Origin of the sequence: Flavobacterium hibernum, from assembly GCF_000832125.1 — a bacterium.
GTDB classification, from domain to species: Bacteria; Bacteroidota; Bacteroidia; order Flavobacteriales; family Flavobacteriaceae; genus Flavobacterium; species Flavobacterium hibernum.
The window spans coordinates 346,029-403,699 of sequence record NZ_JPRK01000011.1 but is presented as its reverse complement, the minus strand read 5'-3'; the positions used below and the strand labels follow the sequence as shown (position 1 = coordinate 403,699).

Annotated in this window: 54 protein-coding genes (2 of these 54 cut by a window edge); 18 read left to right on the top strand and 36 right to left on the bottom strand. The window is 32.7% G+C overall.

Translation table 11 applies throughout. The annotated features are described in order from the left end of the window. From IW18_RS14640 to IW18_RS14625, 4 genes are all read right to left on the bottom strand, one after another. Positions 1–545 carry the start of a TonB-dependent receptor gene (locus tag IW18_RS14640; RefSeq protein WP_041518617.1) on the bottom strand. The gene continues 2,131 nt to the left of window position 1, outside the view, so the window shows 545 of its 2,676 coding nt (coding positions 1–545); its start codon is at positions 543–545; the stop codon falls past the left edge of the window. A 494-nt stretch (positions 546–1,039) separates the two neighbouring features. Further along, positions 1,040–2,035 carry an NAD(P)H-dependent glycerol-3-phosphate dehydrogenase gene (locus IW18_RS14635; RefSeq protein ID WP_041518616.1) on the bottom strand — a complete coding sequence of 332 codons (996 nt, stop codon included), beginning with the start codon at positions 2,033–2,035 and terminating at the stop codon, positions 1,040–1,042. 393 nt (positions 2,036–2,428) lie between these two features. After that, positions 2,429–3,586 (bottom strand): iron-containing alcohol dehydrogenase, encoded by a 1,158-nt coding sequence (locus tag IW18_RS14630; RefSeq protein ID WP_041518615.1) that lies wholly within the window; start codon positions 3,584–3,586, stop codon positions 2,429–2,431. A gap of 156 nt (positions 3,587–3,742) precedes the next feature. After that, the gene (locus IW18_RS14625; protein WP_174232051.1) at positions 3,743–4,507 is read right to left on the bottom strand and encodes a type 1 glutamine amidotransferase domain-containing protein; all 765 of its coding nucleotides are present in this window, start codon (positions 4,505–4,507) and stop codon (positions 3,743–3,745) included. A gap of 85 nt (positions 4,508–4,592) precedes the next feature. Here IW18_RS14625 and IW18_RS14620 point away from each other — a divergent pair, with 85 nt between their 5' ends. Together IW18_RS14620 and IW18_RS14615 are read left to right on the top strand one after the other, a co-directional pair. Then, the gene (locus IW18_RS14620) at positions 4,593–5,498 is read left to right on the top strand and encodes a LysR family transcriptional regulator (protein WP_041518614.1); all 906 of its coding nucleotides are present in this window, start codon (positions 4,593–4,595) and stop codon (positions 5,496–5,498) included. Positions 5,499–5,601: 103 nt separating this feature from the next. Further along, the gene (locus IW18_RS14615; RefSeq protein ID WP_160113211.1) at positions 5,602–5,922 is read left to right on the top strand and encodes a PKD domain-containing protein; all 321 of its coding nucleotides are present in this window, start codon (positions 5,602–5,604) and stop codon (positions 5,920–5,922) included. 54 nt (positions 5,923–5,976) lie between these two features. Here IW18_RS14615 and nadD read toward each other — a convergent pair whose 3' ends face one another. The 6 genes from nadD to IW18_RS14585 form a co-directional block, all read right to left on the bottom strand. Then, the gene (gene nadD / locus IW18_RS14610) at positions 5,977–6,558 is read right to left on the bottom strand and encodes a nicotinate (nicotinamide) nucleotide adenylyltransferase (RefSeq protein ID WP_041518612.1); all 582 of its coding nucleotides are present in this window, start codon (positions 6,556–6,558) and stop codon (positions 5,977–5,979) included. 68 nt (positions 6,559–6,626) lie between these two features. After that, positions 6,627–7,049: a DoxX family protein gene (locus IW18_RS14605; RefSeq protein ID WP_041518611.1), complete on the bottom strand. Its 423-nt coding sequence runs from the start codon at positions 7,047–7,049 to the stop codon at positions 6,627–6,629. Between the two features lie 74 nt (positions 7,050–7,123). Next, positions 7,124–7,699 (bottom strand): guanylate kinase, encoded by a 576-nt coding sequence (gene gmk / locus IW18_RS14600; RefSeq protein ID WP_041518610.1) that lies wholly within the window; start codon positions 7,697–7,699, stop codon positions 7,124–7,126. A gap of 25 nt (positions 7,700–7,724) precedes the next feature. Beyond that, positions 7,725–8,321: a hypothetical protein gene (locus tag IW18_RS14595; RefSeq protein WP_041518609.1), complete on the bottom strand. Its 597-nt coding sequence runs from the start codon at positions 8,319–8,321 to the stop codon at positions 7,725–7,727. Between the two features lie 16 nt (positions 8,322–8,337). Next, a complete protein-coding gene (locus IW18_RS14590; protein ID WP_041518608.1) occupies positions 8,338–9,198 on the bottom strand; it encodes a YicC/YloC family endoribonuclease in 861 nt (286 codons plus the stop codon). Positions 9,199–9,404: 206 nt separating this feature from the next. Further along, positions 9,405–9,758 (bottom strand): arsenate reductase family protein, encoded by a 354-nt coding sequence (locus IW18_RS14585; protein WP_041518607.1) that lies wholly within the window; start codon positions 9,756–9,758, stop codon positions 9,405–9,407. Positions 9,759–9,836: 78 nt separating this feature from the next. On the opposite strand from IW18_RS14585, the gene IW18_RS14580 reads away from it, so the two are divergent. Continuing rightward, complete coding sequence (locus IW18_RS14580) at positions 9,837–10,292, top strand: DinB family protein (RefSeq protein ID WP_041518667.1); 456 nt, start codon at positions 9,837–9,839, stop codon at positions 10,290–10,292. Positions 10,293–10,333: 41 nt separating this feature from the next. Here the strand turns inward: IW18_RS14580 and IW18_RS14575 are convergent, their stop codons facing one another. From IW18_RS14575 to uvrC, 14 genes are all read right to left on the bottom strand, one after another. Further along, on the bottom strand, positions 10,334–10,825 hold the full coding sequence (locus IW18_RS14575; protein ID WP_041518606.1) for a septal ring lytic transglycosylase RlpA family protein: 492 nt from the start codon (positions 10,823–10,825) through the stop codon (positions 10,334–10,336). An 89-nt stretch (positions 10,826–10,914) separates the two neighbouring features. Further along, on the bottom strand, positions 10,915–11,337 hold the full coding sequence (locus IW18_RS14570) for a hypothetical protein (RefSeq protein WP_041518605.1): 423 nt from the start codon (positions 11,335–11,337) through the stop codon (positions 10,915–10,917). Positions 11,338–11,442: 105 nt separating this feature from the next. Next, positions 11,443–14,259, bottom strand: coding sequence for a TonB-dependent receptor (locus IW18_RS14565; RefSeq protein ID WP_041518604.1), 2,817 nt, complete (start codon positions 14,257–14,259; stop codon positions 11,443–11,445). Positions 14,260–14,580: 321 nt separating this feature from the next. Beyond that, positions 14,581–16,224: a glucose-6-phosphate isomerase gene (gene pgi / locus IW18_RS14560; protein WP_041518666.1), complete on the bottom strand. Its 1,644-nt coding sequence runs from the start codon at positions 16,222–16,224 to the stop codon at positions 14,581–14,583. Between the two features lie 116 nt (positions 16,225–16,340). Beyond that, entirely contained in the window at positions 16,341–16,676 is a 336-nt protein-coding gene (locus IW18_RS14555; protein WP_041518603.1) for a hypothetical protein, read from the bottom strand. 43 nt (positions 16,677–16,719) lie between these two features. Then, complete coding sequence (locus IW18_RS14550) at positions 16,720–17,340, bottom strand: hypothetical protein (protein ID WP_041518602.1); 621 nt, start codon at positions 17,338–17,340, stop codon at positions 16,720–16,722. A gap of 20 nt (positions 17,341–17,360) precedes the next feature. Next, positions 17,361–18,584, bottom strand: a complete 1,224-nt coding sequence (locus tag IW18_RS14545) for a peptidoglycan DD-metalloendopeptidase family protein (RefSeq protein WP_041518601.1) — start codon at positions 18,582–18,584, stop codon at positions 17,361–17,363. Between the two features lie 21 nt (positions 18,585–18,605). Next, positions 18,606–19,547, bottom strand: coding sequence for a tryptophan 2,3-dioxygenase family protein (locus IW18_RS14540; RefSeq protein WP_041518600.1), 942 nt, complete (start codon positions 19,545–19,547; stop codon positions 18,606–18,608). Next, on the bottom strand, positions 19,547–20,317 hold the full coding sequence (locus IW18_RS14535; RefSeq protein WP_041518599.1) for a DUF3108 domain-containing protein: 771 nt from the start codon (positions 20,315–20,317) through the stop codon (positions 19,547–19,549). Before IW18_RS14535 ends, IW18_RS14540 begins: the two co-directional genes overlap by 1 nt. A 298-nt stretch (positions 20,318–20,615) precedes the next feature. Then, on the bottom strand, positions 20,616–21,776 hold the full coding sequence (gene hppD / locus IW18_RS14530) for a 4-hydroxyphenylpyruvate dioxygenase (RefSeq protein WP_041518598.1): 1,161 nt from the start codon (positions 21,774–21,776) through the stop codon (positions 20,616–20,618). A 93-nt stretch (positions 21,777–21,869) separates the two neighbouring features. Next, positions 21,870–22,229, bottom strand: coding sequence for a four helix bundle protein (locus tag IW18_RS14525; RefSeq protein WP_041518597.1), 360 nt, complete (start codon positions 22,227–22,229; stop codon positions 21,870–21,872). Between the two features lie 147 nt (positions 22,230–22,376). After that, positions 22,377–23,534 (bottom strand): homogentisate 1,2-dioxygenase, encoded by a 1,158-nt coding sequence (locus IW18_RS14520; RefSeq protein WP_041518596.1) that lies wholly within the window; start codon positions 23,532–23,534, stop codon positions 22,377–22,379. Between the two features lie 315 nt (positions 23,535–23,849). Further along, positions 23,850–26,081, bottom strand: a complete 2,232-nt coding sequence (locus IW18_RS14515) for a patatin-like phospholipase family protein (RefSeq protein ID WP_041518665.1) — start codon at positions 26,079–26,081, stop codon at positions 23,850–23,852. Between the two features lie 57 nt (positions 26,082–26,138). Then, on the bottom strand, positions 26,139–27,932 hold the full coding sequence (gene uvrC / locus IW18_RS14510) for an excinuclease ABC subunit UvrC (RefSeq protein ID WP_041518595.1): 1,794 nt from the start codon (positions 27,930–27,932) through the stop codon (positions 26,139–26,141). Between the two features lie 137 nt (positions 27,933–28,069). Here uvrC and IW18_RS14505 point away from each other — a divergent pair, with 137 nt between their 5' ends. Both IW18_RS14505 and IW18_RS14500 read left to right on the top strand, forming a co-directional pair. Beyond that, complete coding sequence (locus IW18_RS14505; RefSeq protein WP_041518594.1) at positions 28,070–29,053, top strand: succinylglutamate desuccinylase/aspartoacylase family protein; 984 nt, start codon at positions 28,070–28,072, stop codon at positions 29,051–29,053. After that, positions 29,040–29,609 (top strand): 5-formyltetrahydrofolate cyclo-ligase, encoded by a 570-nt coding sequence (locus IW18_RS14500; protein WP_041518593.1) that lies wholly within the window; start codon positions 29,040–29,042, stop codon positions 29,607–29,609. Before IW18_RS14505 ends, IW18_RS14500 begins: the two co-directional genes overlap by 14 nt. 167 nt (positions 29,610–29,776) lie before the next feature. On the opposite strand, the gene IW18_RS14495 is transcribed toward IW18_RS14500, so the two are convergent. From IW18_RS14495 to IW18_RS14460, 8 genes are all read right to left on the bottom strand, one after another. Further along, positions 29,777–30,523, bottom strand: coding sequence for a tetratricopeptide repeat protein (locus IW18_RS14495; RefSeq protein ID WP_041518592.1), 747 nt, complete (start codon positions 30,521–30,523; stop codon positions 29,777–29,779). 54 nt (positions 30,524–30,577) lie between these two features. Beyond that, positions 30,578–32,320 (bottom strand): BatD family protein, encoded by a 1,743-nt coding sequence (locus IW18_RS14490; RefSeq protein WP_041518591.1) that lies wholly within the window; start codon positions 32,318–32,320, stop codon positions 30,578–30,580. A gap of 122 nt (positions 32,321–32,442) precedes the next feature. After that, a complete protein-coding gene (locus IW18_RS14485; protein WP_041518590.1) occupies positions 32,443–33,210 on the bottom strand; it encodes a tetratricopeptide repeat protein in 768 nt (255 codons plus the stop codon). Between the two features lie 42 nt (positions 33,211–33,252). After that, entirely contained in the window at positions 33,253–34,287 is a 1,035-nt protein-coding gene (locus IW18_RS14480; RefSeq protein ID WP_041518589.1) for a vWA domain-containing protein, read from the bottom strand. A 76-nt stretch (positions 34,288–34,363) separates the two neighbouring features. Continuing rightward, positions 34,364–35,365 (bottom strand): vWA domain-containing protein, encoded by a 1,002-nt coding sequence (locus IW18_RS14475; RefSeq protein ID WP_041518588.1) that lies wholly within the window; start codon positions 35,363–35,365, stop codon positions 34,364–34,366. Then, positions 35,365–36,993: a hypothetical protein gene (locus tag IW18_RS14470; protein WP_041518587.1), complete on the bottom strand. Its 1,629-nt coding sequence runs from the start codon at positions 36,991–36,993 to the stop codon at positions 35,365–35,367. The genes IW18_RS14475 and IW18_RS14470 overlap by 1 nt, the downstream gene beginning before the upstream one ends. 155 nt (positions 36,994–37,148) lie before the next feature. Next, complete coding sequence (locus tag IW18_RS14465) at positions 37,149–38,012, bottom strand: DUF58 domain-containing protein (protein ID WP_041518586.1); 864 nt, start codon at positions 38,010–38,012, stop codon at positions 37,149–37,151. A gap of 79 nt (positions 38,013–38,091) precedes the next feature. Further along, on the bottom strand, positions 38,092–39,096 hold the full coding sequence (locus IW18_RS14460; protein WP_041518585.1) for an AAA family ATPase: 1,005 nt from the start codon (positions 39,094–39,096) through the stop codon (positions 38,092–38,094). A gap of 224 nt (positions 39,097–39,320) precedes the next feature. On the opposite strand from IW18_RS14460, the gene IW18_RS14455 reads away from it, so the two are divergent. The 3 genes from IW18_RS14455 (at position 39,321) to IW18_RS14445 (ending at position 42,338) form a co-directional block, all read left to right on the top strand. After that, positions 39,321–40,193, top strand: a complete 873-nt coding sequence (locus IW18_RS14455) for an aldo/keto reductase (protein WP_041518584.1) — start codon at positions 39,321–39,323, stop codon at positions 40,191–40,193. Positions 40,194–40,334: 141 nt separating this feature from the next. Further along, a complete protein-coding gene (locus IW18_RS14450) occupies positions 40,335–41,087 on the top strand; it encodes an SDR family NAD(P)-dependent oxidoreductase (protein WP_041518583.1) in 753 nt (250 codons plus the stop codon). A 99-nt stretch (positions 41,088–41,186) separates the two neighbouring features. Then, on the top strand, positions 41,187–42,338 hold the full coding sequence (locus IW18_RS14445) for an ATP-binding protein (protein ID WP_041518582.1): 1,152 nt from the start codon (positions 41,187–41,189) through the stop codon (positions 42,336–42,338). Between the two features lie 183 nt (positions 42,339–42,521). Here IW18_RS14445 and IW18_RS14440 read toward each other — a convergent pair whose 3' ends face one another. Then, positions 42,522–43,265 (bottom strand): DUF3298 and DUF4163 domain-containing protein, encoded by a 744-nt coding sequence (locus tag IW18_RS14440; RefSeq protein ID WP_041518581.1) that lies wholly within the window; start codon positions 43,263–43,265, stop codon positions 42,522–42,524. Between the two features lie 105 nt (positions 43,266–43,370). Between IW18_RS14440 and IW18_RS14435 the strand changes: the two genes are divergently transcribed. Further along, positions 43,371–44,513 (top strand): cystathionine gamma-synthase, encoded by a 1,143-nt coding sequence (locus tag IW18_RS14435; RefSeq protein WP_041518580.1) that lies wholly within the window; start codon positions 43,371–43,373, stop codon positions 44,511–44,513. A gap of 54 nt (positions 44,514–44,567) precedes the next feature. On the opposite strand, the gene IW18_RS14430 is transcribed toward IW18_RS14435, so the two are convergent. Then, positions 44,568–45,362, bottom strand: a complete 795-nt coding sequence (locus IW18_RS14430) for a THC0290_0291 family protein (RefSeq protein ID WP_041518579.1) — start codon at positions 45,360–45,362, stop codon at positions 44,568–44,570. 282 nt (positions 45,363–45,644) lie between these two features. On the opposite strand from IW18_RS14430, the gene gdhA reads away from it, so the two are divergent. The 6 genes from gdhA to IW18_RS14400 all read left to right on the top strand — a co-directional run bounded on the left by gdhA (position 45,645) and on the right by IW18_RS14400 (position 55,074). Next, positions 45,645–46,988 carry an NADP-specific glutamate dehydrogenase gene (gene gdhA / locus IW18_RS14425; RefSeq protein WP_041518578.1) on the top strand — a complete coding sequence of 448 codons (1,344 nt, stop codon included), beginning with the start codon at positions 45,645–45,647 and terminating at the stop codon, positions 46,986–46,988. Between the two features lie 132 nt (positions 46,989–47,120). Further along, on the top strand, positions 47,121–49,391 hold the full coding sequence (gene porZ, locus IW18_RS14420; RefSeq protein WP_041518577.1) for a type IX secretion system anionic LPS delivery protein PorZ: 2,271 nt from the start codon (positions 47,121–47,123) through the stop codon (positions 49,389–49,391). 18 nt (positions 49,392–49,409) lie between these two features. Beyond that, entirely contained in the window at positions 49,410–50,426 is a 1,017-nt protein-coding gene (locus tag IW18_RS14415; protein WP_041518576.1) for an acyltransferase family protein, read from the top strand. 11 nt (positions 50,427–50,437) lie between these two features. Continuing rightward, entirely contained in the window at positions 50,438–51,151 is a 714-nt protein-coding gene (recO, locus tag IW18_RS14410; protein ID WP_041518575.1) for a DNA repair protein RecO, read from the top strand. A gap of 130 nt (positions 51,152–51,281) precedes the next feature. After that, on the top strand, positions 51,282–54,683 hold the full coding sequence (gene ileS / locus IW18_RS14405) for an isoleucine--tRNA ligase (protein ID WP_041518574.1): 3,402 nt from the start codon (positions 51,282–51,284) through the stop codon (positions 54,681–54,683). A gap of 10 nt (positions 54,684–54,693) precedes the next feature. After that, entirely contained in the window at positions 54,694–55,074 is a 381-nt protein-coding gene (locus IW18_RS14400) for a TraR/DksA family transcriptional regulator (RefSeq protein ID WP_007807070.1), read from the top strand. A 245-nt stretch (positions 55,075–55,319) separates the two neighbouring features. Here the strand turns inward: IW18_RS14400 and IW18_RS14395 are convergent, their stop codons facing one another. Next, a complete protein-coding gene (locus IW18_RS14395) occupies positions 55,320–55,700 on the bottom strand; it encodes a hypothetical protein (protein ID WP_041518573.1) in 381 nt (126 codons plus the stop codon). A 32-nt stretch (positions 55,701–55,732) separates the two neighbouring features. Continuing rightward, positions 55,733–56,089, bottom strand: a complete 357-nt coding sequence (locus IW18_RS14390) for a roadblock/LC7 domain-containing protein (protein WP_041518572.1) — start codon at positions 56,087–56,089, stop codon at positions 55,733–55,735. Between the two features lie 179 nt (positions 56,090–56,268). Here IW18_RS14390 and IW18_RS14385 point away from each other — a divergent pair, with 179 nt between their 5' ends. From IW18_RS14385 to IW18_RS14375, 3 genes are all read left to right on the top strand, one after another. Next, entirely contained in the window at positions 56,269–56,484 is a 216-nt protein-coding gene (locus IW18_RS14385; RefSeq protein WP_041518571.1) for a hypothetical protein, read from the top strand. Positions 56,485–56,603: 119 nt separating this feature from the next. Continuing rightward, positions 56,604–57,212: a lipoprotein signal peptidase gene (locus IW18_RS14380; RefSeq protein ID WP_041518570.1), complete on the top strand. Its 609-nt coding sequence runs from the start codon at positions 56,604–56,606 to the stop codon at positions 57,210–57,212. A gap of 189 nt (positions 57,213–57,401) precedes the next feature. Then, a protein-coding gene (locus IW18_RS14375) for a UvrD-helicase domain-containing protein (protein WP_041518569.1) crosses the window boundary here: on the top strand, positions 57,402–57,671 show its beginning. The gene runs 2,889 nt beyond the window's last position; the window shows 270 of its 3,159 coding nt (coding positions 1–270); the start codon lies at positions 57,402–57,404; its stop codon lies beyond the right edge, outside the window.

Sequence of the window (57,671 nt, the reverse complement as noted above, 5' to 3'; positions counted from 1 at the left end):
ATTGGTATGTCATTCATTACAAATGATGTCCCAAAAGCTTTCATCTGATAATTTAGAGATGAAGTATTTGTAGCAGTACGGAAAATAATATTTTTAAAAGAGTTCAAATTAAAATCTGTAGTAGTCTGTCCCGGAAGTTGTTGTAAAACATCATCTAGCGTAAAAGCCTGAACATTATTTATGGCATTTGTGCCTAAGGTCAATTCAGAATATTGTCTTTGCTTGTTGGCTGTAACAACAACTTCTTTCAATCGAAGTGTATTATCTTCAAGGGTAACAAGAATATAATTCTGGTCATTTTTTAAGACTCTATTAGATTCCATTTTTCCTAAAAGAGAGAAATTTAACTCTATGTCTTGGTTGTATGGAATGATAATTCTAAAAGTCCCATCTTTTTCAGAAATACTCCAATTTTCAGATTTAGTATCACGTATAAAAACACCTAATAATGGTGCAGAAGTTTCTTTATCTATAACTTTACCTGTAATAACTTTTTGAGAAAAAGCGGCACTCGATACGAGAATAAAAAATAAAATAAAACGCATTGTTCTTAATTAGAATAAATAAAAATAGTGCGCAAATCTATCAAATAATCATTGTGTAGCAATGAAAAAATTATGATTTTATTAACGGGAGGAAAATGCTATTGTGAGAAAATAGATTTTTTTTTATTTAAAGAAAACGTTTGAATTGAAATTTATTTAGAATTATTTATCTGATTATTAGTGTTTTGTGTTATTTAAGATTTGTAGGAGTGATGTTGTAATTTTTTTAAGAAAAAATTATTAGAGGAAAATAATTTTAGGCAGTAATTCTTGTTAAATCTTAGTGTATTTTAAATTTATGGCAAAATAAAGCAGAAAGATGCAGTAAAAGTATTGAATTGTTTCCTGTTTTTATGTTTTGCAACGGTCAAGGCGTAATAGAAAACGCAGAGTTTCTGAAGTATTGAATATACACGAACGAAAAAGAGTCAGAGAAAATAGTATTCCCTGACTCTTTTGTATTTTAATGTAGTAAACCTAATTGATTGATTAACTTAATCTAGAGATTCCGTTAATTTTTTAAAGACAGATTTTGCGTCTTTTCCTTCGTACAAAATGCTATAAACAGCATCAATAATTGGAGTTTTGGCACCATAGCCTTGATTTAATTTGTATGCACTTTTAGTAGCATAATAACCCTCGGCAACCATGCTCATTTCCATCATTGCACTTTTTACCGTGTAACCTTTTCCAATCATGTTTCCGAACATTCTGTTTCTCGAAAAAACCGAATATCCTGTAACCAATAAATCGCCTAAATAAGCCGAATCATTAATGTTACGTTTCATTTTGTGCACTTTTCTAATGAACTTTTTCATTTCACGAATTCCGTTACTCATCATAACCGATTGAAAGTTATCTCCGTAACCTAAACCGTGAGCGATTCCGGCTGCGATTGCATAAATGTTTTTAAGCATTGCAGCATATTCAGTACCAATGATGTCATCAGAAATCTTGGCTTTGATGTAATTTCCGGATAAAGATTTTGCAACAACAGATGCCTTTTCTGGATCTCCACAAGCAATTGTTAAATACGAAAGTCTTTCTAATGCTACTTCTTCAGCGTGACATGGACCTGTAATAACTCCAATATTATAATAAGGGATGTCGTATTGAATATGGAAATGTTCTCCAACAATTAAGCTCGTTTCTGGTACAATTCCTTTAATGGCTGAAAAGATGATTTTATCTGCCAAAGAAACCGTTAGGTTTTTTAGTTCAGCATCTAAAAAAGCAGATGGAATGGCGAATATTACATAATCAGCATATTCAATTGCTTCATTTATATTATTGGTTAATTTAAGTTTTTGAGTATCAAATTCTACCGAACTTAAATAATTTGGATTGTGTTTGTATTTTTGAATGTGCTCGATTGCAGCATCGTTACGCATATACCAAGCAATTTCAGGTTGATTAACGCATAGCATTTTTGCAATTGCCGTTGCCCAGCTTCCACCTCCAATTACTGCAAATTTTAACTTTTCGCTCATTTTTTTAATAATTTAAAACAAAAGTACTTAATAAAGTAGTAATAATACAAAAACTGTTTTAAGAAATTTAGGTTTCAGCTTTAAAAGTAATGGTTTTCAGGAGGTTTAAAAATAAAATAAAAATATTTTACAATTTGTACAATAAAAATACAATCCTTACGTTGTAACTACTTATAAATTAGAATTTAATGAGTTTAGCAAGAATTGAGTTAGTTAGTTTTGTTTTAGTATTGTAAAAAGGCGTTCCTATAATAGATAAGAACGCCTTTTTTTTGAAATTTCAAATTCTACTCGTCTCGTATTAAAATTTAAATCCCAAATAAAAAAAAAACAAATCCCAATAACACAAAGATCATTGGAATTTGGAATTTAAAAAATTTGGAATTTTTATATTTAGTAGCTTAACTCCACAATCGATTTTACTTTGTCTAGTGTAATTAATTGTTTTTCGCCTAAACCTTTCCAGCCTCTTTCATCAAAACGTTTTACTATAAAGTCGGCAGTTTTACTATAATCATCTGTGTATTGCGATAATTTAGTGTCCATTCCCATAGTGTGAAAAAACTCCACGGTTTTGTTTATTGCTTCTTTTGCAACTTCATCATCAGAACCTGTTAGATTAAAAATTCGTCTTCCGTATTGTGCTAGTTTTTCCTTTTTAGTATCAAACATAACATTGTATAAACTTGGACCAATAATAGCTAAAGTTCTAGCATGATCGATACCGTACAAAGCAGTTAATTCATGACCAATCATATGTGTTGCCCAATCTGATGGAACACCTTTTTGAATCAATCCGTTTAACGCCATCGTACAACTCCACATAAAGTTAGAAGCCAAAGCATAATCTGTTGGATTTTCTACCACTTTTGGTCCTACTTCAATTAAAGTTTGTAAAATACCTTCGGCGATTCTGTCTTGCAAATATCCTTCGTGTGGATATGTTAAGTATTGTTCCATTACGTGCGTGTATGCATCTACAACGCCATTTTGTAATTGTCTTTTTGGTAAAGATGCAATAACCGTTGGGTCACAAATTGAGAATTTAGGAAACATTGCGCTTCCGCCAAAGGCCAATTTTTCTTGAGTTGCCTGAATTGTAACAACAGCTCCAGAATTCATTTCACTTCCTGTAGCAGGCAAAGTTAAAACAGTTCCAAAAGGCATCGCGTTTTCTTTAATCAGCAAACGTTTTTGTAAAATATCAATTGGGTTTCCATCAAAATTTACTGCTGCCGAAATAAATTTAACACCATCAATCACAGATCCGCCGCCAACAGCTAATATAAAATCAATTTTTTCGGCTTTAATAACTTCAACCGCTTTCATTAAAGTTTCAAAATGCGGATTTGGCTCAATTCCGCCAAATTCAACAATATCAAAACCTTTTAAATTGTTGATGACTTGTTCGTGAATTCCGTTTTTAAAAATACTTCCACCACCGTAAGCCAATAGAATTTTGGCATCTTTTGGAACTAAAGTCGAAAGTTTTTCAATTTGTCCTTTTCCGAAAATTAAATTCGTCGGATTGTATAATTCAAAGTTTAGCATTTTTTTTTAAGTTTGTGAGATACTAAGCTGCTAAGATTCTTAGTTTTTGATCCTAGCAACTTGATATCTTTTTATTAATATTTATTGTGATACTAAGTTTTTAAGTTTTCTTTAAAGATATTTCAATCTTAGTAACTTAGAAACTTACTTAGAACCTTATTTACTCAATTTTTTCAATAATTTACCAGCCACTAATTTAGATGAAGCTGGATTTTGTCCTGTAATTAAAAGTCCATCTTCGACTGCATAAGGTTGCCAGTTTGGACCTTTTGAGAATTTACCTCCATTTTTTGTCAAAGCATCTTCTAGTAAAAAAGGAACAACTTTAGTTAAACCAACTGCTTCTTCCTCTTCATTCGTAAAGCCGGTTACTTTTTTACCTTTTACCAAGTATTCGCCATTTACTTTTACGTTTTTCAAAACAGCAGGAGCATGACAAACAAAAGCAACTGGTTTGTTATGCGTGTAGAAAGATTCGATTAGAGCAATTGAATTTTTGTCTTCAACTAAATCCCAAAGTGGCCCGTGTCCTCCAGGATAAAACACAGCGTCGTAATCTTTTTGATTAATAGTCGAAAGTTTGTGTGTGTGTTTTAGTTTTTCTTGTAATGTTTTATCTGCATCAAAACGTTTTGTGTCTTCTGTTGCTGAGGCTGGATCTGCACTTTTTGGGTCAATTGGTGGCTGCCCCCCAAGAGGAGTTGCAATAGTAATTTCGACTCCCTGATCTAATAATTCATAATATGGTGCAGCAAATTCTTCTGACCAAAATCCTGTTTTTTCTCCTGTATTGCCCAGTTTATCGTTACTGGTAACAACAAATAATACTTTTTTCATACCTTTTTTAGTTGATTTTTGAGCTGAAGCTGATGTGCTAAAAGCTGTGAATGCTATAATTGTAAGTAATGCTAATCTTTTCATAAGTTTAAATTTTGATCAAATTTACGGTTAATGTGATATCAGTAAAAATAAAATAAACTATGTTTGTTATAAATAAATTTATATCATGGTAAATCTTGAATGGTACAGAACATTTAAAGCGGTTTATAAAAATGGTAATTTTTCGATCGCTGCCAAAGAATTGTTTATGAGTCAGCCTGCCGTTAGCCAGCAAATTTCTATGCTGGAAGCGCATGTGGGAAATAAATTATTTAATCGAAAATCAAAAGGTGTCGAAGCAACAGAATACGCTAAGTTACTCAATAATTTAATTATTGATGCGCTTGATAGACTTGAGAATGTTGAGAATAGTTTTAGAGCTAAAGCTGAGAATGCCAATAGATTAATTTCCGTTGGGATTTCGAGGCATCTTTTTGACTGCATTGGAAATCTTTTAATTGGAAAGTTCGATTTAATCGATTTTACTTTTGCCGAAAATGATGAACTTTTTGAGTTGGTTGATGCTAAAAAACTTGATTTTGCAATTACGACCAAAAGGTTTGATACTTTTGATACGACTTATGAAATCGTTGGGAAGATTAAATTGATAATGGTTGCTCCAACAAGTTTGGATATAACAGATTTTCGTCAAGTGTTAAAATCGGATAATTTTACCGAAATTGAAAAATGGCTCAACGCGCAAAAATGGTATAGCCATGATGCTCGAATTCCGCATATAAAAGTGTTTTGGCTACATGCTTTTAATAAAAAAAGACCCTCCTTGGTTCCTAATTACATAATTCCGTCAGAATCTGAAATGTTAGAAATGTTGTCCAGAAATTCTGGTGTGGCTATAACTTGGAATTGTAACGCAAGAAAATATATTAAAGAAAATAAATTGCAGTTATTATGGAATAGCTACAACGTACCTGAGGAATTTGTGTATTTACTGGCGGCTAAAAACAATAATGTTAATTCATTTTTTGAGGTTATTTCAAAAGAATTAAAGTTGTTTTTTGGTAACAGATTATGATTGAAATCATTGTTTTTTGTTTTTTTTAGTAATAATTTTGAGTTTCAAAACAGATAAATCTAATAAAATGAAAAAATTTGCAATAATTTTAATATTAGCTTCTATGGCCTTTATAGGTAATTCTTGTAGTAAAGCACTAGAATCCATAGTCGATTGTACAGGGGAATCAGTATTAGTTAAACTTGAGCATACACCAGATGCAGCTAATTCTAAGAAGATTAATTTTTCATTAACTTATGCAGGAAGTGGAACTGTGCAAGCAGTAACTTGGAATTTTGGTGATGGGACAGCTCCTGTGGCTGGTAAAGAGGTTTCTCATACCTATAGTACTGCAGGTAGTTATGTAGTTAAGGCCGAAGTGAGTATTAAAAAAGGAGATGATACGTGCGGTATGACGCCACAAAGAACTATTACGGTACAGTAAATTGCTGAAATTGTAATAAAAAAGCCTGATTGTAATTTAAACAATCAGGCTTTTTTATTTTTTGTAAAAATTATTATGATCTATATAATCCCAAACTTTTGGAGGTAAAAGGGGTTGGATGTTTTTTCCTTCCTTAATGCTGTTTCGGATAAAAGTAGAAGAGATTTCTACAATTGGAGCATCAATAACATGAACTTTTGGATGCGATTTTAATTCGATGTTTTCTTCTTCTTCAGAAATTCTTGGATAAACATAAATATCGTAGTGATCTAAAATTACTTCGTAATTTTTCCATTTATGAAGCGTTTTTAGATTGTCTTCACCCATAATTAATGAAAATTCATGAGTGGGATACTTTTCGTGCAAATGAACCAAAGTATTTACGGTGTAATTTGGCTGTGGCAATTTGAATTCAATGTCTGAAGGTTTGATTTTTGGATAATCTTCAGTAGCTAAAAAAACCATCTGTAAACGCTGATGATCATCTAATAAAGTAGCTTTCTTTTTTAACGGATTATGAGGTGTAACAACCATCCAAATCTGATCTAAATCAGCAAACTCAGCCATGTGATTGGCAATGATTAAATGACCAACATGTATGGGATTGTACGTTCCGAAATAAAGGCCTATCTTCATAAAAGAGGTTTTTTCATAATTTAAATAGTATTTTTTACATTCAAATTAATCTTTGGTATTAAAAAAGCTTAGTAACGATTCTTTTTTGAAATCAAATAATCAATAGAGAATTTACCACTTCCGGTAACCAAAAGAAGTATGTAAAATAACAAATATAGAATTCCCATTTCTTTAACGTCGATTGGATCAGCGCCATGAATAATAAATACGGCAACTAGCATCGTAATTATTAGTGGTAAAGTGGCTAATCTTGTGGCTAAACCAATAAAAAGAAGGAAAGAACATACTACTTCTGCAAAAACAGCAAGAGTTAAAGACGCAGTTTTTCCTACTCCAATCGGATCGGGAAAATCAATTTCGCCTCCGGCAAAAAGCATATTCAGTTTAGACAATCCATGAGAAATCATTAATCCTGCAATTGATATTCTAATTACAAGAATAACAATACTCAGGTAGTTCTCGTTTCTTTTTGTTTCAAATAAATTAATCATAATACAAATATTAATAGCGGTTTACATCAATGCTAACGGTTCTTAATGTAAAATAGTATTGGTTTATGAAGTTTCTAGTCTTTGTTCACAAAAGCTTTTACCAATTGATACGCTTCTTTTTTAGCGGTATCTAAATCGTAGTTTTTTATTATAGTATCAAATTGAGGAGCAGTTGCTAACTCAACCGAAGCTTTTGCAATTCGCATGTTTATTTTATCATCACTTTCGGTAGAGCGTTGCTTTAGTCGACGCTTAAGTTCGTCAACGCTTGGTGGTTTTACAAAAACAGCCAAAGTTTGTTCCGGAAATTTATGTTTGATACGTAATCCGCCGGCAACATCAATGTCAAAAATTACGTTTTTTCCTAAAGCCCAGATTCTTTCAATTTCAGATTTTAAGGTACCGTAAAAATTATCGCGATAAACTTCTTCCCATTCCAGGAAATCTTCGGCTTTAATGTGTTTTTTGAATTCTTCTAACGAAATAAAATAATAATCTTTTCCGTTAACTTCTTCTCCGCGTGGCTCGCGTGAGGCCGCCGAGATCGAAAATTCTAAATTTAAATCTTCTTTCCCAAGTAAATGTCTTACTATAGTTGTTTTTCCTGATCCTGAGGGTGCAGAGAAAACAATTAATTTTCCTTTGTTCATTCTTTATTTATATGTGATCAATCTTCTAGAGATTAAACTCTTTTTTTAAGATTGATAATAATTCATTATATGAGACTAATTCATCAACTTTTGGAAAATGTTTTAAATATGATTCAGCGTTATTAAAAGAAAAGTTATTCTTAATTTTTCCGTTTCTGATATAAACCTGATATCCATTTCCGTCAATAATACTTGTCTTTCTTCTGGCAATTATTTGTTCTCCCTTTTCTAAATCTATATATGGAGTATTTAATTTGTATTCTATACTTTCCATACTTGGAAGAAACTCAATATTGGTCAAAAGTAAATTCAACCATATTAAGTTTGCATCTTTTGCTATTAATTTTCCTAGATTCTCTTTAGGAAATTGTATTTGATCAATCTTGGTTACGCTGTTAAAACTTTTCGAATACCAAAATATTTGTACAATCCAATTGTCTTTTCCTTCGTCATACATTCGCAATATTTTGATCGTTTCTGATGTAGAATAATCTTTATAGATACGAATTTCTTTTTCAAATTCTAATGCGTTTGGTATTCTTAGAATTTTATTTATTTCAGATACTTGTTGTCCATAACAGTTAAATATGCTTAAAAATAAGAAGATGAAAAAACATTTCATAATTGAATATTACAATTTACAAAACGTTTAAAACCTGCTCTTTTATTTTTTCCAATTCATCTTTCATCATCACAACCAATTTCTGCATTTGAGCATGATTCGACTTAGACCCCATTGTGTTAATCTCACGACCCATTTCCTGAGTGATAAAGCCTAGTTTACGACCATTTGCTTCTGTTCCTTTTATTGTTTCTAAAAAGTAGTCTAAATGGTTTGTTAAGCGAACTTTTTCTTCAGTAATATCAAGTTTCTCTAAATAATAAATCAATTCTTGTTCAAAACGATTTTCATCAACATTTACTTTTAATTCTGAGATTGCAGTTTGCAAACGATCTTTTATTGCTTGAACGCGTTCCGGATCAAGTGCCAAAGCATCATTCATGTATTGACGAATGTTTCCAATTCTTAGGTTGAATTCTTTTTCAAGAGATTCTCCTTCGTCTTTTCTAAAAGTCAGGATGTTTTGTAAAGCTTCTTCGATTATAACCTGAATTTGCTCCCAATCGTTTTCATCGATTTCTTCGCGTTCCGTTTTTAGCGTATCAGGCATACGAACGGCCATTTTCATCAACTCAGTTTCATCAGCATCAGGATAAACCTCTTTTAGCTGAGCGATATAATTTTTTACAACAGGAACATTTACTTTGGTCGAAGTTTGTTCAGAGGTACTTTCGATGTAAATTCCGAAATCAATTTTTCCTCTTTCCAGTTTTGTAGAGATTTGAGTTCTTAAACCTAATTCCATTTCACGGTAAAGCGATGGCATTCTTACGTTTAAATCTAAACCTTTACTATTTAAAGATTTTACTTCAACTGTAATTTTTTTTGTAGGCAATTGCAAAGAAGCTTTGCCGAACCCTGTCATAGATTGTATCATATAATTGAGTATAAAGGCGCAAAGATAAATAAAACTTTGCAGTCTTGGGTTGTAAATTACTAATCTGTTTTATGCTGAACGACTTAAAGGTTTTTTACCACAAATTAAAATGATTTTATAGATTTTACCAATCAGTGATAATCTTTTTAATTTGCGGTGTTACTTTTAAGCTCAATAAATAATTCGTGTAATTCGTTGCTAACTTTTTATTTTGCTAAAGCCTTCTGAACCTGTAATGTTACAGGTTGCGTATTGCCAATATAAATCTTTTCATCAATAATAAAAACCGGACGACTTAAAAAAGTGTAATGTTCTAAAATGTATTTTTTGTAATCATCCTCAGTCAAAGACTTGTTTTTTAAATCCATCGATTTGTACAGTTGTGCTTTTTTGCTGAATAGAGCTTCGTAGCTACCGGCAAGTTTGTACATTTCTTCTAGTTCGGCTTCCGTGATAGGGTTTTGCTTAATGTCATGAAAAACCAAATTGTTGTCTTTTGGTAAGCTTTTAATTATTTTTCGACACGTGTCGCAAGAAGCCAAGTAATATATTTTATTCATAATTTTTAATTTAAGAGACCACAAAGAAAATTCATTTAAAACTGAAAAATGCCTAATTTTAGAAAAAAAAATAAAATTATGAATTCAGTTTTTGAAGTACAAAAGACCATTAGAGAAATTCTATTGAAGGTTTTAGATAATCATTCTTTAGAGCAATTGAATAAAATTCCTTCGGGATTTAGTAATAATTTGATTTGGAATGTTGGGCATTGTATATCGTCGCAACAAGTTTTAGTTTATAAATTATCAGGTTTGTCCACAATAGTTTCCGAAGAGTTTATTGCAAAATACAGAAAAGGAACAAAGCCAGAAGGTGATGTTTCGCAAATCGAAGTTGATGAAATTAGAGAGTTACTTTTAACTTCTTTATATCAAACAGAACAAGATTTTGAGAATAAACATTTTGTTAATTACAATGAATATACGACTAGTCTAGGTTTTACACTTCGTAATATTAACGATGCTTTAGATTTTAATAATTATCATGAAGGAATTCATACCGGAATTATCATGAGTATTAGAAAGTTCGTTTAAAAAAGAAAATCCCGTCAGACAATCTGTCAGACGGGATTTTTTTATTCTACTATAGTTTCAATTGTTACTTTCATTGCTCCACTTCCTTTGCTTTTGGCAATTTCCATAAAAGCTCTTTTAGATAAATCTAATTCTCTTGTTCTTACAAACGGACCACGATCTGTAACTTTTACAATCACAAATTTTCCGTTAGCTTCATTTGTTACTTTTATTCTTGTTCCAAATGGAAGTTTTTTATGTGCGGCAGTATATGCGCTGTTACTGAATCTGCTTCCGTTGGCTGTCTTTTTTCCGTTAAAACGATCAGCATAGTAAGAGGCATGTGCATTTTTCTTGTATGGTTTTAATTTTAAACCTTTGTCAGTAAAAACAGAGTCAGTTGGAATTGCAATTAAGTTTGGTCTGTTGCTTTTAACAGTGTCTTGCGCTGCTCTAGGCTCAATTGCCGGTTTTGTTTGACTTATGACATAAGTAAAACAGCTTAAAAAAGTAATAGTAAGTGTTGTGAGTATAATATTCTTTTTATTTCTCATTTTTTATTTTTTTTCAGACTTGGGGGAGTTTGTACAAATAATATGCCGAGATAAAAAAAGCCCTATCTTTTAGGGCTTTTTATTGGTTTTTAGAACCAAAGTTTCCACGGAATTCTACTTAATATAAGTAATAGTCCTAATCCGTAAAAAATAGCAAATGTTTTAAATTTTGCTTCGCTATTTATTAATTTTTTATGTTTAGACCATCCAATAGTAATTAGTATGATAGCTATAATATTAATAAGTGGGTGTTCCAATGAAGTTAGTCTTAGTTCTGCGTTAGACATTTGTCCAAAAGCTGCTTTTCCTAAAGGAGAAACGAAGTAAAGAATTAAATCAATCAATAATTGAGTGTGAGTTCCGATTAATGCAAATAGTGCAATTTTGCGATCTTTAGCTGTGAATTCTTTTTTAGAGTTAAAGCCAATAATAGCATTTATAACAGCAATAAATAAAAGCAATAGCGCTAAATACGCCCAGCCAGAATGGAATTTTTGTAAAAAATGGTACATAAATTAATTTTTTTGTTAAAACAAATATAGCAAAAAAGGGCATAAAAAAACGGCATTAGACTAAAAGTCAATGCCGTTTTTAGGTATTTATTTAGATTCTAAATATTAGAAATCGTAACGTAGTGTAAAGTTCCATGTTCTTCCAAATCCGAAGAATACTTGGTTGTTTGTTGCTACACCTTTATAAACTTGTCCAGATGATTGGTAAGTTGGTCCAGAAGTACCAGAAATAAAGTCATCAGCAAAAGTATTAGTTCTAGATTCAGCAATATAGATTTTGTCTAAAACGTTGTTTACGTTTAATCTGAAATTTACAGATTTGTCTTTATTTTTACCAGTTAACATTTTGTATGAGAAACCAGCATCCATTATACCATAAGAAGGTAATTCTAATGAACCTTTGTTTACTGGATTAGTAAAGTTATTTGGGCTAATTCCAGCGTACAATTTATCATTGAAGTTGTAGTTAGCATCAATTGTAACTCTTGTAAGTACTTCGTAAGCAGCTCCTACTGAAGCAGTCACTTGCGCAGCATCACCTACTTTTACTTTGTCCATGTAGATAGTTGCAGCAGTGTATCCAGGAACTGGAGTATTGTCTGCTTGCCAGTATGCATTTACAGTTGCATTTCCTTTGTATTCCCAAATTCCGTAAGAGAACATACCGTTAACTTTGAATCTGTTAGTAATTCTTGCAGTTCCTTCAAATTCAACTCCAGTGTGAACCTCGTTAAGACCTACATATTCAGTATAAGTTGTGTTTGCAGGAATAGTTGCTGATGTTGGAAGAGCATTACCTTTTAGGTATCTATCATTCCAAGTAGTATTGTAAAGGTTTACAGTAGCATCAAAGAATCTTGAACGGAATGCATAACCAGCTTCAAATCCAGTAATTTTCTCATTAGTAAGGTTAGGATTTACTGTAGATTTGTTGTTTGGATATACTGAGTTAAAGAATGGTTGTCTTGAGTAGTAACCAGCGTTAACATATACGTTGTTTTTTTCGTCAATGTTGTAGTTAGCACCACCTTTTACGTTTCCACCTAAGATGTTTTTGTAAGGAGTAGAAGCTAATGGATCTGTTGGTAAGTAAAGGAAGTCATCTTCTCTTTTGTAACCTTGTTGAGAAATTGCTCCTTGAACAAAAGCAGTTAAATTATCTTTAGAGTATTCTAATTGAGTAAATGCTCCATACCATTTAACTTTACCAGTACTGTTGAAAGATATTTTTTCGTAATCTTTCTTTTGGAATACATTCCATTGTACATCTGTAGCGTAAGTTGTAGTAAGGTGTCTTCCTGCTGGTTTTAAGCTTTCAACAGAGTTGTCAAAAAATTCATCTGCACCCAATAAATCATTTAATACTGTATAGTGGTATCCAGTGTAAGTTCTTGCATCGATACCAAAATCTAAAGTTAATGTAGAAGATAATTTTTTGTTTAAGTTAACAACAGCTCCAAACCAGTCATGAGAGTTGATTGAAGATGTTTGTGAAATACCTGTGACCCCTGTACTTGCGCCAGTTGCTGCATTCGAACCTGAAGAAAAAGTGTTTTGATAAACTCCACCTACTTTAGCTCTTGTTTGTAATCCTGTAAAACCATTAATATATACTGGTTTTCCTGAGTTGTAAGCTTGAATTAAATCATAGTCAACTAATCCGTCAGCAGTTCTGAAAGCTGTTAAATCACTATAAACTTTTCCTCTAATTCCACCAGCCGCACTTGCACCTGCACCACGTCCCATAGAAGCGTAAACTACAGTAGAAAGTTTTGTTGTTTCATTGATTTTATAATCCCAGTTGAAAGAAGCTACAGGTTTGTGGTAGTAGTTTTTTCTGATGTTATAAGCTTCACCATTCAAATATCCAGCGTCAGCATTATATCTGATGTTTGGTGTGTCGATAGAACCATATTTTTGGTAAGTAGCAATTGTAGATACAGTTGATCTTTGGTTGTGCCATTGTGGAGCACCAGTTACTGTAAATTGAAAGTCATGAGTTCCACTTTTGTTACCGTATCCTAAAGCAACATAATAGTTTGTTCCTTCAAATTGAGTTCCGTTGATGTAACCATCTCCCATTGTTTGAGATAATAAAACAGAAGCAGAAAGACCATTCGCTAATTTACCAGTACTATAAGATCCTTGAATTTTGAAGTTTCTTCCGTTACCAAAACCAGAAGAGAAAGATCCACCTTCTTTTCTGTCAGCAGCTCTAGTAAGGATGTTTATAGTTCCTCCAACAGAAGGAGATACTAATTTTGAAGCTCCTAAACCTCTTTGAACTTGAACCGCAGATGCAACATCTGATAATCCAGCCCAGTTACTCCAGTAAACAGAACCATTTTCCATGTCGTTAACCGGCATACCGTTGATCATAACAGCAATATTATTTTGGTTGAATCCACGAATGTTGATTCTAGAATCTCCAAAACCACCACCAGATTTAGTTACATAAACAGAAGGAGTGTTTCTTAAGATCTCTGGGAATTCCTGAGTTCCTAATTTTTCCTGAATTTCAGCGGCTTTAATTGTTGAAACTGCAACAGGAGTTTTTCTGTCTTTTGCAATGTCAATAACCGTACTTTTTACAACTATTTCGGTTAACTCATTTGAGTTAGATACCAAAACGATTTCTCCTAAGTTAGCAGTTGAGCCATTTGAAACTGAAAATTTTACAGTTTGATTTTGGTAACCTAAAAAAGAAATAACGATTTCTCCTGTACTTGTTGTTGCATTTAGAGTGAATTTACCGTCAAAATCTGTAGAAGTAGCAGTTGTAGATCCTTTGATAACTACGTTTGCTCCTGGTAAAGAACCATTACCGTCGGTAATCATACCAGTAATTTTTCCTTGAGAGAATGCGGTTGAAACTATCATGAACAATAGTCCAGTGAGTAACCAATTTTTCATTGTCTTCATTTGTTATTTAGTTTATTGTTTTTGGCAAAATTATAACAATTAAATCAGATAGTGTTATCAAAATGTTAAGAAAAATAAGTTTTATGTAATGTGTTGCGCATTAAAATGATTTTTTCTTATTTCATTAAATAATATAACGTTTTTTTGAATTTTTGGCTGCATATTTTGTTAAAATCGTAACTATTTGAATAGCCTTGTAATGCTAAACTTGCAATAATCAGCACTTTAACGTGTTTTTCGGGTTGTTTCGTACGAAAAAACGCCTTAATTTTTATTAAATTAAGGCGTTTCAGTAAGTTGCGATTTTTCTAATCTAGAATTCTATTTGTTCTTCAAAAAGTGATTTAACAAAAATGAAGTCGAACTGTCGTGATCTTTTACTGTTTTAGTGTTAATTTCATCTAAAATAGAATTGGCTAATTGTTTTCCTAATTCCACTCCCCATTGATCAAAACTAAAAATATTCCAAATAACACCCTGTACAAAAATTTTGTGTTCGTATAAAGCAATTAATGAGCCTAAAGATTTAGGAGTTAATTTTTCAATAAGAATTGTATTCGTTGGTTTATTTCCAGTAAACACTTTGAAAGGCAATAAATATGATGCTTTTTCTGCAGAAAGTCCTTGTTTGTCAAATTCAGTCTGAACTTGCGCAGCAGTTTTTCCGTTCATCAAAGCTTCAGTTTGTGCAAAAAAGTTAGACATCAATTTATCATGATGATCTTCGTTTCCGTATAATGGTTTAATGAATCCGATGAAGTCTGTAGGAATTAATTTGGTTCCTTGGTGAATCAATTGAAAAAAGGCATGTTGAGAGTTTGTTCCCGGCTCTCCCCAAATAATAGTTCCGGTTTGATAGTTTACTGGTTTCCCGTCACGTCCAACACTTTTACCATTACTTTCCATAGTTGCTTGTTGCAAGTAAGGTGCTAGTTTTGATAAATATTGTGTGTAAGGAATCAAAGCTTCACTTTCGGCGCCATAAAAATTATTGTACCAAACGCTTAATAAAGCCAAAATTACCGGAATATTTTCGTCGAATTCTGTCGATCTAAAATGCTCGTCCATTTCATTTGCACCAACCAATAATTGGTTGTAATTGTCAAATCCAATTGCCAATGCAATGCTTAAACCTACTGCACTCCAAAGAGAGAATCTTCCTCCAACCCAATCCCACATTGGGAAAACGTTGTCAGGATTAATTCCGAATTCAGTTACTTTTTGGATATTGGTTGAAACTGCCACAAAGTGTTTTGCGATATCTTCTTGTGAGGCTGATTTTAAAAACCATTCTTTAATAGTTTCTGAGTTTGAAAGTGTTTCCTGAGTAGTAAAAGTTTTAGAAACAATTAAAAATAAAGTAGTTTCAGGATTTAATTTTTTGATTATTTCATTTACATGATCGCCATCAACATTCGAAACGAAATGAGTTTTTAAGTGATTTTTATAAAATTGTAAAGCTTCAACAGCCATAACAGGTCCAAGGTCAGAACCACCAATTCCGATATTTACAATATCAGTAAAAGCTTTTCCTGTAAAACCTTTTCTTTGACCAGAAATTACTTCTTCAGTGAAGTTTTTGATTTTGTTTTTTACTTCATAAACTTCCGGAATTACATTTTCTCCATCAACATTAATTACTGCTGATTCCGGAGCACGTAAAGCAGTGTGAAGAACAGCTCGATTTTCGGTTTGGTTGATAATTGCTCCACCAAAATATTGAGCAATAGCATCTTTTAGTCCAATAGAATTTGATAATTCTAATAAAAGAGAAACAGTTTCCTGGCTAATATTATTTTTAGAATAATCAACTAAAAAGTCATTCCATTGCAAGTTGAATTTTTCAACACGAGCATTGTCTTGTTGAAATAATTCTTGTATTGTAGTTTCGTGAATTGCGTTATAGTGGTTTTGTAGATTTTTCCACGCTTCAGTCCCGGTTGGGTTTGTTGTGTTTAAAGCCATTGTATTTTTATATTGAAGGTTTGTTTTTTTTAGAAACACAAAAATACTGAAATAACTTTTAAAAGGATAGCGGTTCTTAATTATATAACAATTAGTTACGAAAACGTTTTATGAAATTATTTGTTTTGAATTTTTGCTCCTATTATAATTGCACCATCATTTTCTTTTTCATTATATATGATGCGACTACTGTTTTTATTTAAAAAATCTAAACTGATAATATCAGATTTTTTTAGAGGTAATATGATTGTGTCTTGGTCTTTGTTGTATCGAAAAGGAATTCCGTTTATTACAATTAAAGGAGATCTGTCGATTTCATTTTTTTCAAAGGCTTGGTTGATAGATTCTGATACGAAGTATTTATTTTGTTTTGTGTCATTTAAAACAAAGATATGTGGATTAGAGCATCCTAAAAATATTGTTGATGAAAGTATCGTTAAAGTTCGTTTCATTTATTGCTGTAATAGTCTAAGATGTGGTTTTTTAGTACTTTTTTTACCAAATCTTCCACCAAGGCTTTTTGTTAATTGAAATGGTTTTCTTTTCAGAATCTATTTCAATTCTTTTTAAAGATTCAGCTTTAATCTTTGAATCATCGAAAAAAAGCTCACCGTTATCCGATATTCCAATTGGAGTTTTGGTTTTTTCTTTCCAGTTTTCGGTTTGTAATTCTGGAATTAGAGGCAAATGGATTTTGTCTTTAAATTTCTTTCTTGCCTTTTCTATAATTTCTTCTTCCAGATTTGAAGTTGAATTTTTAAAAAGCGAAATAGAATTGTCAGGAATGTTTAAAAGGAAAATTTGCGTTTTGTTATCAATTTTCTGAATGTCTAATACTTTAAAATAAGCGATAGAATCCAAAAGAAAATGACCAATTTTGGCTGAGTCTGGATTGAACTTTGATAAGTCTTTTGGATGGGCACTAGCTATTAAGTATCTCAAATTACCGGAAAGACCTCCGCCAATAGAAGACATATCGGTAAATCCTTTTTCTTGAATTATCGGACCTATTGTGTAATTTGAAATTAAGTTTTCAGAAATATTAGTATCTCTGTAAAATAGTTTTAAACCTGAAAAAGTTTCATTGTAAATTGCTTTTAGACGAGCATTTTTCATGTTTTGTTTATTTGAGAGATTTACAAATTACCAATACTATCCAATTCTCTTTTCAAAGGCTCAATTTGTTTCATGAAACGATTTCTGTCGCTTCCTGTCAAGGATTCTCCAGTTGGTAAATTAAGTCTAAGTGCATCAACCTGAACGCCGTTTTTCCAGAATCGGTAACAAACGTGAGGTCCAGTTGCAAGTCCTGTGCTTCCTACCAATCCAATAGTTTGTCCTTGAGTAACACGTTGTCCGCGACGAACCAAAATTCTGGACATGTGTAAATATTGAGTAGAGTAAGTTCCGTTATGTTTTACTTTTACAAAATTTCCGTTTCCGGCCGTATATCCAGTAGCTTCAACAACTCCAGATGCGGTGGTAGAAATTGGTGTTCCGGTAGGAGCGGCATAATCTGTTCCTTTGTGTGCTTTCCAGGTATGTTGAACCGGGTGAAATCTATTTGCGGTAAAACGAGAAGTAATACGGCTAAATTTGATAGGTGTTTTTAAGAAAAAGTTTTTCAACGTTCTTCCTTGATCGTCATAATATTCGACTTTTCCAGAAGTTGTATCTCTTTCAAATGGAAAAGCGTAAATGATTTTGCCTTTATATTCAAAAAATGCAGCCTCAAGATCTTCAACACCATCGTATGTTTTTCCGTTAATGAAACGTTCGGTAAAAATTAATCCGTAACGATCACCTTTTTTAAGTTTAAAAAAGTCAATTGACCAAGAGAAAACTTTAGTGATTCTGCTGGCAAGTGCTGTTTCTACACTTTCGTTTCCTAAAGTTTCAGAAAGTGAACTTTTTAAAACTCCGCCAATAATTTTTCGTTTAAGAGTAACTGGTTTTACTTTTTTATAAGCTTTTGCAATGCTGTCTCTCAAATCGATAACATAATAACTAAGCGCATCAGGCTGATATATAAAAACCTGTAATTTGTTAGTTTTATTTTTAGAGCGTAGAAGTGTGTAAGGTTTGTTGTATCTAATTGATCTCACATCAAACGAATCTTTTACTTGCTCAACAATATCGAAGACTTTTTTGTTGCCAATATTTTGACCTTGAATAATAGATCCAAATGAATCCCCTTTTTTTATAGTGTCATTTACAATATTAAAGTCAGTATAATTAAAGCCGAATTCTACCTTCTTGGTTTTTGGTTTGGTTGTGATTTTGGTTTCAACTTTTTCAGCAGTTTTATTACATGAAATTATCGAAAACAATGTTATTATAATTAGGAGTACTTTTTTCAAACTTTTAAATTTTTAAGGAAATTATGCGATGGTTTCATTTCCCCAATTGGACAATTCTTCTTCGGTCCACAATTTAGGAAAAAAGATGCGTCTTTGGTATTTTGGGTGCATATATTTTTGCCAGTCGCTGCCTCCTGTAGCTTCACCATTTCCTTTGCCACTTTCCAGTATGTATTTTCTTGCAGTATTAAGATGTTGCATTACCCAGGTAATGTTCACTGTTTTATCATAATGACGCATTGCCTCAATTAGTTCCTTGTTTTGTTGATCTTCGAGAGGTAATTGAGTGAATTTTTGCCAGATGTTTTTAGTCTTAAAAGTAGACATTTGTTTTAAGAATGGATCTTTGTATTTGTTTTCGAATTCCTGAAGCAAATATGATTTTTCTCCAGTATGATAATCTTTTCCGGCAGCTTGCCAATACAAATGCTCAAAGCTTGTTTCCAGATCTGTGTTTTCGTCAAAGTTTGCTTTGTATCTGCGATCTGTTAGATTAATAACATCTGTCGAAGCAAATTCTATCAATCTGTATTGTGCGCTTTGAAAACCACTTGCGGGAGTTAAAGTATTTCTAAATTTCATGTATTGATCAACTTCCATTCCGTTCTCCATAATACTGAACGAATTGGTTAACATGTCAAAATAACGGGTGATTCTTGATAATCTTTCGCTGAAAAAATCGACTTGAATATTTTGTGTGTCGGCAATTTGATCAATTTCCCACAAAATCATTTTAAAAATTAATTCGTTTACCTGATGATACATAATAAAAACCATTTCGTCAGGTAATGTAGTGCGTTGTATTTGTAAATTTAAAAGCGCATCTGTTTGAATATAATCCCAATAAGTGATTGGTTTTGACCAAAGCAATCCTTCTAATTGAACATCAGTTTTTTGATTTATAGCTTGGAATTTAAGGTCAATTTCTTTTAAAATTGATTCTGAATTATCGGTAAGGTTCATTATTTTTTTACTTTAAATGGATTTTTTAATCCTCTATATTCGTCAAGGTCAGCCTTTAAAGATCCTACAGCAAGATCTGCTTTTATTCTAATAGGAACTTTGTTATAGTCGTCTGTTATCCAAAGGGTTACGCTTTCTTTTTCTTTAAAAACACGTCCTGTTTGTACTAATGGTTTAAACATCATTGTAGAAACGGTTCCAAATTTAGTTGTAATATCTTGACGGCCTACATATTTTAACTTAAATTTTGTGATTTCATCATCAAAAAACATGTCAATTGTAATTGCTTCGCCAGTTTTAAGTTTGTCAATGTTTGGATGATTTCTTAAATAATAGAAAGAAGATATAATGTCTTGAACTTCGTCTGTAATGACAATTGTTTTTTCGGTTTTTCGTTTGTAATCTTTTACTAAAACCCTATTTTCGGTTTGATTAAAAATACCTTCTTGGTTTTTGGTGTAACCGCCTTCGTCAATTTTTCTTATGTAGCGATATGGGCTTCCGGTTTGTTTGTCAAAATAACTTTCGTATAAATCTTCTACTTTAAAAAATAGTTTAGACATTCCTGTTGTATATCCTTTGCCAACAGCGTGAAAAACTTTTTTGTTATTTATAGTAGCATCCTTAATTTCGAGAGTTGCATAGCCAGCATTTATAATTCCGTAGTGAATTCTAAACTTGAAATATTCTCCAGTATCAAATGCATCTTCTCTCTGAGTGTCGAAACTTGATGTGGTGAGAATTAATATTATAAAGAGTAGCTTTTTCATAGTACAAATTTTACATTCCAGATAAAGGTAAATAAATGCAAATTTTATTCCAAATGTACCAAAACAAAAAAACTCAGTCAAGGAATGACTGAGTTTTTATGCTATTAACTAACCAAAAAACTATAAATTATGAAATTTATATCAATTCAGAAGGAAACCACCCCTTCTTGATTTGCGAGTGCAAAGATATACAGAAAGTTCAAAAAATAAATAGCAAAAGGCAAGTTTAACATAACATTTGCAAAAAAAGCATCGTTTTACAGAGAATTTTTCTGCATAATGCAAAAATAATGCGATTTTACAAAGTTCCTCTCAGTTCTTGCTCTCTCTCAATTGACTCAAAAAGAGCTTTAAAGTTTCCTGCGCCGAACCCTTTTGCCCCCATTCTTTGAATAATTTCAAAAAACAGCGTTGGTCTGTCTTGAACAGGCTTCGTAAATATTTGTAATAAGTAACCATCTTCATCGGCATCGACCATGATAGCTAATTTTTCAATTTCGTTAATGTCTTCTTTCATCATATCCATATGAACTCCTAATCTTTCAGGAATTGCTTGGTAGTAGGTGTGAGGAGGAGCAGATAAAAATTCAACTCCACGTGCTCTTAGTTGTGATACAGTTTTAATAATATCATCTGTAGCAATAGCAATATGCTGAATTCCGGGTCCACCATAGAAATCTAAATACTCTTCGATTTGTGATTTTTTCTTTCCTTCAGCAGGTTCGTTAATTGGAAATTTGATTCTTCCATTTCCGTTTGACATTACTTTACTCATCAATGCAGAATATTCTGTAGTAATTTGTTTGTCGTCGAATGATAAGAAATTCACGAACCCCATAACGTCTTCGTAGAATTTTACCCAAGTATTCATTTCGTTCCAACCTACATTTCCAACCATGTGATCGATATATTTTAATCCTGTTGGTTCCGGATTGTAGTCAGATTTCCACTCTTTGTAACCTGGTAAGAAAACACCATTGTAGTTTTTTCTTTCTACAAAAATATGAACAGTTTCTCCATATGTGTAAATTCCAGAACGTACCACTTCTCCAAATTCGTCTTTTTCAACTGTTGGTTCCATGAACGAACGTGCGCCGCGTTTCATAGTTTCTTCATAAGCACTTCTGGCATCTTCAACCCAAAGAGCTGCAACTTTTACACCGTCTCCATGTTTTTGAAGATGTGCATGTATAGGAGAATCCTGCGTTAAAGGCGTTGTTAGAACAATTCTGATTTTGTCTTGTTTCAAAACATAAGATGCTTTGTCTTTTACTCCAGTTTCTAATCCGGCGTAAGCCAATGACTGATATCCGAAAGCAGTTTTGTAATAATGTGCAGATTGTTTTGCATTCCCTACATAAAATTCTACATAATCTGTTCCTAATAATGGAAGGAAATCCTGCGCTCCTTCAAAAATTTTCTCTAATCCGTATTCTACTGATTTTACTTCTTTACTCATGATAATTAGATAATTTGATAATGAGAAAATGAGATAATTTTTGAAATGCTAATAATTAAAAATAATTTTCTAATTGACACATTTTCTAATTATCTAATTCCTCTTAGATGTTGATATTATTTTATTTAAAATTTTTAAAATTTCTGAAAGATCATTTAATAAACGTTTGCAATTTGGATATTCTCTATGAGCGTCGCACAAAAACAACCAATATTCTGTTTCGTCAGCTTCTTTAATCGCAATTTTTAATTTATGAATAAAATCTGCCTTGCTTTCTGCGTTTTGTGATTCTTTTGAGTTTGCTCCTATTGATGTTCCACTTTTTAATAATTGATTTGCAATTACGAACTTCTTTTGTTCTTGTAATTCATTAGTATAGTCAATTATGTTTAATGCGAAATTGAATGTTTTAATTAAAAGTGCGTTGTCTTTATATTTTTCGTTGAAAGTCATTTTATAATGTGATAATTAGAAAATTTGATAATGAGATAATTTATTTTGTAGGTTTAAAATTACAAATTAATTGTTTGAATTTACACATTTTCTAATTTATGCGGTTTCAAGAAAATTATCTAATTATCTAATTGGCACATTGACTAATTACTCCGTCCAGGATTTGTAATATTGTCCATCATCAAGCCCCATTGCTTCTTCGGTAACCATTAATGGTCTGAAAGTATCAACCATAACGGCCAATTCGTGGGTTTCTTTATGACCAATACTACGCTCCATTGCACCTGGTGCCGGACCATGCGGAATTCCTTTTGGATGTAAAGTGATATGACCTTGCTCAATATTATTACGGCTCATAAAATCGCCATCAACATAATAAAGTACTTCGTCAGAATCTATATTGCTGTGATTGTACGGCGCCGGAATTGCTTTTGGATGATAATCGTAAAGTCTTGGGCAGAATGAACAAACGACAAAAGTGGCCGTTTCGAAAGTTTGATGTACCGGAGGCGGTTGGTGAACACGTCCCGTTATAGGTTCAAAGTTGTGAATCGAGAATCCGTATGGAAAATTATAGCCGTCCCAACCCACAACGTCAAAAGGATGTGTAGCATAAACCACTTCGTGAATCATGCCTTCTTTTTTGATTTTAATTAAAAAATCACCTTTTTCGTCATGAGTTTCCAATTCGTTTGGTAAAATAAAATCACGTTCGCAAAATGGCGAATGTTCTAAATGTTGACCAGATTGGTTTTTATAGCGTTTCGGAGTGTAGAAAGGAGAATAAGACTCAACATAAAACAATCTGTTCTCTTCTGTCTCAAAATCGATTTGATAAATAATGCCTCTCGGAATAATCAAATAATCTCCATATTCAAAAGGAATGTTTCCTAACATGGTTCTTAATTTTCCTTTTCCTTTATGAATGAAAAGCATTTCGTCGGCATCAGCATTTTTGTAGAAATAGTTTCGAAGCGATTCTTTCGGTGCTGCCAAACCAATAATACAGTCTTTGTTGACTAACATTGCTTTTCGACTGTCTAAAAAGTCGTTTTCAGGTTTTAATTCAAAACCTTTAAAAAGTAATGATTTTATGTTTTTTCCGATTGCAATTTTTGGTTCAACCGAATATGAGTTTAAAATTTCTTTTACCTGTGTTGGTCTGTGAACATGATATGATAATGACGAATGTCCGTGAAAACCTTCGGTACCAAACAATTGTTCGTAGTAAAAACCTCCATTTGGTTTTTCGAATTGGGTGTGTCTTTTTTGTGGAAAATCTCCAAGTTTATGATATAATGGCATGGCTTTTCTATTAGATAATTTGTAAATTAGATAATTCGAAAAATTTGAATTGTGTGAACAGATAATTAAATCAATCTAAAATTGATCAATCATCTCAATTCGGTAGTTTTATTCAGGATTTCTCTTGATAAGGAATTGAAGATACTCTAATAAACCTGTCCATTTTGTTTTCATTATAACAAATGTCGTAATTTTTATGAAGTAAAATTATAAATTATATTATTTATAAACGTGAAATATTTCGATTTTTTTTGATATAAATTTTGGAGAGTACAAAAAATGTACGCTTTTATTGAGTTATTATTTAAAACTATATTAAAATGAGAACCCAATACTAAACCATGTAAAACTTTTCCCCGTTTCTGGCGACCAAGATTGTTTAACTTCAATTGGGCCAATAATTGTTTCTAAACCATAACCAACGGCATATCCGGAATATTTAGGCATTGAAATCCAATCGACAGTTGTAAAAATATCATCGCCTAAGTTTGCGAAATTGGCCGAAAAGTTAACGTGATTTTTTTTGAAAAGTTCGTAGTCTAAAGTGATCTGCGATTTTATAAAACTATTTCCGGCAATACTCAAAAAGTCATATCCGTAGAAATAATTGAAATTATTGATTTTGTTGTAGCCGTAACCACCCAAAATAAAATCGAAAAATGGAACGCTGTCACTGCCAATGTTAAATCCTGCATCGGCACCAATTTTAATAGTAGCCCTTTTGAATAAAGTTTTTGCAAAAGCAATTTCGGCCTTAGCAATAGAAAAGGGCTTGAAATTTTTAGTATAATCTGATGAAGCTAAATAAGTTTGTAAATCTGATGAAAAATATAATCCCGAATGTGGAAAACTTTTATTGTCGAAAGAGTCATATTTTAGATATCCGAAAAGACTGAAATAATTACTTTTATCAATAATGTTTTCTGCGTTAGCAAGAGTAGGCGAGTTTATTTTTAAGTATTTATATTCAACACCTCCGCCCATTAAAAATTTTTGTACAAAAATGGTCTGAAAATAGGCTTGATTTGAAATATCCATAAAATCTACATTTATCAGATTTACATTAGGATTTTGTAACGTTAAATTGCTAATGCTCGTGGTTACATTTCGGTTGAACTGATTTAATCTGGATCGAAATCCAAAACTAATATTAAAACCATTTTCGACATAATAGTTAAAGTCGTATCTGAAATTATCGCCTAAAATAATATCCAACGAGGTAATATCATTTTTTAGGAAAGTCTTTTTGTGAGTAAGATTCAATAAGACTGCACTTTTGTACAAGCCATCATAATGTAAACCAAGTTTTAAAAAAGTTTGAGTTGGATTTTCTTGCAACACAAGATTTAGGTCGTCTCCTTTTTCGTCAGGTTCAAGACAATACGAAATGGCACTAAAGTTTTGAGTAGCATTTAAATTGTTTATTCCGGCTTTTAGATCTTTATACGTTATTGTGCTTCCTGGTTTAAATCGCAGTTTTCCTCTAATGTATTCTTTGGTGTAATTATCAAGTTTGTCGCTATTGATTTTTTGTATTTCAAGAGTATCTGTGCTGATTTTTAATTTTGGTTTTTTATAATAATTATCTTCTTTGGCCAAGGTTTTAATTTTTTCATAAACGGCAAAAGCAGCTTCTTCACCTTTTCTAATTATTTCTTCGCCTTTGTCAAACGAAATAACGCCATAATCTCGAATATCTGGTTTGATATAAATATCAGTGTCTTTGATTTTACTTTTCATTTTATCAATCGATTGTAGATTGGTAATTTGAACTAAAATTCTCGTGGCATTTTTTAGGCTTTTTCGATTCAATAAGTCGTCCTGAACGTCAACTCCAATAATAATATCAGCGCCAAGATTACGAACCTCTTTTATGGGATAGTTGTTTACAACTCCACCGTCGACCAAAAGTTTACCATCAATTTCTACAGGAGTAAATAAAGATGGGAACGCGGCACTTGCCATCATTGCCTGAACTAGATTTCCTTTGTTCAAAAGTACTTCTTCGCCCGTTTCGATATTGGTACCAATACATAAAAATGGTGTTGGTAATTGATTAAAATCACGAACATGACGAACATTTCGAGTTAAACTGCTCAATAAATTATAATTGTACATTCCTTTTGAAAGTGCCTCAGGAATTCCAACTTTAAAATTACTGAAAGGTAAGACCAAAGCATACAATTCGTCATTCTTTTTGCCGTAAAAGTTTTTTGATGAACGCGGAATGTAATCGTTTATTAATTCGTCGAAGTTGGTTCTTTTAAAAATCGAATCAATTTGCGAGGCATTATATCCGGAAGCATAAAGACCACCAATAATTGAACCCATACTTGTACCGCCAATATAGTCAATTTTGATTCCAGCTTCTTCCAGAACTTTTAAAACGCCAATATGTGCAAATCCTTTTGCTCCACCGCCACTTAAAACCAAACCAATTTTTGGTCTTTTAATGCTGTCTTGTTTTTTGTCTTGCGAAAAAGATTTTTCGGGAGTACACAAAAGTAAGATTAGAAGAGCAGTTATGCTCCAGCTACTGATGGTCATCTGAACAGATAAACGTTTATTTGAAATGTACAGCAGATTTGGACGCATAAAAAATAGCTAGTTGGTTTTGTAAAAGTCGACAATTTTTTTGGCTTTTGATACTCCCACTACGTCGGATATTTCTTTTTCAGTAGCCAATTTCAATCTTTTAACACTTTTAAAATGTTTTATTAAAGTAAGCATCGTTTTCTCACCAATTCCCGGTATACTTTCGACCGAAGAATTAAGAGCAGCTTTACTACGTTTGTCGCGATGAAAAGTGATTCCAAATCGGTGTGCTTCGTTTCGTAGTTGTTGAATTACTTTTAAAGTTTCAGATTTTTTATCTAAATATAACGGAATCGAATCTCCTGGATAAAACAATTCTTCAAGTCGTTTTGCGATTCCTATTATGGCAATTTTACCACGTAAACCAAGTTCGTCGATACTTTTTAATGCGGCAGATAATTGTCCTTTTCCTCCATCAATAATAATTAATTGTGGTAAAGGTTCATTTTCATCCAGTAATCTTTTGTAACGTCGATACACAATTTCGGTCATCGAAGCAAAATCGTCAGGACCTTCAACCGTTTTTACGTTAAAATGGCGATAGTCTTTTTTGCTCGGTTTTCCATCTTTAAAAACAACGCAAGCTGCAACCGGATTTGTACCCTGAATATTAGAGTTATCAAAACATTCAATATGTCGGGGTTCAACATGTAATCTCAAATCTTTTTGCATTTGCGCCATGATTCGATTGGTATGTCGATCTGGATCTACAATTTGCAATTGTTTGAGTTGCTCAATTCTATAAAATTTAGCATTTCGAATAGATAAATCTAAAATCTGTTTTTTGTCTCCGAGTTGAGGAACAGTTGTTTTAATATTTTCGCCCAAATCCATTTCGAATGGAACTATGATTTCTTTTGATAATAATTGAAAACGTTCCCGAAGTTCGATAATGGCTAGTTCTAATAATTCTTCGTCAGACTCGTCCAGCTTTTTCTTCATTTCTAAAGTATGCGAACGAATGATTGAGCCATGAGAAATTTGTAAAAAGTTGACATAAGCCGCACTTTCATCAGAAACAATCGAGAAAACATCAATATTTGTAATCTTCGGATTTACAATCGTCGATCGTGATTGGTAATTCTCAAGAACTTCTATTTTTTCTTTTATTTTTTGCGCTTCTTCAAAACGTAATTCCTGCGCATATTGCGTCATCAGGCGTTTAAAGTCTTTCATGCTTTCTTTAAAATTTCCCTTCAGGATTTCGCGAATCGCATCAACTTGTTTTTGGTAATTTTCTAAAGATTCTAAACCTTCGCACGGACCTTTACAATTGCCAATATGATATTCTAAACAAACTTTAAATTTTCCGGAGTCAATATTAGATTTGCTTAAATCGTAATTACAAGTTCGTAATGGATACAATTCTTTGATTAAATCCAAAATTGTATGTACGGTTTTAAAACTGGTATAAGGGCCAAAATACTCAGAGCCATCTTTGACCATTCTTCTTGTCGAAAAAATTCGCGAAAAAGGTTCTTTTTTAATGCAAATCCACGGGTAACTTTTGTCATCACGAAGTAATACATTGTAACGTGGCTGTAATGTTTTAATTAAATTGTTTTCTAGTAAAAGCGCATCCGTTTCCGTAGGAACTACGATGTGTTTTATCGTTACAATTTTCTTAACCAAAACATTGGTTTTGGCCGTGTCGTGAATTTTATTGAAATAAGAAGAGACTCTTTTTTTTAGGTTTTTGGCTTTTCCAACATATAAAATTTTTCCGTCTTTATCGTAATATTGATATACACCAGGATTGTCTGGCAAGGTTTGGATTTGAAGATCTAAGGACGGTTTTTGCATTCTGTTTTTTTTCTGAAGATATCTGAAAAGCTTCTCTAGAAATCATTCCGATTTTGGTAAAAAAGCTTAACATTGATTTAGTTTCAAATTTACGAAATCAAAAGAATAATTTCTATATTTAGATTTTATAATTTCATATGAAAAATAATACACCCTTGGTTATTTTTGGCGAATCGATTTTGCCAGGAGAAAATAAAACAATAAACGTCGAAATTGCCAGACTACACACTACCACAAAGCTAAATATTCCGGTTATTGTAAGACGTTCTAAAATTGAAGGTCCAATAGTTTTGTTCTCCGCGGGAATTCATGGTGACGAAATTAATGGAGTAGAGGTTGTTCGACAGATTATAAGCAAGAAAATAAATCGTCCTTCGAGAGGAACTATTATTTGTATTCCAATTATTAATATGTACGGTTTTGTGAATAAGTCGCGTGAGTTTCCTGACGGACGAGATTTAAATCGGGTTTTTCCGGGAAGTAAAAAAGGTTCTCTCGCAAGCCGTTTTGCCTATCATATTGTTGCAGAGGTTTTGCCTATTATAGATTATGCCGTCGATTTTCATGCTGGTGGAGCGAGCCGATTTAATGCACCACAAATTAGAATCACGGAGAATAATCCAGAACTAAAACTTTTGGCAGATGTTTTTAATGCTCCGTTTACTTTATATTCTAAAAATATTAATGGCTCTTTTAGAAATACATCTGAAAAAGCCAATGTAAAAATGTTGCTTTTTGAAGGTGGGAAATCGCTGGATATTAATAATGATATTGCAAATGAAGGCGTGATGGGAGTGAAGCGTTTGTTGCATTATTTAAAAATGCTTGATCCTAAACAAGTGGTTGAACATGCCGAAGATCCATCCATTTATATTAAACATTCCGTTTGGATGCGTGCTAAATGTTCTGGATTACTGCACGATTTTAATATGATTGGAAGGTTTGTAACCAAAGGAACTATTTTGGCTATTATTACAGATCCGTTTGGTAAATTTGAGCAAAAAGTAAAAGCGCCTCACGATGGATTTGTAATCAACGCCAATCATTCGCCAATTGTTTACGAAGGTGATGCCATTTATCATATGTCCAAAAATAGCCCCCCTGATCATGCCGACGAATAAAAAAGAGTTACGTTTAAAATATAAAAATCTTCGAAAAGAACTTTCAGAAGATGAAATTGAAGAAAAGAGTTTAGCGATTGCTAATCAATTAATCACTTTGCCTATTTGGGACAAAAGTTATTATCATGTTTTTCTTCCTATCGAAGAACAAAAAGAGGTAAATACGGAATATGTTTTGCATTTGCTTTCTGGAAAAGATAAAGAAATAGTAGTTTCAAAAAGTGATTTCGAGACTCGGGGAATGTCACATTTCTTACTAACCGATAATACCAGAATAAAGAAAAACGAATATAATATTCCGGAACCAGTAAACGGTTTGCTAGTTCCATCGCAAACTATAGAGGTGGTTTTTGTACCGCTTTTAGCTTTTGATACGTTAGGGAATCGAGTGGGATATGGGAAGGGCTTTTATGATAAATTTCTATCAGAATGCAAACCCGAAACGATCAAAATTGGTCTTTCTTTTTTTGAAGCCGAAAACCAAATTGAAGATGTTTTTGAATCTGATGTAAAGTTAGATTATTGTGTTATTCCCAATAAAATATATACTTTTTAATTTTAAACCATATAAGTGATATAAGTAAATATAAGCTATACGCTTGCTTAAGCTAAGCTGAACTTATATCACTTATATGGTTTATAAAGCTCATAATGATAAAAAAATCCCAAACTCCAGTTTATAAAATTGGAATTTGGGATTTTTTTATTTGAAGTTTTAAAATTTTATTTCACTTCTTTAATTGTTGTACTCTCAATCCAGCCTTCAGTTCCATCTGTTAATTCAATTTTCTTCCATTGACCTACAGTTTCCTTAACATAAACTTTAGCGCCTTCATGCAACAATAAAATGGCTGAACCGGCTTTTCGCGGTTCGCTGTGTACTTCACTTAATTCGGCAAAAACAATTGCTGGACGATCGTTATCGAAATGACTTTTTTCAGACATTCCGGCTGAAAGACTCAAAAGTAAAGCGACCAAAAGAACAAACATTATAATGAAATAGATTCTTTTTGAAAGTGTAAGCTGCGAAAAGTAATATCCGATAAATGCCAATAAGAAGGCAAATGCAATTCCTACTGAGATTTTTGCCCAAGTGTTATAATTAAAAATACCTGTAAAATTCTGAATCAGTTTGGCAAAACCAACTTTTGGTACTTCTTTAATTTCGTCAATAGTTAGTTTTTTGGCAAACTTCAAGTTGTTTAAAACATCTGGATCGTGAGGTTTTAAAACTAATGCTTTCTCATAATTATAAATAGAAGGCGCTACTTTGTTAAGCTTGTAATAACTATTAGCTAAGTTAAAATACAATTCAGCCGATTGTTGTTTGTCTTCCTTAATAATGCTTTCGTACACATTAACAGCTTGCTGATATTGTCCCTTTTGATACAAAGCATTTCCTTTTTCAAAGCTGCTTTGAGCAAAGAAAACCTGAGAGATTAATAAAAAGAGATATACTATATTTTTCATTTTATTTTCTTTAAACCCGACAGGTTTTTAAAACCTGTCGGGTTTGTATTAAGTTTAAACGATTTGTTTTTCTAATGCTGAAATAATCAAAACAGCTTTGTCGTAATCTTGCTGAATAGACGCACTCGATGCCGGAGCATAACGTGCAAATTCGCAGTTTTCAGTCAAATCAATAAAACTTTGAACCTGTTCTGGATTTGCATTTCTTGATAACAACAATTCCTGAATATTGTCTTTGCTCATCTCCGAAGTTTCAATGTGTAATTTCGCTTTTAAGAAATTATGCATCGCTTTTTCCAAAGCAATATAAAAGGCTTCTTTATTATTGATTTGTTTCTTGGCTTGAGATAAATATTTCTTCGCCAATTTATTATTCATTCTAATTCGGTTACCAGTAATATCGCCGTCAATAGCTTCTTTTTTCTTCTTAGCTAGAATAATAATTGGTATAATTATAAAAGGCAAGAAAAGTAAAGTGTAATACAAATTAGACCCTAAGAAATCATTTTTAGCGATTGAAACTAAAGTTGTTTTAGGTTTGATATATTTAAATTGCTCTGTTTTCGAAATTACATTTTTAGATACAGTTGCATTTGTTTCTGCTTGAACAGGACCATCTAAAACGTCTACCATGATTTCCGGCGAAGTGATCGTTTTATAAGAACCTGAGTTCAAATCAAAATAAGAAAACTGCATTGGTTTTATAGCATATTTCCCTTTGTATTGTGGAATTATAGTGTACTTATCTGTTATTTTTCCTGACATTCCGGCTAGCGAAGTAGTCACTTTTTCGTCATGAACAGGATCGTACATTTCTAATGCATTTGGCACAACAGGTTTTGGTAACGTAAATAACTTCATGTTTCCAGTTCCAGAAGCGGTAACAATTAAATCTAAACTTTCTCCGTTTTTAAGAGTCGTTTTTGAAGGCGTAACTGTAAAATCAAACTTACCAACAGCACCACTAAAATCTACAGGTTTGTTAGATTCTGGCAACGGTCTTACATTGATTGTTTTGGCTCCGGCCGAAACTACCTTGTTGTCATCTGTAATAATCATTTGACCAAACATATCGCGACGATTTGTTGGTAATTGTACACCAATGTCTAGTGAAAGCGGTTCGATCGTTAATCTTCCTGATTTTTGAGGATATAAAATGGTCTTTTTTAAGATCACAAAATAGCATCTTTGACCTTGATAACTTCCTTCTTCAACGGCTAATTGCTTAATATCAATATTCTGATTCCAGAAATCATTGTATTTAGGTTTAGCAAGTTCTTTAAAACCGGTTACGTTAATATTATTGAAGTATAGCTTATATACAACCGTAATTGGTTCATTTAAATAAGGTGAAGTTTTTGAAATTTCGGCAACAAGATTCAACATCTCATTTCCGGATCCTTGTGGTCTGTCATTAAGATCTCTTTCTTGTGCAACGGCATTGGTAACAACGATTTTTATAGGCGCAGTTTTATAAATCTGACCGTTATATTCAATTGCAGCTTGCTTAATAGTTACAGTTCCCTTTTTGTCAGGTTGTAAAATATAAGAGTAAATTTTTTGAAAAGAACTTCTTCCGTTGACCCAAGACTGACTTATTTGCTGACTTGGTCCTGCTACTATTTTGAAACCTTCAAATGCAGGTTGGTCAAAGTTGTCCCCATCAACATTCATGATAAAGTCAATGCGGAGTCTTTCGTTTACTCCAAGCGTATTTTTGCTAACTCTGGCTTCAAATTGAACTTGAGCCATAAGTCCTTGAAAAGTGAATAGTAATAGAATTAAATATCTTTTCATTAAATTGTTTAATCGTTGTTTATGTTTAATCGTTTAATTGGTAAATTGTTTAATCGTTTTTTTTGCAGTTTTATTGCTTATCCGAATTAACAGTTAAACGAATAAACGATTAACCCAAAATACTACCAATCTTTCTCAGTTTTTCTAGGATTTCCTTTTACTTTTTGGGCGTTTACTTTATCCTGAATTTTCTTTTCTTCGTTGTTTACAGCATCCAATAAATTCTGAACTCGTTCTTTTGAGATTCCGCCGGGCTGTGGTTTTGGTTCACCTTTGTTATCAGACTTGTCATCTTTTTTAGGGTCATTTTTACCATCCTTTTTGTCCTTGTCTTTGTCGCCTTTGTCGTCTTTTTTGTCCTTATCCTTGTCTTTATCTTTATTTTTATCCTTGTCCTTATCTTTGTCTTTATTTTTGTCCTTATCCTTTTTATCCTTGTCTTTGTTTTGATCGTTTTTAGGAGGATTTTCTTTTAGCTTTTGTTTTGCTAAAGCATAGTTGTAACGAGTTTCGTCGTCAGTAGGGTCGTTACGCAAAGCTTCCTTGTAAGCTTCAACAGCTTGCGTATAGTTTTTCTCTTTCATAAAAACATTCCCTAAATTGTGAAATGCTTTATGTTTTTCAGGTCTTGTTTTAGCATTTTTTATCGCTTTCGCATAAGCATATTTAGCTTCAGAAGTTTGATTTTGTTTGTAAATGGTGTTTCCTAAATTATAAGGAGCAGTTGCACGTTTTGGAAATTTTGATTCCGAAATTCGATAATTAGCTTCAGCATCAGCAAATTTATTCTGCTTATATTCTTCATTGGCATCAGGCAATGTTTTGTCCTTTTCCTGAGCAGAAACTGCCAAAGAAAACGTTAGTAAAATATAAAGAAGTAAATTTTTCATTCTAATTTTTTTAATTTTTTGTTCCGAATTTAATCAGAGCAATTATTTCTTTTCGTTGAATAAATTCAACTCTTTTATCCAATTTGTTTTTCTTTCTAAAAGGAAAATGTCAATAAACAATAATAAGAAAGCAAAGCCAATAAACCATTGATATTGCGATTGAAAATCGGCCATTTGAGTAGCTTCAAATTCAGTTTTCTGAATGTTGTTTAAAGCGTTTTTTATATATTCCAGAACTTCTTTTGTATTTCCTCCATAAACATAACCACCTTTTGTGGCTTTTGCAATGGTTTTTAAACCTTCCTGATTAAGCTTTGTAATAACTGTTGCGCCGTTTTGATCTTTTTGATAACCTTTAACTACGCCATTTTCTTTTAACGGAATTGTTCCACCTTTTTCTGTTCCAACACCAATGGTTATGATTTTCATTCCCATTTTATTAGCCTCTTCTGCGGCTGCCGATGCTCCTTCAGAATGATCTTCTCCATCAGAAATTAAAATCAATAATTTGCTGGTTTTGCTTTTTTCGTTGAAATAAGTCGATGACAATCTAATAGCTTCGTCAAGAGAAGTCCCTTGAGATGAAACCATATCTGGAGTCATACTTTGCAAGAACATTTTTGCAACACTATAATCAGAAGTAATTGGTAAAACCGGGAATGCACTTCCGGCATAAGCTACAATTCCTATTCTGTCGCTTCCTAAATTATTGATGATTTGCGAAACCAGTTGTTTACTTTTTTCTAAACGACTTGGTGCGATATCTTCGGCAAGCATACTTTTAGAAACGTCTACTGCAAAAACAATATCAATACCTTCACGTTTTACGGTTTCCATTTTTGTTCCAATTTTCGGATTTACTAATCCGATAATTAAACAGGCAAGTGCCAAAAGAAACACAGATATTTTTAATACAGGTTTAAAAACAGAGCGCTCCGGGCTTAGTTTTTTTACCATTTCTAGATCACCAAATTCAAGCTGTTTTTTTCTTTTCCAATACATATTGAAAAGAAAAACACATACCACAATTGGTAGTAAGAATAAAAGGTATAAATATTTTTTTTCGTCTAATTCCATTTTTTAATTCTAGTTTTCAGTTTTCGGTCACAGTTTTCAGTGATTTACTGAGTACTGAGACTGAGACTAAAATATTTTAAATAAAGCTTCTGTAAACCGTATTTCGTAAACCTACTTCTAACAATAATAAAAAGGCTGCAAGTAAAACAAAACCTCTGTATTTTTCGTCGTAATCGTAGAATTTTAATTCTTGAATTTCAGTAGTTTCTAATTTGTTGATGGCTTTATATATTTCTGCCAATCTATCATTACTCGTTGCTCTAAAATAAGTTCCATCTGTTTTACGTGCAATAGTTTTCATTAATTGCTCGTCGATTTCTACTTTTTGCATTTTAAATAAAAATCCTCCATTTGGTGCATAAGCATATGGAGATGGCGCCATTCCGTTGGTTCCAATTCCAATCGTGTAAACTTTAATTCCGTATTGTTTTGCAATATCGGCTGCTGTTTCAGGTTCAATAAAACCGGCATTATTAACACCATCCGTCATCAGGATAATTACTTTGCTTTTGGCTTTACTATCTTTAAGACGATTTACAGCAGTTGCTAAACCCATCCCAATTCCGGTTCCATCTTGTAAAGCAGTATCGTATTTAATGTCTTTAATCGCTTCTAGAATAATCGCTTTATCACTAGTTACCGGTGTTTTTGTATAAGCTTCAGAAGCATATAAAACCAATCCAACTCTGTCATTTGGTCTTTCTCCCACAAATTCAGCGGCCACTTTTTTTAAAGCTTCCATACGGTTAGGCTTTAAATCTTTGGCAAGCATACTTCCCGAAACGTCAATTGCCATTACAATATCAATTCCTTTTGTCGTTTTGGTCTGATTGCTTATATCTACAGTTCTTGGTCTAGCAAGAGCAATAATTAACGAACTCAAAGCAATAACTCTAAAAACATACAAAGCAGGTTTTAGCTTTGTTAACCATGATTCGCTGTTTTTAAAGCCCTGAGTTGAACTCATCTTTAAAGTAGCCGATTGCTGATTGCGTTTCCAGAAGAACCAAGCAATAGCAATTGGAATCAATAGAAACAACCAAAAGAATTCTGGATTTAAAAAAGTTATTTTATTCATTAGTTGCTTGCTTTTCTAAGTTCAACAGAATTTAAAATTCGAGTTGTAATGTCATTCGAATACGTATCGCCTTCTTCGTGTAAAATCATGATTTGTTGTAATCCTTGATCTTGTTTGAAAAGTAAAATTTCGTAATATGCCTTTTCACTTGTTTTATCAACAGGATTTAAAACCGTCATTGTTCCATATCCTTTTAATCCTTGAATACCTTGCCCAGTTTGGAAATCTTCTTGTTTTACGATAATATTTTGACCTCCTTGAACTTCAATTATTTTTAAAGTTCCTTCTAGCGCTTTTGCTAAATCAATATCAGTCGGATTTTTAAATTTACTGGTTGACACCGTAACGTAGAAGTTATCAATCATACTTCCGTATGTAAAAAGCTGCATTTCCTTAATCAAAGCCATTGCTTCTTTAGGTAATACTTTTTGCGTATCCATTCGTTTTAAAACCTTTGGAGTTTCGATTAAAATGCCTGGATTACCATATTCACTTTTTACCCATTGCCCTTCTAATAATTCTTTAGTTGGATGTCCAATAACATTATCCTTAACATATTTGAATCCTTTTGTAACGATAAAGAATGCTGTAGTGGCGATCAATAAAAATAAAACTGTTCCAACTGCTATAGCGATGCGTTTGTTGCGCTTTTTTAGTAATTGAAGCTTGATTTGTTTTTGTTTTTGAGCCTCATTCAATAATTGATTTTCTTCTTCAGGAACTTCTGTTGGGATCGCATTATCAAGTGTCAAAATTACTTTTTGAATTTTATTTCGATCTTCGGTAATTTCAAATTCAAGAGGTTTAGATTTCGCAAATTTTACTAAATCGGCCTGACGTAAAACACGTTCTAAGTTTTCAACGGTTTCTGGCGTTAGCGTCATTTTCTTTTTGGTCGAAGCAGTTCTAATTGCTTGAATCAATTCAGAAGTCGTGCTTTCCATTGCTGGAATATGAATCGCTTCTTCAATATAATTACGAGCGATATCTGTAAGTTCGCTATAGTATTCTTTAATTTCACCTTTTTGAACCAGTTCTTTTTGTTCTAAGTTATTAAGTAAGCTTGTCGCTTTTTCGATAGGTGTTTTATAAACTTCCTCGGTGATTTTTTTCTGTTGACGTTTTTTAACAAACCAATAAACAAAAGCACCAATTCCGATAATAACCAGTATAATTAAAAGATAAACTAACCAATCGTTATTGCTTTCAGGTCCAGTAATATCCTTAATATCGTACATTTTTTGTTGCAACGTATCAACTTTTACATTGGCAACTTCAACACGAATAGAATCTGATAAATAAGGTTTTTTATCAATTAAAATTTTAATACTCGGAATGGTATATTTTCCAGAATCAAATTGAGTCAAACCGTATTTTTTGATTAGCTCGTAATTACCATCTTTTTTTACGGTGTCAATTGGATAGGATTGAATAACTTCTAGCGGACCAATCGTTTTTAGTTTAGGGAAAACAACTTTCGATTTTGAACTCACGACAGTTTTAAGCGTTAACTTAAACTCAGCTCCAATTTTATTTTTTGTAGTATCAATGCTTGTCTCTACTTGTTTTTGCTGGGCAAAAATAGATGAGGAAAGTAAAAATAAAAATATGTAAAATTTTAATTTCATTTGATTTTTTGATTTCAGATTTTATTCTAAAATGAATGCTTAATTATAGCACACAGATGACACTGATCTAAGCGGATTTTTTATTTGATGTTTTTATTCTTCAATCTTGTTTAAAATCTAATATTCTAACAATCTAAGAAGTCTAATAATCTAAATTATCTTGATTTAAAATACCCCAACAATTTAGTTACGTAATTTTCGTCGACTCTTGTGTTTACAACTCCTGCGCCTGATTTACTGAAAATATCTTTGAAATAATTTACTCTTTCGTGATAGTGTTTTTCATAATTCATTCTCACGGTTTTTGATCCGGTATCGACTAGTTGAATTTTTCCAGTCTCAGCATCAAGCATAGTTACCATTCCTAAATTCGGGATTTTTTCTTCGCGAATGTCATAAACTCGAACACCTGTAATGTCGTGTTTCTTAGAAGCAATTTTTAATGTTTGTTCATAATTATCAGACATAAAATCTGAAATCATAAAAACAATAGCTTTCTTTTTCTGAGTTCCTGATAAAAATTTTAAGGCAGCTCCAACGTCTGTTTTTTGACTTTTTGGTTCAAATTCGATTAGTTCACGAATGATTCTTAAAACGTGTGAACGACCTTTTTTTGGCGGAATATACAATTCGACATTATCCGAAAATAGTATTAATCCAATTTTGTCATTGTTTTGTGTAGCCGAAAAAGCCATCGTTGCCGCAATCTCGGTGACGATGTCTTTTTTAAATTGTGATTTTGAACCAAAACCTTCAGAACCCGAAATATCAACCATTAAAACCATGGTCAATTCGCGTTCTTCTTCAAAAACTTTTACGTGGGCTTCATTGTAGCGTGCAGTTACATTCCAATCGATGTTACGAATATCATCGCCATATTGGTATTGACGCACTTCGCTAAAAGTCATCCCGCGTCCTTTAAATGATGAGTGGTATTCTCCCGAAAAGATATGATTGCTCAGTCTTTTGGTTTTGATTTCTATTTTCCGTACTTTTTTTAAAAGCTCTTTTGTATCCATTTGATTGTTGATTGTTGATTAACGATTATTGATTTTAGATCTGAAATCTAAAATCTACAATCTAAAATCTAAAATCTTTTTAAGGTACTTCAATCTCGTTTACGATTTTATTGATAATGTCTACAGAAGTAATGTTTTCGGCTTCAGCCTCATATGTTATTCCAACTCTGTGACGTAAAACATCGTGTACAACTGCACGAACATCTTCTGGAATTACATATCCACGACGTTTGATGAAAGCATAACATTTTGCTGCATTAGCTAAATTGATACTTCCACGTGGAGATGCTCCAAAGCTAATAAGAGGTTTTAAATCGGCTAGTTTGTATTTCTCTGGATAACGAGTAGCAAAGACGATATCTAAGATGTATTTTTCGATTTTTTCGTCCATATAGACTTCACGAACTGCTTCTTGTGCACGCAAAATTTGATCTACAGAAACTACTGCATTTACTTTTTCGTAACTTCCTTTTAAATTTTGACGAATTACTAAACGTTCTTCATCCATTTTTGGATAGTCAATTACGGTTTTAAGCATAAAACGGTCAACTTGTGCTTCAGGAAGTTGGTAAGTTCCTTCTTGCTCAACAGGGTTTTGAGTTGCAAGTACTAAAAACGGACGATCTAATTTGAAAGTTGTATCGCCAATAGTAACTTGTTTTTCCTGCATTGCCTCCAAAAGTGCAGATTGAACCTTAGCAGGAGCACGGTTAATCTCATCGGCAAGCACGAAATTAGCAAAAATAGGTCCTTTTTTAATAGAGAACTCATTTGCTTTAATGTTATAAATCATCGTCCCAACAACATCGGCAGGTAATAAGTCTGGTGTAAACTGGATACGGCTGAACGAACCTTGCACTGCTTGCGACAAAGTATTTATCGCTAAAGTTTTGGCCAAACCAGGAACACCTTCAAGCAAAATATGCCCTTGTCCTAAAAGTCCAATCAATAAACGCTCGACCATATGTTTCTGGCCCACAATAACTTTGTTCATTTCCATTGTAAGAAGGTCTATAAAAGCACTTTCTCTTTCAATTTTTTCATTTATCGCTCTAATGTCTAAAGTTGTTGTATTTTCTTCCATATAAATATTTTTAATGCCTTTTTAATACCTTGATTTTAATGCCCTCCTTTTGAGTAGTGCAAATTGAATATTTTTTGAGAAGTAAGATGTTAAAGAATGGTTAAAACTTCGACCAAAGACCTAATTTTAAGGACTAATTGTGAATCTATTTTTATATTTTTAAGAACTTTGATGATTATGCTTTAGAAAAGCATATTTATTACCAAAAATAACGCAATAAAACCATGAGTAAAACAGCATTATCGCCTATAATTTCGGGCACTATGAATTGGGGTGTTTGGGACAAAAACTTAACGCCAAAAGAAATGGAAAACATGATACAAATTTGTATCGAAAATAAAATTACCACTTTTGATCACGCTGATATATACGGGTCTTACACTACTGAAGCTGATTTTGGAAAAGCATTTCATGCCAGTAAAATTTCGAGAGAAAAATTTCAATTAATTACCAAATGCGGTATTCAGATGATTGCTGAAAGTCGCCCGAATAGGGTTAAACATTATGACTATTCTAAAGAATACATCATTTGGTCTGTAGAACAATCATTAAAAAAATTGAAAACAGACTTTGTTGATGTTTTTTTATTACACAGACCAAGTCCGTTAATGCAAGCGGATGAAATTGCCGAAGCAGTTGAGAAATTAAAATCAGAAGGAAAAATTATTGATTTTGGACTTTCAAACTTTACAAGTTCTCAAACCGAATTAATTCGTCAGAAAACTGAAGTTAGTTACAATCAAGTGCAATTTTCGGCAACGAATTTTGAACCAATGGTTGACGGGAGTTTCGATTATATGCAAACACACGGAATTAGACCATTGTCATGGAATCCGCTTGGAACTGTTTTTAGAGAAGATACCAGAAAAACGCGCCGTTTGAAAAAATTGCTTGCTGATTTGGTTAAAAAATATGGTTTTGGTTCAGATACACTTTTACTTGCCTGGATTTTGAAGCATCCGGCAAAAGTAATTCCGATAGCAGGAACAGTAAATATTGCCAGAATTCAATCGTTAGGAAAAGCTGTTGAATTAGAAATGGACAAAGAAGACTGGTTTGCGATCTGGACTGAAAGTATGGGAGAAGAAGTGCTTTAAATTTTAGTGTTCAGTTTACAGTTTTTAGTATTCAGCTAAAGACGGTCAAAAAAATATTTGCCACAGATTAAAGTAATTCACATAGATTAGAAAAATCATTTAGATCCTTTTAATCTGTGGCTAAAAAAATAAAAATATAGAATGAAAAAAACAGCTTTAATTACTGGGGCAACTAGCGGAATTGGAAAAGCAACCGCACAAATTTTGGCAAAAAACAACTATAAAATTGTTCTTTGCGGAAGAAGAATTGATCGTTTACAGGAACTGGAGAAAGAACTTTTGGCTTTTACCGAGGTTCATTCTTTGTCTTTTGATGTTCGCGATAAAAATGCAGCTTTTGATAGTATTCATAATTTACCTGAAGAGTTTTCGGTAATTGACGTTTTGATCAATAATGCAGGAAATGCACATGGTTTAGATCCAATTCAAACTGGAAATGTGGATGATTGGGATGCTATGATTGACATCAACGTAAAAGGACTTTTGTATGTTTCAAAAGCTATAATTCCACAGATGGTCGAAAGAAAATCAGGACATATCATCAATATTGGTTCAATTGCGGCAAAAGAAGTTTATCCAAACGGAAATGTATATTGCGCTTCAAAGCATGCTGTTGATGCAATTAGTAATGGAATGCGAATGGATTTAAATCCGTTTGGAATTAGAGTTGGAGCAATTCATCCCGGAATGGTAGAAACAGAGTTTAGCGAAGTGCGCTTTAAAGGCGATGCCGAAAAAGCTTCGACTGTATATAAAGGTTTAGATGCATTACAGGCCGAAGATATTGCAGATATTATTCATTTTGTAGTTTCAAGAAAATATCACATAAATATTTCTGATTTAATTGTTCTGCCAACTGCTCAGGCTTCGGCAACAATTGTTAAAAGGGACTAACTAAGATTTTTAGACTAACTTAGACTTCTTAGAATGAATGTCTATGAAGTCTAAGTTCTAAGAAGTCTAATAATCTAAAATCTAAGAAGTCTAAAACAAATGATTAACAAGCGCCTTTTAATAAAAAACTTACTTGCTCACAACGACGAGAGCAGTTTTTATGATAAAAAAAGGCAATTGAATTTGCATTCGCGTGAAGGAAAAGGAAAGTTTCTGAAACATATTTGTGCACTTTCAAATTCTAACCCAACCAATAATTCCTATATCGTTGTTGGGGTCGAAGATCAGGATAACGAAATTGTGGGCGACGACTTTTTTGACGATAGCCGAATACAGAATCTTGTGAATGCTTTTCTCGAAAATCCTCCTAAGATTCAGTACGAAAATGTGCCTTTTCCAAATCTTCCAAAAGACAAAGTTATAGGATTGGTCACGATTAAGCCCAAAAGTAAAATCTCTTATTTTAAAAAAGGAATTCATGCCATAGTTGCCAATAGTGTTTTTGTGAGACGCGGCAGTAATTCGGTTCCAGTTGAAGGCGAAATCGAAAAAAATTACCAAAATACAGAAACGGTTATCGGAATCGAAAATAGTTCCCGAAATAGTATTCAATATACTTTAGATGGAGTTATTGATTTTATGAATTTTCGTCACAAAGACATGTCACCAAAATACCATGTTTTTAAAGAGTTGTTTGTAATTTGTTGGGCAGGAGTTCCTAAAAAATCACGAGATAAAACCTTTTTATCCCGCGTAGATATTGAGTTGATTAATGAGCAAATTAAACTTTTTTACTCGGCTCAGGATGTTGTTACAATTGTTTTTGATGATGATAGTTTTACGATTACAGAATATGTTCCGTTAGGATTAAACGACAAAACGAGTTATTATCCTTTAGAGAAACAAACCATTCACTTTTTCGACAACGGATATTATAAAATTGATCGCGAAATGCTGTTTCAGCCTCCAGAATTTAATCGGAAAATGTTGTACCATATTTATAATGCGAATATGGCGTTGCTTCAAAAACTTCAAAAAGGAATTACTTTGTCAGAACGAGAACTAAAAGATTTAGAGAATCTTCCTTCGACCTTTATGATTTGCCATTTGAATGGTTTTGATGATGCTAAACAAAAATTAATTGACGCAAAAGCACTTCTAAAACCTTTCGGGAGTATTTATTTGTCTTTTAAAGAAGCATTAAGAATTTTGCGTAAAATGAAATATGATTTTCAGGAGGGGGCTAAGTAGAGGGACTAAGGTTTAGAGTTGCAAAGGCTCAAAGGTTCAAAGGTTTTTTTAGAGAGGAACTACAGTGCTTCTAACTTTACGAGTTTAGTTTTTTTGAATTGCTTCCAGCTTTAGCTGGAGATAAAATTTAGGTTTTCTACATTGGCTTTAGCCAAACCATTCCTCTTTCAAATGAAATAATACTTATTTAAATTTCAAAAAATTGTTAACTCTATCATAGGAAAAAAAGATCTCTTTTGGGCCATCAGCATAAGAAGCGGCTTCATAAGAGTTGTAATATAATAGCAATCCTTCTGGAGTGAAAAATATATTTTGTGGTAACTGAAATTTATCATTTTCGAACATTAATCCGGTTGCATTTATATTTGATTTAGCCGGAATATGATATTTTGCACGAAATTCTTTTTCGGCGAAAGCCTTAAATTCATTCTCGTTTTTAAATAATTGATTGTTAAAAATGGTTTTTCCTGTTTTTGGATCAAACAATAAGGAACGAAAACCCTGATATCCATGTGCTCCTCCGGTAAAAGTATAATGATCAAGTTTTATATTAATAATTTGATCTGATTCGTATTCGACATTTCCTTTAATTTTTCCTTCCCAGCCAAAAGTGTCGTCAGGAAATTTTTTGTGCATTTCTTCATACGAAGCGATAAAAGCTGCTGTTAAAGTTTTGTAATCGGTGGCTTTTAGGGGATCTTCGTCAAAATAGACAATCTCTCGAATTACAGTAAAAACTTTTTTGTTGATACTATCTGCTACAACAGCGATATTTTTTGCAATTGGAACTTCGATTGTAATTTTGGGACAATCTTTTTTGCAAGGTAGATTAGATTCTTTTTCAAATGTCTCATTTTCAAAAGACAGCTCTTTGTTACAACTCGTAAATATCACAAACAAAAAGACTAAGTAAGTATAATGTTTCATATCAAAAAGTGTTAATTATATACAAAGGTAAGGAGATGTATCAGGATTAGAATAAATTAAAAGGTAAATTTGTACAAGAATTAAGGAATTAAAATTTGTAACTATATGAAATTCAATACTAAAGTAATACATGGTGGTCAACATCATGATCCAAGTACAGGAGCAGTTATGCCTCCGGTTTATCAAACTTCGACATTTATTCAGACAAGTCCGGGGAAACCTTTGGCGGATTATGAGTATAGTAGAGCGTCGAATCCAACACGTTCTGCATTAGAAAACGCTTTGGCTAGTATTGAAAATGGTACACGTGGTTTGGCATTTTCATCTGGTTTGGCAGCAACAGATTGTGTTTTAAGATCGTTTAAAGCTGGTGACGAAATTATCGCAATGGACGATTTATACGGAGGAACTTATAGAATGTTTTCTAGAATTTATAAAGATTCAGGAATTAAGTTTCATTTTGTTGATATGACTGATATTGAAAAATTGAAAGCATTGATTAACGAAAATACAAAGTTAATTTGGGTTGAAACTCCAACAAATCCATTAATGAAATTAGCGGATATTGCCGAAGTAGCAAAAATCACTAAAGCACATAAAATTTTGTTTGCAGTCGATAATACTTTTGCAACACCATATTTGCAAAAACCACTTGATTTAGGAGCTGATATTGTAATGCATTCTGCAACAAAATATCTTGGAGGACATTCTGATGTTATTGCGGGGGCTTTAATAGTAAAAGATGAAGCTTTGGGAGAGCAATTGCATTTTCAACAATTTGCAACGGGAGCAACTCTTGGACCAATGGATAGCTTTTTGGTTTTAAGAGGAATCAAAACACTTTCGTTAAGAGTACAAAGACATTGCGAAAATGGAGAAAAAGTGGTAGAGTATTTAAGTAATCATCCAAAAATTAATACTGTATATTATCCGGGATTAAAAAGTCATCCGTTTCATGAAATTGCTAAAAAGCAAATGAAAGCTTTTGGCGGAATGGTTTCTTTTACTTTTAAATCAGGGAAAAAAGAAGATTCTATCGCGTTTTTAGAGAAAGTTAAAGTGTTTACTTTGGCAGAATCTTTAGGAGGAGTAGAGTCCTTAGCCAATCATCCGGCATTAATGACACATGCTTCTATACCAGCAGATAAAAGAGCCGAAGTTGGTATCACTGATGATCTAGTTCGATTGAGTGTAGGTATTGAAGATGCCGAAGATTTAATCGCAGATTTAGAGCAAGCATTAGCATAAAAATAGAAAACCCCAACTCGATAGAATTGGGGTTTTTATTTGTGCTTTATGTACTTAAAAATTTAAGTAAAAAATGTATCCTAGATTAAACCAAATTTGCGAATCTTTTGATTTGTTTTCTTTGTATAAAGCTTTATTAGGGTTTAAACCATCTACCCAATCTGAGCTAAAAGCTTGATAGCGACATTCGAACATTAAATCGCTCATTTCGCTCAATTTATAATGTACTCCAACTCCTGCTACAGCAGATACTGCTACACCTGTCTCACTTGAATACCCGTGTGAACGACCATCAGAAGGAGTTAAATATTTTGGAAATGTTGTTGCTGGAGTTCCCAACGGACCAAGAGAAGATGTTACGTTTGTAGAATAATAACTCGCCTGAAAACCTAAACTTCCGTACGGGCTAAAGCTACCAATTGTATTTTCGTAATCGTGAATTCTCATAAAAGGCGAAAACTCTAATTGAAAACCTAGATTTAACAAAGTAGTGCTTCCTTTCATAGCCTGAAGTTGTAAAACGCCCAACGTTACCGGTTTTTTATCAACCCATTCGCCATAGTTTTTCAAAGTAGTTTTACTAAAGGACAACTCTGATCTCACTTTAAAATGCTCATTAAAAAAGCTTTCTGTGTTACTGTTGGACGAAAAATTTATAAAATGTACTACTCCAATACCAAATCCCGTATTACCAATATTAGTGTCAAAATTATTTCTTTCGCCAAAATCAGATTGAAATGTTACAGGCCCGAATATTATTCCTACTTCTTGTGCTAAGCTAGATTGTGCATTAGATATTGAGACAATACCAAAAAAGGCGAATATGGTGAGTATTATGGGTTTGAGCATGGTTTTGGGCTTTCAAATCTTCGCAAATATATAAAAACAAGATTAACTAAAAAGTTTAAGGAGTTCTATTGATGAATATTTGTTAAAAATATTAAAATATTAAATATTTGAGTAGTAATTTACTGTAAAACGCAAAAGTTGAAATGTGTTTTCTTAAGAATAACAGTAAATTAGATAAAAGTTTTAATGCACGAATAAAAAAATATTTAAGAAATATCAAATTAGATTACCTTTGTCCCGAATAACGAAAACGTTTTCTTAAATGTTAATAATCTAATAATCATGTCACAAAGTATTACCGCTTTTATGGATTCGGTTAGCGCAAAAAACCCGAATGAATCTGAGTTTTTACAAGCAGTTTTAGAAGTTGCCGAAACGGTAATTCCTTTTATTGAAGAAAATAAAAAATACCACAACAAAATGCTTTTAGAGCGCATGGTTGAGCCTGAACGTGTTATTATGTTTAGAGTAAACTGGTTAAACGATAAAGGCGAAATTCAAGTAAATAGAGGATATCGTATTCAGATGAACTCTGCAATAGGACCTTACAAAGGTGGTTTACGTTTTCACCCTTCTGTTAATTTAAGTATTTTAAAATTTTTGGCTTTCGAACAAACATTCAAAAATAGTTTAACAACATTACCAATGGGTGGTGGAAAAGGAGGTTCAGATTTTGATCCTAAAGGAAAATCAGATAACGAAATTATGAAGTTTTGCCAAAGCTTTATGACAGAACTTTCTAAACATATTGGTGCAGATACAGATGTTCCTGCCGGAGATATTGGTGTGGGAGGAAGAGAAGTTGGTTATATGTTTGGTCAATATAAAAGATTAAGAAATGAATTTACGGGAGTTTTAACTGGAAAAGGAATTTCTTTTGGAGGATCATTAATTCGTCCGGAAGCTACAGGTTACGGAACAGTTTATTTTGCTCAAAGTATGTTAGAGACAAAAGGTGATAGTTTTAAAGGTAAAACAGTTGTCGTTTCTGGTTCAGGAAACGTATCGCAATATGCAGTAGAAAAAGCAAATCAATTAGGCGCTAAAGTAGTGACTTTATCTGATTCTAATGGATATATTTACGATGCAGACGGAATCGATGCTGAAAAATTAGCTTTTGTAATGGAGCTAAAAAATGAATTAAGAGGAAGAATAAGTGAATATGTAACCAAATATCCAAATGCTAAGTACGTAGCAGGAAAACGCCCGTGGGAAGTAAAGTGTGATGTAGCTTTACCATGTGCAACTCAAAACGAGTTAGACGGTGAAGAAGCTAAAACTTTAGTAGCAAACGGATGTATTGCTGTTGCAGAAGGAGCTAATATGCCATCTACGCCAGAAGCAGTTACCGCTTTTTTAAATGCTAAAATATTATTTGCTCCAGGAAAAGCTTCTAACGCTGGTGGAGTTGCAACTTCGGGTCTTGAAATGTCGCAAAACTCATTGCGTTTAAGCTGGACAGCTGAAGAAGTTGATGAAAAATTAAAAGGAATCATGTTAGCAATTCATGCTTCATGTGTACAATACGGTTCAGATAAATCTGGTTTTGTTGACTACGTAAAAGGAGCCAACATAGCTGGATTTGTTAAAGTTGCTGATGCTATGCTTGCTCAAGGTGTAGTGTAGTTTTAAGTTACAATTTTAAAATGCCTTCATTTGTCTTTAAAAGATGAATCGAAGGCATTTTTTTATTTGCACAAGAAGGAAAATCAAATACTTTCGTTTGTAGTATATTTGTCTATCCGAATACGTTAAATAATGAAAAGAAGGTTTCTGTATATATTGTTTTTAGTGTTGTTTCAATTTAGTTTTGCGCAAAATAAATTGTCGTGGCAAGGTTATTTTTCGTTCAACGAAATAAAAGATATTTCACAATCTTCAACAACAGTATATGCAGGGTCAGAAAATGCATTGTTTACAAAAAACACCCAAACAAACGTAGTTAAAACGGTTACAACAATTGACGGGCTTTCAGGACAAACCATTTCATCTCTTTATTATAGCGAGGGATTTAAGAAAACGATAATTGGTTACGAAAATGGATTAATGATCGTAGTTAACGAAACAGATGGAAGTATCCTAAAAGTTGTCGATATAATCAACAAACAACTACCAGCCAATCTAAAAAAGATCAATCATTTTATGGAACATAACGGCTTTGTTTATGTTTCGTGTGATTTTGGAATTGTTGTATTTAATTTAAAGACTTTGCAATTTGGCGATACTTATTTTATTGGAGATAATGGAGCTGAAATTAGTGTAAAGCAAACCACTTATTTTAACGGATTTATTTTTGCAGCAACATCAAACGGAATTAGAAAAGCAGATAGTACAAATGCTAATCTAATTGATTTTAACCAGTGGATTTTAGTAAATTCTGGAGATTGGTCCGGAGTAGAAAGTTTAGATACAGAACTCGTTGCCGTAAATTCCGGCGGATATTTACATCGTTACAACTCAACTACATTTGTTGGGTTTTCGCAACTTTCGCAACCCGCTACAGATTTGCGAGCTGTAAATCATAATTTGTTTGTAACCACTCCGAATACCGTTTTTGTATATAATAATCAACTGACATTAAATCGTCAAATTGCAAATACGCAGGTTTTAGATAATACCTTAAACTTTACATGTGCCACCGCGATTGGAGACTTTTTATATATTGGTACAAAAGAAAACGGAGTATTTTCATCTTCGCTTTCAAGCGCTTCAGTTTTTGTAAACAATACACCAAGCGGACCATTGCGAAATAGTGTATTTGCACTTCAGGCAACAGATAGTTCGTTGTGGACAGTTTTTGGAGATTATTCAGGAGTTTATAATCCCTATCCAAAAGACAGCTACGGTATAAGTAAGTTTAATAAGAACGAATGGTTGAATATTCCTTATAAAGATGTTTTAGGAGCTAAATCATTAATTAGAATTGCCGTTGATCCTAAAAATGAAAATAAAGTTTACATAGGATCTTTTGATGCCGGATTATTAAAAGTAGAAAATGATGTTCCAACTTATTTGTACGGAACAGGAAATAGTTCATTAGAAGCAATTCCTAGTACAGCCGATGTTTGGGTAAATGGTCCCGCGTTTGATAAATCAGGAAATCTCTGGGTAAATAATAGTTTAGTCGATAACGGATTAAAAGTGTTGAAGCCAAACGGAGATTGGCAGGTTTATTCAACAAAATCAGTAATTACAAATGTTTCAAGTTGCCCTTTTGGAAGAATTTCTATTGATAAAAACGGAACAAAATGGATTGCAACTTTCAACAACGGAATTATTGGGTTTAATGAAAAAGGAAATGTCTTTAAAAAAATAACACAAGGAGTAGATGCCGGGAACCTTCCTTTTATAGACGCCCGAGTTGCGACGCCGGATAATAACAATCAACTTTGGATAGGAACTACAAAAGGATTAAGAGTTTTAGCCAATGTAAATAGTTTTCAGACAGAAAACCAATTAACAACAAAACCAATTATTATTGTTGAAGACGGTGTAGCGCAAGAATTATTATACGAACAATTTATAACAGATATTGTTGTTGATGGATCTAATAATAAATGGATCGCAACAGCAGATTCAGGAGTTTTTATGGTTTCGCCAAATGGTCAGGAAACCAAATATCATTTTACAATAAACAATTCGCCATTGCCAAGTAATGTTATAAACGACATTGATATAAATAGCGTAACCGGTGAAGTTTTTATTGCAACAGATAAAGGATTAGTTTCTTTTAAAGGAGTTTCGACAGGAGCAAACGATGATTTAAATAATGTTTATGTATATCCAAATCCCGTTCGTCCAACTTTTGCTGGAACCGTAAAAGTCGCTGGATTAATTGATAAAGCCAATATTAAAATTACTGATATAGAAGGGAATTTGGTTTTCGAAACTACTTCACAAGGCGGAACAATAGAATGGGATACTACAGCTTTTGGGAAATACAAAGTTGCTTCAGGAGTTTATATGATCTTTATTTCGGCTCAGGATGGAGGCGAAACAAAAGTCAAAAAAGTAATGATTATTCGATAAGTTTAGCTCAAATCAATTATGAATAACAAAAATTGCTTTGATTTTTTAAGATTTTTCTTTGCAGCAAATGTCTTGTTAGTACATCTTTCAGAGCTTTCGCAAAATAATGAGCTCCATTTTTTATCTCAAATTTCAAATGCAGTTATTGGTATAAAAGGTTTTTTTGTGATAAGCGGCTTTTTAGTTGCAAAAAGTTATGTCAATACACCTTCGATAAAAGATTATTTTGTCAAACGAGCCAAAAGAATTTTACCGGCATATGTAGTTGTAATTCTTTTTTCAGTCTTCATCCTTTCGTTTTTTAGCACAGAGAAATTATCTGGTTATTTTGCAAATATAGATACCTATAAATATGTCGTTTGGAATTTACTTTTTCTAAATTTCATACATCCTTGCTTGCCCGGACTTTTTGAGAGTAATTTACTTTGTGCTGTAAATGGTGCTTTGTGGACTCTGAAAATTGAAATAGGATTTTATTTGGTTTTACCGCTGATTTTTTACGGAATTAAAAAGACAAAAAAAGCTTCTTTAATACTCGTAATACTCTATATTTTGTCAATATCTTATTGGGTTTTTATGGATTCCTATCTTAATAAACCATTATTGGCAAAACAATTACCAGGCTATTTGTCATATTTTGCAACAGGAATTTTTCTCTTTTTGAAATTTGATTTTCTGATGCATCATAAAAAAAGAATATTCGTGTTTTCAATTTTAGCATTAATAAGTTATTATTTTTTAAGCGCACAAACAGTAGTACTTTATCCTTTAGCATTTGGAAGTCTTGTAATAATTGCGGCATATAATATTCCTTATTTGAACAATTTTGGAAAGTATGGCGATTTTACATACGGGTTTTATATTTATCATTTTCCAGTAATACAGCTATTTAGACAATATAATTTATTCGAAAAATACAATCCGTATACAATGTCAATTGTTGTAATTTTGATTACTCTATTTCTGGCTATTCTATCATGGTTTCTAGTAGAAAGAAGATTTTTGTATAGAATAAATCGAAACCATCAAAAGTAAAACCCGACTTTATGTTAGTCAAGACCAAAGCCATAGTAATTTCGGCATTAAAATTTCAGGAAAAAAGTTTAATCGTAAAATGTTTTACGCTTTCAAACGGTCTGAAGTCTTATTTTGTGCGCGATGCATTTTCAAGCCGAAAAGCAAGTCAGAAAATAGCCTACTTTCAGCCATTGTCGATTTTAGAAATTGAGGCAGTACATAAAAATAAAGGAACATTAGAAAACTTTAAAGAAATTAAAACGGCTGTCCCGTTTCAAAGTATTCATACAGATCTGGTAAAAAGTACAATGGTAATGTTTCTATCCGAAATGCTCCATCACTCGATTCAGGAAGAAGAAAAAAACGAATCACTTTTTATATTCTTAGAAACTGCTCTGACTTGGTTGGATCATCATGACGAAGTTTCTAATTTTCACCTGATTTTACTTTTAGAAAGTACCAAATATTTGGGTTTTTATCCTGATATTTCAGAAATCGATTTGCCTTTTTTTCAAATGAATGACGGAGTTTTTACACTTTTTCATGAAGCAAGTGCCTTAACCGAACACGAAACAAATTTGTTAAAAAAACTGATTGATTTAAAGTTTGAAAACGATCAGAAGATTTTTCACGTCATTGAACGACAAATTTTACTGAAAATTCTTATAGATTATTATAGTTTTCATTTAGAAGGATTTAAAAAGCCTAAATCTTTAGAGGTTTTAAAGGAGGTTTTCTCTTAAATTTTCAAAAAGAGGATTTTTTTTTGCGGAATATACTTGAAATTTCGTGATATCGCTCTTTTTTCTGTCATCTTTTCTCTATTTTACTCAAAATTCCTTACTTTCGCACCTCGTTTAAGAAAAGGATAAAATGAGCACAAAATTTACTGAATACAAAGGACTTGACTTACCAACGGTAGCGTCTGAAGTACTTGATTTTTGGAAGAAAGAAAATATATTTGAAAAGAGTGTAACAACTCGCGAAGGCGCTGAGCCTTACGTATTTTTTGAAGGTCCGCCTTCAGCAAACGGATTACCTGGAATTCACCACGTGATGGCACGTGCGATTAAAGATATTTTTTGTCGTTACAAAACTCAAAAAGGTTTTCAGGTAAAAAGAAAAGCCGGTTGGGATACACACGGATTACCTGTAGAATTAGGTACTGAGAAAGAGCTTGGAATTACAAAAGAAGATATTGGAAAAACCATTTCTATCGAAGAATATAACGAAGCGTGTAAAAAAACCGTAATGCGTTATACTGACGTATGGAATGATTTGACCGAAAAAATGGGATATTGGGTAGATATGGAAGATCCATATGTAACGTATAAGCCAAAATATATGGAGTCTGTTTGGTGGCTTTTAAAACAAATCTATGATAAAGGTTTGTTGTACAAAGGATACACAATTCAGCCTTATTCTCCAAAAGCAGGAACAGGATTGTCTTCTCACGAAGTAAATCAGCCGGGAGCTTATAGAGATGTTACAGATACTACGATTGTAGCACAGTTTAAAACATTGCCGGAAACACTACCAAGCTTTTTGCAAGGTTTTGGAGATATTCACATCTTGGCATGGACTACAACTCCTTGGACATTACCGTCAAATACAGCCTTAACAGTTGGGCCAAAAATCGATTATGTTTTAGTAAAAACATTCAATCAGTATACATTTGAGCCAGTTAATGTTGTTTTGGCTAAAAATTTAGTTGGAAAACAATTCGCAAAAGGATTTTTCTTAAGTGAAGATGATGCTGATTTTGATAATGTAAAAGAAGGCGATAAAAAACTTCCGTACAAAATATTAGCAGAAGCAAAAGGAGCAGATTTAGTTGAGATTCGTTACGAACAATTATTACCATACGTATTACCTTATCAAAATGCCGAAAATGCATTTAGAGTAATTGCCGGAGATTTTGTTACTACCGAAGATGGAACAGGAGTTGTGCATACAGCACCAACTTTTGGGGCAGATGATGCTAAAGTAGCAAAAGAAGCAAAGCCAGAAGTACCGCCAATGTTGGTTTTAGACGAAAACGGAACAGCAGTTCCATTAGTCGATTTGCAAGGGAAATTTACTTCACACATGGGTGAATTTGCTGGTAAATATGTAAAAAACGAATATTATGATGCGGGGCAGGCGCCAGAGCGTTCTGTAGATGTTGAAATTGCTATTCGATTAAAAGAAGAAAATAAAGCCTTTAAGGTTGAAAAATACGTACATAGTTATCCACACAGTTGGAGAACTGATGAGCCGTTATTATATTATCCGCTAGACTCTTGGTTCATTAAAGTAACCGATGTAAAAGATAGAATGTTCGATCTGAACGAAACTATCAATTGGAAGCCTAAGTCTACTGGTGAAGGACGTTTTGGAAATTGGCTTAAAAATGCTAATGACTGGAACTTATCTCGTTCTAGATATTGGGGTATTCCGTTGCCAATTTGGAGAACTGAAGACAAAAAAGAAGAAGTTCTTATTGGTTCTGTAGAAGAATTATACAATGCGATCGAGAAATCTATCGAAGCCGGTTTTCAAAAAGAGAACCCGTTCAAAGGTTTTGAAATCGGGAATATGTCTGAGTCAAACTATGATTTAATCGATTTGCATAAAAATGTAGTTGATCAAATTACGTTAGTTTCGGCTTCAGGACAACCAATGAAACGTGAAAGTGATTTAATTGATGTTTGGTTCGATTCTGGAGCAATGCCTTATGCACAATGGCATTATCCTTTTGAAAACAAAGATAAAATTGACGAGAACAAAGATTTTCCAGCCAATTTTATTGCCGAAGGTGTCGATCAGACTCGTGGATGGTTTTATACCCTACATGCAATCGGAACATTAGTTTTTGATAAAGTAGCGTACAAAAATGTAGTTTCGAATGGTTTAGTTTTGGATAAAAACGGACAAAAAATGTCGAAACGTTTAGGAAACGCGACAGATCCTTTTGAAACAATTGCAGAATACGGTCCAGATGCCACACGTTGGTATATGATTTCAAATGCAAATCCTTGGGATAACTTAAAATTTGATATTGAAGGAATTGCTGAGGTTCGTCGTAAATTCTTTGGAACTTTATATAATACATATTCATTTTTCTCTTTATATGCGAATATAGATGGATTTAAATATGCTGAAGCAGAAATTCCGTTAAACGAAAGACCTGAAATAGATCAATGGATTATTTCTGAATTGCATACATTAATAAAATTTGTTGATGAATGTTATGAAGATTATGAACCAACAAAAGCTGCAAGAGCTATTTCTGACTTTGTTCAGGAAAACTTAAGCAACTGGTATGTTCGTTTATGTCGTCGTCGTTTCTGGAAAGGAGAATATGCTCATGATAAAATTGCAGCCTATCAAACGCTTTATACTTGCTTATTAACGATAAGTAAATTAAGCGCTCCGATCGCTCCTTTTTTCATGGATAAATTATACAGAGATTTAACAAGTTCGACAGGATCTGAGCAATATAGCAGTGTTCACTTGGCTGAGTTTCCAAAATTTGTCGAAAACTTTGTTAATAAAACGTTAGAAAGCAAAATGCAGAAAGCGCAAACCATCTCATCGCTGGTTTTATCGCTTCGTAAAAAGGAAATGATTAAAGTGCGTCAACCTTTACAAAAGGTAATGATTCCAGTACTTGACGAGAATCAGAGAGCCGAAATTTTGGCTATTTCTGAGCTGGTAAAAGCAGAGGTTAACGTTAAAGAAATCACACTTTTAGATGACGATTCAGGTATTTTGGTAAAACAAATTAAGCCTAATTTTAAAGCTTTAGGGCCACGTTTTGGAAAAGATATGGGTTTGATTTCCAAAGAGATACAGTCTTTTTCGGCAGATCAAATTAACCAATTAGACAAGCAAGGGGCGCTAGATATTGTTATTGCTGGAAATAATGTAACTTTATCATTAGAAGACGTCGAAATAACATCGCAAGATATTGAAGGTTGGTTGGTTGCAAATTCAAACGGAATTACAGTTGCGCTTGATATTACAATCTCTGACGAATTGAAAAACGAAGGGATCTCAAGAGAGTTGGTAAACAGAATTCAAAATATCCGTAAAGATTCTGGATTTGAAGTTACTGATAAGATTAAGGTTCAAATAAAAAGAAGTGGTCTTTTAGAAGATGCAATTCTTAAAAATGAAGACTATATTAAGTCTGAGACATTAACAGACGATTTGGCTTTTGTGGATGCTTTAGAAAGCGGCATAGAAATTGAGTTTGATGATATTAAAACTATGATATTAATTTCAAAATAATATAAATACCATGATAGATGAAATTACAAGATACTCTGACGCTGATTTGGCGGAGTTCAAAGAAATAATACAAAATAAAATACAAAAAGCACAAGCCGATCTGGATTTAATAAAAAGTGCTTACATGAATGATTTAAATAACGGAACAGATGATACTTCTCCAACTTTTAAAGCATTTGAAGAAGGAAGCGAAACAATGTCTAAAGAAGCAAACTCACAGTTGGCTATCAGACAAGAAAAGTTTATACGCGATCTAAAAAATGCTTTATTCCGTGTTGAAAATAAAACATACGGAATTTGTAAAGTAACAGGTAAGTTAATTGGCAAAGAAAGGTTAAAAATCGTTCCTCACGCAACAATGAGTATCGAAGCGAAGAACTTGCAGCGATAAAATAATATTTGTTTAAATAAGCGCTCCTTTTAGGGGCGTTTTTTTTGTTTAATGTTTTGTTGGAATGTAGTTGAGCTGCTGAATAATCTTTTGAAAGAATTCGATTATAATTTTTTGAAGATAAGCTCGAAATTAGGATTTTGCTTTTGTAAGAATACTAAAGAGTCTGATTTGGGGCAGTGAAAAGTATATTTTAATTAGAACTGTCTTGATTAAGGACAGTTCTAATTTTGTAAAATTTTAGATTAAGCTAAGTTTTTTTCCAACTCTAATTTATGTTTTCTTAGAATAGCTCTTGTCATTCCTAAATTTGCCTTACTAGCATCTGCTGCAAGATAAATCATGAATTTTTTATTTGGTGAAATATCGATAATGTGAATTTGATTAGATAGCGTAATCAAAATATCTTCGATGTCCTGTTTTAAGTTTAAAGCTTTTACTGCGCTTAATTTTGCTTTTACAACTTCAAGGTTGTAAGCTGCCGCAAGTTCGGGGTCGAACGCTGGGTCTACAGTTATGTTTCCGTAGCTTAATCCAGATTCAATTTCAGTTACAGCAACTGCAATAAAGCCGTTTACGTTGGTTTTCATTTCGTTAAGAAATACGTTTAAAAAGTCATTACTCATAGTTTGTGGGATTTGGTGTTAATAGATTTATGTTATTTTAATAGTGAATTCTTGCTTAGCTCTGACGAAACTTCGTCGGTCGTGCGCATTAATAATCCCAGATTGCTGCCGTCTTTTGAAAAGGCAATTAAAAAATTAGAGCCGCTAATTTTGTTTCCAATAACAACACCTTCTGAGGTTTTTAAGAAAAGTTGCTTTAGAGAGCCTTTGTCTAAGTCTGATAAGAATTTTTCGCTCATTGATAAAATTGCAGCACTCATTGCGGCAACACTATCTCCATAGTCTAAGTGTAATGATGTAATTAATTTTCCTTTTCCATTTAGAATTAATGCTGCGGAAGATTTGGTGTTAACTAGAAAATCGTTTAGAGTAGTTGTGATTTCGTTCATATTTTGTAGGATTTAATGAAGTTGTTAAAATCGTTTCACTTTAATATTGTATTGGTGGGAAATCTTAGTTTTTGTCTAAACAAGTGTTAATTTTTATTAACAAATATAAATTAATTTATGTATCATTGTAATACGAAAACGTTAATAATTTTATTTATTTACTATAAAAAACTTACAGAATGGCTAAGGTATTGAAATTCAGAGAAGTAAACTCAGATGTTGAGAGTAGAATGAAAGATTTTGAAAAAATTCGTATTAAATTGAAGGCTGAAGTGAAAAAGAATGAGGTAAAAACGGCAAATCCGGCTAAAGAAGGGAAAGGTTTGCTTAAATCGATCTCTGAGTTTTTTAGTGATCCTCCTAAAAATGCTGCAAAGTCAGTTGCAAAAAAATAGATTTTGTTTAGGTTTAGGCTAAATTATAATCGGTTTGGTTTTATTACAATAGAATTAACGCTCCATAGGGAGCGTTTTTTTTGATTAAATTACTATTTTTGCGATCAAAATTTAATAAAATGTCATTACGAAAAGCGTATTTCCTTATATTTTTAGTTTTAATTGTTGATCAGCTTTCAAAAATCTATGTAAAAACAAATTTTACATTGGATTACGGGAGTAATGAAGTTTTGATTTTTGATTGGTTTAGAATTCATTTTATTGAAAATGAAGGAATGGCCTGGGGAACTAAAATTCCTGGTGAATACGGGAAATTGATTTTGACTGTTTTTAGAATTTTTGCTGTAGTAGGAATTGGATTTTGGTTGGCTGACTCGGTTAAGAAACGCCATTCGACATATCTAATTGTAGCAATTGCACTAATTTTTGCCGGAGCCGCAGGAAATATAATTGATTCTGTTTTTTACGGAGTTATATTCGATGACAGCCACGGTAAATTGGCAACACTTTTTTCTCCTGAACCTTACGGAACTTGGTTTCATGGTTTAGTAGTTGATATGTTTTATTTCCCAATTTGGAAAGGAACCTTACCAGCTTGGTTTCCTATTTGGGGGGGAGAAGAAGTTTCTTTTTTTAACGCTATTTTCAATGTTGCCGATATGGCAATATCTACAGGGGTTGGGATTCTGCTTGTATTTAATAAACGAGCTTTTCCAAAGACTGCATAATTATTTTAAAAATTTCAATACTAGTTCCGAAACCTCGGGACGGGATAAGTTCCAAATACCAATATTTTATGCGATAAAAAGCATTAAAAAATGGTATTTGGAATTTTTATTTTTAGAATTTGAAAAACTTCCATTATTGGGATTTAATATTTAAAATGCTATTTTTACCATACAAAAAGAACCAAGCTTATGCAAAGTCCATCTTTCTCCATTTATGATGCGTCTGCAGGTTCAGGAAAGACCTATACTCTAGTAAAAGAATATCTTAAAATTATTCTTTCTTCTCCTAAAAATGATGCTTACCGTAATATTTTGGCCATAACTTTTACGAACAAAGCGGTTCATGAAATGAAAAGCCGAATTGTGGGAAGTTTGTCTGAATTTGCAAAAGAAGAACCTTCTGCGAAAGCATTCGATTTGATGACAGATTTGTCTCAGGAAACAGGACTTTCAGTTATT

Coding starts and splice junctions, on each gene's coding strand:
- IW18_RS14435 (WP_041518580.1), top strand. CDS start 43,371: ATGAAATTCAATACTAAAGTAATACATGGTGGTCAACATCATGATCCA.
- IW18_RS14455 (WP_041518584.1), top strand. CDS start 39,321: ATGAGTAAAACAGCATTATCGCCTATAATTTCGGGCACTATGAATTGG.
- IW18_RS14445 (WP_041518582.1), top strand. CDS start 41,187: ATGATTAACAAGCGCCTTTTAATAAAAAACTTACTTGCTCACAACGAC.
- IW18_RS14460 (WP_041518585.1), bottom strand. CDS start 39,096: ATGGAAGAAAATACAACAACTTTAGACATTAGAGCGATAAATGAAAAA.
- IW18_RS14495 (WP_041518592.1), bottom strand. CDS start 30,523: ATGAAAAATATAGTATATCTCTTTTTATTAATCTCTCAGGTTTTCTTT.
- IW18_RS14575 (WP_041518606.1), bottom strand. CDS start 10,825: ATGAGAAATAAAAAGAATATTATACTCACAACACTTACTATTACTTTT.
- IW18_RS14595 (WP_041518609.1), bottom strand. CDS start 8,321: ATGAAATGTTTTTTCATCTTCTTATTTTTAAGCATATTTAACTGTTAT.
- IW18_RS14570 (WP_041518605.1), bottom strand. CDS start 11,337: ATGTACCATTTTTTACAAAAATTCCATTCTGGCTGGGCGTATTTAGCG.
- IW18_RS14580 (WP_041518667.1), top strand. CDS start 9,837: ATGAATTCAGTTTTTGAAGTACAAAAGACCATTAGAGAAATTCTATTG.
- IW18_RS14450 (WP_041518583.1), top strand. CDS start 40,335: ATGAAAAAAACAGCTTTAATTACTGGGGCAACTAGCGGAATTGGAAAA.
- IW18_RS14555 (WP_041518603.1), bottom strand. CDS start 16,676: ATGAAACGAACTTTAACGATACTTTCATCAACAATATTTTTAGGATGC.
- IW18_RS14385 (WP_041518571.1), top strand. CDS start 56,269: ATGGCTAAGGTATTGAAATTCAGAGAAGTAAACTCAGATGTTGAGAGT.
- IW18_RS14485 (WP_041518590.1), bottom strand. CDS start 33,210: ATGAAAAATTTACTTCTTTATATTTTACTAACGTTTTCTTTGGCAGTT.
- recO (WP_041518575.1), top strand. CDS start 50,438: ATGTTAGTCAAGACCAAAGCCATAGTAATTTCGGCATTAAAATTTCAG.
- IW18_RS14635 (WP_041518616.1), bottom strand. CDS start 2,035: ATGAGCGAAAAGTTAAAATTTGCAGTAATTGGAGGTGGAAGCTGGGCA.
- IW18_RS14630 (WP_041518615.1), bottom strand. CDS start 3,586: ATGCTAAACTTTGAATTATACAATCCGACGAATTTAATTTTCGGAAAA.
- uvrC (WP_041518595.1), bottom strand. CDS start 27,932: ATGCAAAAACCGTCCTTAGATCTTCAAATCCAAACCTTGCCAGACAAT.
- IW18_RS14400 (WP_007807070.1), top strand. CDS start 54,694: ATGATAGATGAAATTACAAGATACTCTGACGCTGATTTGGCGGAGTTC.
- IW18_RS14620 (WP_041518614.1), top strand. CDS start 4,593: ATGGTAAATCTTGAATGGTACAGAACATTTAAAGCGGTTTATAAAAAT.
- IW18_RS14515 (WP_041518665.1), bottom strand. CDS start 26,081: ATGACCATCAGTAGCTGGAGCATAACTGCTCTTCTAATCTTACTTTTG.
- ileS (WP_041518574.1), top strand. CDS start 51,282: ATGAGCACAAAATTTACTGAATACAAAGGACTTGACTTACCAACGGTA.
- gdhA (WP_041518578.1), top strand. CDS start 45,645: ATGTCACAAAGTATTACCGCTTTTATGGATTCGGTTAGCGCAAAAAAC.
- pgi (WP_041518666.1), bottom strand. CDS start 16,224: ATGGCTTTAAACACAACAAACCCAACCGGGACTGAAGCGTGGAAAAAT.
- IW18_RS14465 (WP_041518586.1), bottom strand. CDS start 38,012: ATGGATACAAAAGAGCTTTTAAAAAAAGTACGGAAAATAGAAATCAAA.
- IW18_RS14440 (WP_041518581.1), bottom strand. CDS start 43,265: ATGAAACATTATACTTACTTAGTCTTTTTGTTTGTGATATTTACGAGT.
- IW18_RS14615 (WP_160113211.1), top strand. CDS start 5,602: ATGGCCTTTATAGGTAATTCTTGTAGTAAAGCACTAGAATCCATAGTC.
- IW18_RS14565 (WP_041518604.1), bottom strand. CDS start 14,259: ATGAAGACAATGAAAAATTGGTTACTCACTGGACTATTGTTCATGATA.
- IW18_RS14585 (WP_041518607.1), bottom strand. CDS start 9,758: ATGAATAAAATATATTACTTGGCTTCTTGCGACACGTGTCGAAAAATA.
- IW18_RS14535 (WP_041518599.1), bottom strand. CDS start 20,317: ATGAAAAAGCTACTCTTTATAATATTAATTCTCACCACATCAAGTTTC.
- IW18_RS14430 (WP_041518579.1), bottom strand. CDS start 45,362: ATGCTCAAACCCATAATACTCACCATATTCGCCTTTTTTGGTATTGTC.
- IW18_RS14380 (WP_041518570.1), top strand. CDS start 56,604: ATGTCATTACGAAAAGCGTATTTCCTTATATTTTTAGTTTTAATTGTT.
- IW18_RS14525 (WP_041518597.1), bottom strand. CDS start 22,229: ATGACTTTCAACGAAAAATATAAAGACAACGCACTTTTAATTAAAACA.
- IW18_RS14500 (WP_041518593.1), top strand. CDS start 29,040: ATGCCGACGAATAAAAAAGAGTTACGTTTAAAATATAAAAATCTTCGA.
- IW18_RS14480 (WP_041518589.1), bottom strand. CDS start 34,287: ATGGAATTAGACGAAAAAAAATATTTATACCTTTTATTCTTACTACCA.
- IW18_RS14550 (WP_041518602.1), bottom strand. CDS start 17,340: ATGAAAAATGCTCGTCTAAAAGCAATTTACAATGAAACTTTTTCAGGT.
- IW18_RS14520 (WP_041518596.1), bottom strand. CDS start 23,534: ATGCCATTATATCATAAACTTGGAGATTTTCCACAAAAAAGACACACC.
- IW18_RS14590 (WP_041518608.1), bottom strand. CDS start 9,198: ATGATACAATCTATGACAGGGTTCGGCAAAGCTTCTTTGCAATTGCCT.
- IW18_RS14415 (WP_041518576.1), top strand. CDS start 49,410: ATGAATAACAAAAATTGCTTTGATTTTTTAAGATTTTTCTTTGCAGCA.
- IW18_RS14505 (WP_041518594.1), top strand. CDS start 28,070: ATGAAAAATAATACACCCTTGGTTATTTTTGGCGAATCGATTTTGCCA.
- hppD (WP_041518598.1), bottom strand. CDS start 21,776: ATGAGTAAAGAAGTAAAATCAGTAGAATACGGATTAGAGAAAATTTTT.
- IW18_RS14395 (WP_041518573.1), bottom strand. CDS start 55,700: ATGAGTAATGACTTTTTAAACGTATTTCTTAACGAAATGAAAACCAAC.
- IW18_RS14540 (WP_041518600.1), bottom strand. CDS start 19,547: ATGAACCTTACCGATAATTCAGAATCAATTTTAAAAGAAATTGACCTT.
- gmk (WP_041518610.1), bottom strand. CDS start 7,699: ATGAACAAAGGAAAATTAATTGTTTTCTCTGCACCCTCAGGATCAGGA.
- IW18_RS14475 (WP_041518588.1), bottom strand. CDS start 35,365: ATGAATAAAATAACTTTTTTAAATCCAGAATTCTTTTGGTTGTTTCTA.
- porZ (WP_041518577.1), top strand. CDS start 47,121: ATGAAAAGAAGGTTTCTGTATATATTGTTTTTAGTGTTGTTTCAATTT.
- IW18_RS14490 (WP_041518591.1), bottom strand. CDS start 32,320: ATGAAAAGATATTTAATTCTATTACTATTCACTTTTCAAGGACTTATG.
- IW18_RS14470 (WP_041518587.1), bottom strand. CDS start 36,993: ATGAAATTAAAATTTTACATATTTTTATTTTTACTTTCCTCATCTATT.
- IW18_RS14625 (WP_174232051.1), bottom strand. CDS start 4,507: ATGAAAAGATTAGCATTACTTACAATTATAGCATTCACAGCTTTTAGC.
- nadD (WP_041518612.1), bottom strand. CDS start 6,558: ATGAAGATAGGCCTTTATTTCGGAACGTACAATCCCATACATGTTGGT.
- IW18_RS14605 (WP_041518611.1), bottom strand. CDS start 7,049: ATGATTAATTTATTTGAAACAAAAAGAAACGAGAACTACCTGAGTATT.
- IW18_RS14390 (WP_041518572.1), bottom strand. CDS start 56,089: ATGAACGAAATCACAACTACTCTAAACGATTTTCTAGTTAACACCAAA.